This window comes from Actinoplanes sp. M2I2 (assembly GCF_023544445.1).
GTDB lineage: Bacteria > Actinomycetota > Actinomycetes > Mycobacteriales > Micromonosporaceae > Actinoplanes.
Genome location: NZ_JALPVJ010000033.1, coordinates 1 through 57,671 on the forward strand (window position 1 = coordinate 1; position 57,671 = coordinate 57,671).

Annotated in this window: 47 protein-coding genes and 1 rRNA gene (1 of these 48 running past the window's edge); 37 read left to right on the plus strand and 11 right to left on the minus strand. The window is 71.7% G+C overall.

Annotation, left to right across the window (positions count from 1 at the left end; all coding sequences use genetic code 11):
- Positions 1–115: ribosomal RNA gene (gene rrf, locus HJC40_RS41050) — 5S ribosomal RNA — on the plus strand; the annotation flags it as partial.
- 242 nt (positions 116–357) lie between these two features.
- Here the strand turns inward: rrf and HJC40_RS41055 are convergent.
- Positions 358–1,038 (minus strand): hypothetical protein, encoded by a 681-nt coding sequence (locus tag HJC40_RS41055; protein WP_250009081.1) that lies wholly within the window; start codon positions 1,036–1,038, stop codon positions 358–360.
- 68 nt (positions 1,039–1,106) lie between these two features.
- Between HJC40_RS41055 and HJC40_RS41060 the strand changes: the two genes are divergently transcribed.
- Genes HJC40_RS41060 through HJC40_RS41070 form a run of 3 tightly spaced genes read left to right on the plus strand, consistent with a single transcriptional unit; the run spans position 1,107 to position 5,442 of the window.
- Positions 1,107–3,740 (plus strand): valine--tRNA ligase, encoded by a 2,634-nt coding sequence (locus tag HJC40_RS41060; protein WP_250009082.1) that lies wholly within the window; start codon positions 1,107–1,109, stop codon positions 3,738–3,740.
- On the plus strand, positions 3,737–5,062 hold the full coding sequence (locus HJC40_RS41065) for a folylpolyglutamate synthase/dihydrofolate synthase family protein (protein ID WP_250009083.1): 1,326 nt from the start codon (positions 3,737–3,739) through the stop codon (positions 5,060–5,062). Before HJC40_RS41060 ends, HJC40_RS41065 begins: the two co-directional genes overlap by 4 nt.
- Positions 5,059–5,442, plus strand: a complete 384-nt coding sequence (locus HJC40_RS41070) for a DUF4233 domain-containing protein (RefSeq protein WP_250009084.1) — start codon at positions 5,059–5,061, stop codon at positions 5,440–5,442. The genes HJC40_RS41065 and HJC40_RS41070 overlap by 4 nt, the downstream gene beginning before the upstream one ends.
- Positions 5,443–5,499: 57 nt before the next feature.
- Here HJC40_RS41070 and HJC40_RS41075 read toward each other — a convergent pair whose 3' ends face one another.
- Positions 5,500–8,805, minus strand: coding sequence for a VOC family protein (locus tag HJC40_RS41075; RefSeq protein WP_250009085.1), 3,306 nt, complete (start codon positions 8,803–8,805; stop codon positions 5,500–5,502).
- A 143-nt stretch (positions 8,806–8,948) separates the two neighbouring features.
- On the opposite strand from HJC40_RS41075, the gene ndk reads away from it, so the two are divergent.
- Positions 8,949–9,389, plus strand: coding sequence for a nucleoside-diphosphate kinase (gene ndk / locus HJC40_RS41080; RefSeq protein WP_374273663.1), 441 nt, complete (start codon positions 8,949–8,951; stop codon positions 9,387–9,389).
- A gap of 25 nt (positions 9,390–9,414) precedes the next feature.
- Here ndk and HJC40_RS41085 read toward each other — a convergent pair whose 3' ends face one another.
- From HJC40_RS41085 to HJC40_RS46475, 4 genes are all read right to left on the minus strand, one after another.
- Positions 9,415–10,200 carry an ABC transporter permease gene (locus HJC40_RS41085; RefSeq protein ID WP_250009086.1) on the minus strand — a complete coding sequence of 262 codons (786 nt, stop codon included), beginning with the start codon at positions 10,198–10,200 and terminating at the stop codon, positions 9,415–9,417.
- A 119-nt stretch (positions 10,201–10,319) separates the two neighbouring features.
- Complete coding sequence (locus tag HJC40_RS41090) at positions 10,320–11,090, minus strand: ABC transporter permease (RefSeq protein ID WP_250009088.1); 771 nt, start codon at positions 11,088–11,090, stop codon at positions 10,320–10,322.
- Positions 11,087–12,067 (minus strand): ABC transporter ATP-binding protein, encoded by a 981-nt coding sequence (locus tag HJC40_RS41095; protein ID WP_250009089.1) that lies wholly within the window; start codon positions 12,065–12,067, stop codon positions 11,087–11,089. The genes HJC40_RS41090 and HJC40_RS41095 overlap by 4 nt, the downstream gene beginning before the upstream one ends.
- Positions 12,068–12,096: 29 nt before the next feature.
- Positions 12,097–13,116: a helix-turn-helix domain-containing protein gene (locus HJC40_RS46475; protein WP_250009090.1), complete on the minus strand. Its 1,020-nt coding sequence runs from the start codon at positions 13,114–13,116 to the stop codon at positions 12,097–12,099.
- A 59-nt stretch (positions 13,117–13,175) separates the two neighbouring features.
- On the opposite strand from HJC40_RS46475, the gene HJC40_RS41105 reads away from it, so the two are divergent.
- The 3 genes from HJC40_RS41105 (at position 13,176) to HJC40_RS41115 (ending at position 18,875) form a co-directional block, all read left to right on the plus strand.
- The gene (locus HJC40_RS41105) at positions 13,176–14,705 is read left to right on the plus strand and encodes an alkaline phosphatase (RefSeq protein ID WP_250009091.1); all 1,530 of its coding nucleotides are present in this window, start codon (positions 13,176–13,178) and stop codon (positions 14,703–14,705) included.
- 228 nt (positions 14,706–14,933) lie between these two features.
- Positions 14,934–18,053: an isoleucine--tRNA ligase gene (gene ileS / locus HJC40_RS41110; RefSeq protein WP_250009092.1), complete on the plus strand. Its 3,120-nt coding sequence runs from the start codon at positions 14,934–14,936 to the stop codon at positions 18,051–18,053.
- A gap of 147 nt (positions 18,054–18,200) precedes the next feature.
- Positions 18,201–18,875 carry a 1-acyl-sn-glycerol-3-phosphate acyltransferase gene (locus HJC40_RS41115; RefSeq protein WP_250009093.1) on the plus strand — a complete coding sequence of 225 codons (675 nt, stop codon included), beginning with the start codon at positions 18,201–18,203 and terminating at the stop codon, positions 18,873–18,875.
- A 4-nt stretch (positions 18,876–18,879) separates the two neighbouring features.
- On the opposite strand, the gene HJC40_RS41120 is transcribed toward HJC40_RS41115, so the two are convergent.
- The gene (locus tag HJC40_RS41120) at positions 18,880–20,340 is read right to left on the minus strand and encodes a cryptochrome/photolyase family protein (RefSeq protein WP_250009095.1); all 1,461 of its coding nucleotides are present in this window, start codon (positions 20,338–20,340) and stop codon (positions 18,880–18,882) included.
- Positions 20,341–20,368: 28 nt separating this feature from the next.
- Positions 20,369–21,550, minus strand: coding sequence for a hypothetical protein (locus HJC40_RS41125; RefSeq protein WP_250009096.1), 1,182 nt, complete (start codon positions 21,548–21,550; stop codon positions 20,369–20,371).
- A 166-nt stretch (positions 21,551–21,716) separates the two neighbouring features.
- Here HJC40_RS41125 and HJC40_RS41130 point away from each other — a divergent pair, with 166 nt between their 5' ends.
- The 11 genes from HJC40_RS41130 to HJC40_RS41180 all read left to right on the plus strand — a co-directional run bounded on the left by HJC40_RS41130 (position 21,717) and on the right by HJC40_RS41180 (position 35,066).
- Complete coding sequence (locus tag HJC40_RS41130; RefSeq protein WP_250009097.1) at positions 21,717–22,514, plus strand: alpha/beta fold hydrolase; 798 nt, start codon at positions 21,717–21,719, stop codon at positions 22,512–22,514.
- 12 nt (positions 22,515–22,526) lie between these two features.
- Positions 22,527–25,025 (plus strand): SpoIIE family protein phosphatase, encoded by a 2,499-nt coding sequence (locus tag HJC40_RS41135; protein ID WP_250009098.1) that lies wholly within the window; start codon positions 22,527–22,529, stop codon positions 25,023–25,025.
- A complete protein-coding gene (locus tag HJC40_RS41140; RefSeq protein ID WP_250009099.1) occupies positions 25,025–25,408 on the plus strand; it encodes an STAS domain-containing protein in 384 nt (127 codons plus the stop codon). Before HJC40_RS41135 ends, HJC40_RS41140 begins: the two co-directional genes overlap by 1 nt.
- Before the next feature lie 20 nt (positions 25,409–25,428).
- Complete coding sequence (locus HJC40_RS41145) at positions 25,429–27,372, plus strand: TIGR03960 family B12-binding radical SAM protein (protein WP_250009100.1); 1,944 nt, start codon at positions 25,429–25,431, stop codon at positions 27,370–27,372.
- Position 27,373: 1 nt separating this feature from the next.
- The gene (locus HJC40_RS41150; protein WP_284044470.1) at positions 27,374–28,141 is read left to right on the plus strand and encodes a TIGR03936 family radical SAM-associated protein; all 768 of its coding nucleotides are present in this window, start codon (positions 27,374–27,376) and stop codon (positions 28,139–28,141) included.
- A gap of 152 nt (positions 28,142–28,293) precedes the next feature.
- Positions 28,294–31,569 carry an Rne/Rng family ribonuclease gene (locus HJC40_RS41155; RefSeq protein WP_250009102.1) on the plus strand — a complete coding sequence of 1,092 codons (3,276 nt, stop codon included), beginning with the start codon at positions 28,294–28,296 and terminating at the stop codon, positions 31,567–31,569.
- A 123-nt stretch (positions 31,570–31,692) separates the two neighbouring features.
- On the plus strand, positions 31,693–32,220 hold the full coding sequence (locus HJC40_RS41160; RefSeq protein ID WP_250009103.1) for a hypothetical protein: 528 nt from the start codon (positions 31,693–31,695) through the stop codon (positions 32,218–32,220).
- A 180-nt stretch (positions 32,221–32,400) separates the two neighbouring features.
- Positions 32,401–32,715 carry a 50S ribosomal protein L21 gene (rplU, locus tag HJC40_RS41165; RefSeq protein WP_250009104.1) on the plus strand — a complete coding sequence of 105 codons (315 nt, stop codon included), beginning with the start codon at positions 32,401–32,403 and terminating at the stop codon, positions 32,713–32,715.
- A 13-nt stretch (positions 32,716–32,728) separates the two neighbouring features.
- Positions 32,729–33,001, plus strand: coding sequence for a 50S ribosomal protein L27 (gene rpmA / locus HJC40_RS41170; RefSeq protein WP_250009105.1), 273 nt, complete (start codon positions 32,729–32,731; stop codon positions 32,999–33,001).
- Between the two features lie 95 nt (positions 33,002–33,096).
- A complete protein-coding gene (obgE, locus tag HJC40_RS41175) occupies positions 33,097–34,593 on the plus strand; it encodes a GTPase ObgE (protein ID WP_250009106.1) in 1,497 nt (498 codons plus the stop codon).
- Between the two features lie 56 nt (positions 34,594–34,649).
- Positions 34,650–35,066 carry a GNAT family N-acetyltransferase gene (locus HJC40_RS41180; protein WP_250009108.1) on the plus strand — a complete coding sequence of 139 codons (417 nt, stop codon included), beginning with the start codon at positions 34,650–34,652 and terminating at the stop codon, positions 35,064–35,066.
- Here HJC40_RS41180 and trpS read toward each other — a convergent pair.
- On the minus strand, positions 35,055–36,029 hold the full coding sequence (gene trpS, locus HJC40_RS41185) for a tryptophan--tRNA ligase (RefSeq protein ID WP_250009109.1): 975 nt from the start codon (positions 36,027–36,029) through the stop codon (positions 35,055–35,057). The genes HJC40_RS41180 and trpS overlap by 12 nt on opposite strands.
- A 181-nt stretch (positions 36,030–36,210) precedes the next feature.
- Between trpS and pepN the strand changes: the two genes are divergently transcribed.
- From pepN to HJC40_RS41215, 6 genes are all read left to right on the plus strand, one after another.
- Positions 36,211–38,703: an aminopeptidase N gene (gene pepN, locus HJC40_RS41190; RefSeq protein WP_250009110.1), complete on the plus strand. Its 2,493-nt coding sequence runs from the start codon at positions 36,211–36,213 to the stop codon at positions 38,701–38,703.
- A gap of 41 nt (positions 38,704–38,744) precedes the next feature.
- Positions 38,745–39,350 (plus strand): nicotinate-nucleotide adenylyltransferase, encoded by a 606-nt coding sequence (gene nadD / locus HJC40_RS41195; RefSeq protein ID WP_250009111.1) that lies wholly within the window; start codon positions 38,745–38,747, stop codon positions 39,348–39,350.
- A gap of 93 nt (positions 39,351–39,443) precedes the next feature.
- On the plus strand, positions 39,444–39,833 hold the full coding sequence (gene rsfS / locus HJC40_RS41200; RefSeq protein ID WP_250009112.1) for a ribosome silencing factor: 390 nt from the start codon (positions 39,444–39,446) through the stop codon (positions 39,831–39,833).
- The gene (locus tag HJC40_RS41205) at positions 39,830–40,459 is read left to right on the plus strand and encodes a histidine phosphatase family protein (protein ID WP_250009113.1); all 630 of its coding nucleotides are present in this window, start codon (positions 39,830–39,832) and stop codon (positions 40,457–40,459) included. Before rsfS ends, HJC40_RS41205 begins: the two co-directional genes overlap by 4 nt.
- A gap of 41 nt (positions 40,460–40,500) precedes the next feature.
- Positions 40,501–40,917, plus strand: a complete 417-nt coding sequence (locus tag HJC40_RS41210) for a hypothetical protein (RefSeq protein WP_250009115.1) — start codon at positions 40,501–40,503, stop codon at positions 40,915–40,917.
- A 37-nt stretch (positions 40,918–40,954) separates the two neighbouring features.
- Entirely contained in the window at positions 40,955–41,803 is an 849-nt protein-coding gene (locus tag HJC40_RS41215) for a DegV family protein (RefSeq protein ID WP_250009116.1), read from the plus strand.
- A gap of 145 nt (positions 41,804–41,948) precedes the next feature.
- Here the strand turns inward: HJC40_RS41215 and HJC40_RS41220 are convergent, their stop codons facing one another.
- Both HJC40_RS41220 and HJC40_RS41225 read right to left on the minus strand, forming a co-directional pair.
- A complete protein-coding gene (locus HJC40_RS41220) occupies positions 41,949–42,968 on the minus strand; it encodes a hypothetical protein (protein ID WP_250009117.1) in 1,020 nt (339 codons plus the stop codon).
- 18 nt (positions 42,969–42,986) lie between these two features.
- Positions 42,987–43,754 (minus strand): putative protein N(5)-glutamine methyltransferase, encoded by a 768-nt coding sequence (locus HJC40_RS41225; RefSeq protein ID WP_250009118.1) that lies wholly within the window; start codon positions 43,752–43,754, stop codon positions 42,987–42,989.
- An 828-nt stretch (positions 43,755–44,582) separates the two neighbouring features.
- Between HJC40_RS41225 and HJC40_RS41230 the strand changes: the two genes are divergently transcribed.
- The 12 genes from HJC40_RS41230 to HJC40_RS41285 form a co-directional block, all read left to right on the plus strand.
- Positions 44,583–45,542, plus strand: a complete 960-nt coding sequence (locus HJC40_RS41230) for a ComEA family DNA-binding protein (RefSeq protein ID WP_308200999.1) — start codon at positions 44,583–44,585, stop codon at positions 45,540–45,542.
- Positions 45,543–45,676: 134 nt separating this feature from the next.
- Positions 45,677–46,633 carry a ComEC/Rec2 family competence protein gene (locus HJC40_RS41235; protein WP_250009119.1) on the plus strand — a complete coding sequence of 319 codons (957 nt, stop codon included), beginning with the start codon at positions 45,677–45,679 and terminating at the stop codon, positions 46,631–46,633.
- Between the two features lie 26 nt (positions 46,634–46,659).
- Positions 46,660–48,084 (plus strand): recombinase family protein, encoded by a 1,425-nt coding sequence (locus HJC40_RS41240; RefSeq protein ID WP_250009120.1) that lies wholly within the window; start codon positions 46,660–46,662, stop codon positions 48,082–48,084.
- 311 nt (positions 48,085–48,395) lie between these two features.
- The gene (locus HJC40_RS41245; protein WP_250009122.1) at positions 48,396–48,722 is read left to right on the plus strand and encodes a helix-turn-helix transcriptional regulator; all 327 of its coding nucleotides are present in this window, start codon (positions 48,396–48,398) and stop codon (positions 48,720–48,722) included.
- Positions 48,719–48,895, plus strand: coding sequence for a hypothetical protein (locus HJC40_RS41250; protein ID WP_250009123.1), 177 nt, complete (start codon positions 48,719–48,721; stop codon positions 48,893–48,895). Before HJC40_RS41245 ends, HJC40_RS41250 begins: the two co-directional genes overlap by 4 nt.
- Positions 48,892–50,373: a hypothetical protein gene (locus HJC40_RS41255; RefSeq protein WP_250009124.1), complete on the plus strand. Its 1,482-nt coding sequence runs from the start codon at positions 48,892–48,894 to the stop codon at positions 50,371–50,373. The genes HJC40_RS41250 and HJC40_RS41255 overlap by 4 nt, the downstream gene beginning before the upstream one ends.
- Before the next feature lie 751 nt (positions 50,374–51,124).
- Complete coding sequence (locus tag HJC40_RS41260) at positions 51,125–52,696, plus strand: terminase (RefSeq protein ID WP_250009125.1); 1,572 nt, start codon at positions 51,125–51,127, stop codon at positions 52,694–52,696.
- Between the two features lie 46 nt (positions 52,697–52,742).
- The gene (locus HJC40_RS41265; protein ID WP_250009126.1) at positions 52,743–53,966 is read left to right on the plus strand and encodes a phage portal protein; all 1,224 of its coding nucleotides are present in this window, start codon (positions 52,743–52,745) and stop codon (positions 53,964–53,966) included.
- On the plus strand, positions 53,966–55,654 hold the full coding sequence (locus tag HJC40_RS41270) for an HK97 family phage prohead protease (RefSeq protein ID WP_250009127.1): 1,689 nt from the start codon (positions 53,966–53,968) through the stop codon (positions 55,652–55,654). Before HJC40_RS41265 ends, HJC40_RS41270 begins: the two co-directional genes overlap by 1 nt.
- Before the next feature lie 9 nt (positions 55,655–55,663).
- Positions 55,664–55,999 carry a hypothetical protein gene (locus tag HJC40_RS41275; RefSeq protein WP_250009128.1) on the plus strand — a complete coding sequence of 112 codons (336 nt, stop codon included), beginning with the start codon at positions 55,664–55,666 and terminating at the stop codon, positions 55,997–55,999.
- Between the two features lie 63 nt (positions 56,000–56,062).
- Positions 56,063–57,532 carry a right-handed parallel beta-helix repeat-containing protein gene (locus tag HJC40_RS41280; protein WP_250009130.1) on the plus strand — a complete coding sequence of 490 codons (1,470 nt, stop codon included), beginning with the start codon at positions 56,063–56,065 and terminating at the stop codon, positions 57,530–57,532.
- Positions 57,532–57,671, plus strand: the start of a protein-coding gene (locus tag HJC40_RS41285; protein WP_250009131.1) for a hypothetical protein. Its footprint extends 166 nt past the window's final position; only the first 140 of its 306 coding nucleotides appear in the window; it begins with the start codon at positions 57,532–57,534; its stop codon lies off the right edge, out of view. Before HJC40_RS41280 ends, HJC40_RS41285 begins: the two co-directional genes overlap by 1 nt.

The window sequence follows — 57,671 nt, forward strand, 5'->3', positions numbered from 1 at the left end:
CGGTGGTCATAGCGGAGGGGAAACGCCCGGTCTCATTCCGAACCCGGAAGCTAAGCCCTCCAGCGCCGATGGTACTGCACTCGGGAGGGTGTGGGAGAGTAGGACGCCGCCGGACTCAACGTGACAGTAGGCCCACCCCACACGGGGTGGGCCTACTGCTATTTACGGACCTTTTCGCGAACCGGCTCGATGCAGGCTCGACTTCGCTGCTGATGGTGAGAGCCGGCCCAAGGTCCGCGGACGTGGCACACGACCAGTCCCCTTAGGGTCTACCCGGTCGTAAGTGGCCTTCGCTCGGAACTCTGCCGTCTTCGGATGAGCGTCAGCCGAAGTTTGTGGCGTTCCGGAAGGCGGGTGTCAGCGGGACTCTGTGGCGTTTCGGAGGGCGAGCATCAGCGGGGCCGCTTCCTCGGGGGTGCGGTTGTTGAACATCGCCAGGGCCAGGCTGCCGTGGTCGGCCCAGCCGCAGACGGTCAGGTCGCCGTCGCCGGTGCTGGTGATGCCGCACTTCATGGTGCCGTCCAACGGGCCCGGGTCGACGTCCTTGAGGCTGGTGACCGCGCCCTCGCTGTCGGAGATGAGCTCCATCGCGGCTTCCAGGTCCTTGCCGGGAGTCCAGATCAGGCCGGTGCCCGCAAGGAACAGCACGTTCTTGTCGGGCGTCTCGTTGTAGACGGCGCCGTAGGTGTGGTCGAGGTCCACCTCGGCGGCCAGGGCCGTACGCAGATAGTCCGCCGTGGAGGCGCCCTCACTGGAGTAGTCGAGACTCAGCGGGCCCACGCTCGGCTTGATCTCGAGCTCCGCGTGGCGCTGGGCGATGATGCGCCAGCTGGCGAACGCGAGCATCGTCATGGCCACGACCGCGACCGCCAGCAGCATCGCGATCAACACCCGGCGTACGCGGCCCCGGGGTTTTGCCTCCGCCGGCGCCTCGTCGTCGTCGCTGGTGAAGTCGCCGCTGGTGAAAAGATCGGCGTCCTCGTCGGAGGCGGGAGGCGGGGTGCCGATGTCGATCGGTTTCGGGCCGGGCTCGGGCATTGCGGAAGCCTAGCAACCGGCGGTGGTGCGCATTCGGGGTTCCGCCGCGGCATCCGTAGACTTGTCGGGTGACCGAGACGACCCAGAACCGCACCCCCGACAGCCGGCCCACCGGTGGCCTCTCCGCCCAGTACCAGCCGGGCGAGGTAGAGCAGCGGCGGTACGAGAATTGGGTATCGCAGGGCTACTTCACGGCCGACCCGGCGAGTGACAAGCCCGCGTTCTCGATCGTCATCCCCCCGCCCAACGTGACCGGTTCGCTGCACGTCGGCCACGCGCTCGACCACACGATCCAGGACACGCTCTCGCGCCTCAAGCGCATGCAGGGCTTCGAGGTGCTGTGGCTGCCGGGCATGGACCACGCCGGCATCGCGACGCAGAACGTCGTGGAGCGTCAGCTCGCCGCTCAGCAGTTGTCCCGCCACGACCTCGGCCGTGAGAAGTTCGTCGAGAAGGTCTGGGAGTGGAAGGCGCAGTCCGGGGGCGCGATCCTCGGGCAGATGCGCCGCCTGGGCGACTCGGTGGACTGGTCGCGCGAGCGGTTCACGATGGACGAAGGCCTGTCCCGGGCGGTCCAGACGATCTTCAAGCGGCTGTACGACGACGAGCTGATCTACCGGGCCAACCGGATCATCAACTGGTGCCCGCGGTGCCTGACCGCGCTCAGCGACATCGAGGTGGAGCACACCGACGACGAGGGTGAGCTGGTCTCGATCCGGTACGGCGACGGCGACAACGCGATCGTCGTGGCGACCACCCGGGCCGAGACGATGCTGGGCGACACCGCCGTGGCCGTCCACCCCGACGACGAGCGTTACCGGCACCTGATCGGCACCGAGGTCGAGCTGCCGCTGACCGGCCGGCGCATCCCGATCGTCGCCGACGAGCACGTCGACCCGTCGTTCGGCACCGGCGCGGTCAAGGTGACCCCGGCCCACGACCCGAACGACTTCGAGATCGGCCAGCGCCACGGCCTGCCCAGCATCACCATGATGGACGAGCGGGCGGTCGTCACCGTGCACGGCCCGTTCGAGGGGCTCGACCGCTACGAGGCCCGGCCGGCCATCGTCGACGCGCTGCGCGAGCAGGGCCGCATCGTTGCCGAGAAGCGACCGTACGTGCACTCGGTCGGGCACTGTTCGCGGTGCAAGACGACCGTCGAGCCGCGGCTGTCGCTGCAGTGGTTCGTCAGCACCGGCCCGCTGGCCAAGGCGGCCGGTGACGCGGTGCGCGACGGGCGGGTCACCATCGAGCCGGCCGAGCTGTCCAAGCGTTACTTCGCCTGGGTCGACAACATGCATGACTGGTGCATCTCGCGTCAGCTGTGGTGGGGTCACCGCATCCCGGTCTGGTACGGGCCGGACGGCGCGGTCGTCTGTGTCGGCCCCGACGAGCAGCCGCCCACCGGCGAGGGCTGGAAGCAGGACGAGGACGTTCTCGACACCTGGTTCTCCTCGGCGCTGTGGCCGTTCTCGACGATGGGCTGGCCCGAGCAGACCGCCGAGCTGGCCAAGTTCTATCCGACCAGCGTGCTCGTCACCGGCTACGACATCCTGTTCTTCTGGGTCGCCCGGATGATGATGTTCGGCCTGTACGCCATGGACGACGTGCAGCCGTTCAACGTGGTCAACCTGCACGGCATGGTCCGCGACGGCCACGGCAAGAAGATGTCGAAGTCGTTCGGCAACGTCGTCGACCCGCTCGACTGGATCGACCGCTACGGCGCCGACGCCACCCGCTTCACGCTGGCCCGCGGGGCCAACCCCGGTTCGGACGTGCCGATCAGCGAGGAGTGGTGCCAGGGCTCGCGCAACTTCTGCAACAAGCTGTGGAACGCGACCCGCTTCGCGCTCATGAACGGCGCGACGGTCGAGGGTGACCTGCCGCCTGCCGCCGAGCTGAGCGCGATCGACAAGTGGATCCTCTCCCGCCTGCAGCACGTGATCGGCGAGGTCGACGAGCAGTTCAAGGCCTATGAGTACGCCAAGGTCTGCGACACGCTCTACCACTTCGCCTGGGACGACGTCTGCGACTGGTATCTCGAGCTGAGCAAGCCGGTGCTGGCCTCCGACGACAGCGCCGCTTCCAAGAGGGTGCTCGGGCACGTGCTCGACCAGCTGCTGCGCCTGCTGCACCCGGTCATCCCGTTCGTCACCGAGGAGCTGTGGATCGCGCTCACCGGGGGCGAGACGCTCGTCCGGGCGTCCTGGCCGGCGGTCGAGAAGGAGCTGATCGACGACTCCGCCGAGGAGGAGCTGGCCGCCTTGCAGAAGGTGGTCACCGAGGTCCGGCGGTTCCGTTCCGACCAGGGGCTCAAGCCGAGTCAGCGGGTCGCCGCGGCGCTCACCGGGCTGGGTGCCGTCGGCATCGACACGCACGAGCCGCTGATCCGTTCGCTCGCCCGGCTCGACGCGCCCGGTGAGGGCTTCACGGCCACGGCGACGCTCGCGGTGTCCGGCCCGATCACGGTCGACCTCGACACCCGCGGCACGATCGACGTCGCCGCCGAGCGGGCCCGGCTCGAGAAGGACCGCGCCGCCGCCGAGAAGGAGGCGGCCCAGTGCCGGGCCAAGCTCGGCAACGAGTCGTTCATCGGCAAGGCGCCCGAACAGGTCGTCGCCAAGATCAAGGGGCGGCTGGAGACGGCCGAGGCCGATCTCACGAGAATTGCCGCGGCCCTCGAAGCGTTGCGTACGGCATGAGCACCTACGAAGAGGTCACCGCCGCGCTCGACGAGCGCGGCTTCACCCGCATGGCCTTCGACATGCAGAAGATCCGGGACCTGATGGACGTGCTCGGCAGCCCGCAGCGGGCCTACCCGGCCATCCACCTGACCGGCACCAACGGCAAGACCAGTACGGCCCGCATGATCGACGCGTTGCTGCGCGCGCACGGTCTGCACACCGGCCGCTACACGAGCCCGCACCTCGAGACGGTCCGCGAGCGGATCAGCCTCGACGGCGAGCCGATCTCGGAGGAGGGGCTCGCCGCCACCTACGACGACGTCGCGCCGCTGGCCGAGCTGATCGACGCCCGCAACCCCGAGCCGCTCACCTACTTCGACATGACGACCGCCATGGCGTACGCGGCCTTCGCCGACGCCCCGGTGGACATCGCCGTCGTCGAGGTGGGTCTGGGTGGCGAGGAGGACGCGACCAACGTCATCGAGGCCGGCGTCGCGGTGATGACGCCGATCGGGCTCGACCACACCGAGTGGCTGGGCGACACCATCGAAGACATCGCCTGGGCCAAGGCGGGCATCATCCACAAGGGCGCCACGGTCATCTCCGCGTTGCAGACCGAGGAGGCCATGCGGCCGATCATCGAGCGCAGCGCCGAGATGGGGGCGACCCTGGCCCGCGAGGGCAGCGAGTTCGGCATGATCGAGCGGGCCCAGGCGGTCGGCGGGCAGGTGCTCACCCTGCAGGGCCTCGGCGGGGTGTACGACGAGATCTTCCTGCCGTTGTTCGGCGCCCACCAGGCGCAGAACGCGGCGCTGGCGCTGGCCGCCGTCGAGGCGTTCCTGGGCGCGGGCCCCGACAAGCAATTGGAGCTCGATCTCGTACGGGAAGGGTTTGCGCAGGTCGACTCGCCGGGGCGGCTCGAACGGGTCCGCAGCGCGCCGACGATCCTGCTGGACGGCGCGCACAACCCGCACGGCATGGCCGCGACGGTGAGCGCGCTCGAGGAGGAGTTCGCGTTCCGGCACCTGGTCGCGGTGGTGGCGGTGCTGGGCGACAAGGACGTCTCCGGGCTGCTCGATCTGCTCGAGCCGGTCGCGGCGCGCATCGTGGTCACCCAGAACAGCTCGCCGCGGTCGATGCCGGTCGACGAGCTGGCCCAGCTGGCGACCGACATCTTCGGCGAGGACAGGGTGACGGTCGCGTACACCATGCCCGACGCCATCGAGGAAGCCGTGGTGATCGCCGAGGAGGACACCAGCGGCGAGCTCAGCGGCGTGGGCGTGGTCATCACCGGTTCGGTCGTCACGGTCGCCGACGCGCGTAAACTCCTGAAGCGATGACCTCCCCCGAGCCCGACGAGACCGACCAGGCCGCTCCGGCGCCGCGGTCCGGGCTTCGCAACCCCCAGGCCGCCGTACGAGGTCTGGGGGCCGGCACGCTCGTGCTGGAAGCCATCGTGCTCCTGCTGGCCATCCAGCCCATCCGCATCCTGGGCGGCGACCTCAGCGGGTGGGGCATCGCGGCGGTGGTGGCGCTGGCCGTGCTCGCCGCGCTGCTGGCCGGCATGATGCGCCGCCCGTGGGGCTGGACGGCCGGCACCGTGCTGCAGATCCTGCTGCTGGCCAGCGGCCTGTTCCACTGGTCGCTGGCCGCGCTCGGCCTGATCTTCGGCGCCGCCTGGGTGTACGCCCTCTCCGTCCGCCGCTCGATCCTGGGTTAGCCCCGGTCCGGAGCGAGGCCCGGCGCAGCACCCGGCCCGGGGAGGGGCCGGCGTCCGTCAGCGGATCGAGCGCCACTGGGTGATGGCGATGTTGTGGTCGTCGGGGTCGCGGAACGTGGCCGACCAGAGCTCGAGACGATCGCCCCGGTTGACCGGGCGCGGGGGATGGACGAACTCGACGCCCTTGGCCTGAAGCTCGTGGTAGACGGCTTCCACGTCGCCCACCTCGAGGTTGAGGTAGATCAGACGGCCGGCCTCGGCGGAGAGGCCGTTGACAGTGCGCAGCACCAGGCGCGTGTCGCCGGAGGCCATGACCGCACTGCCCTCGCCGCTGTCGATCTCGAAGAAGCCCAGGGTGTCGCGGTAGAACGTGATCGACCGGTCGAGATCGGTGACCAGCACGGTGATGCCGACGCCGTAGATGGCACCGGCCGGGCCGGGACGCGCGCTCGGGTAGGCGGTGATCACGTCGGCGGCGCGGTCGTCCGGTTCGGACCGGTCCGCCAGGTCACCCCACGGCCCGCGGTCTTCGGCCGCCGCGGCCGCCGCCGCCGCGGCGAGAGCGGCCGCGGCCGGTGACGGCTTGGACTGGCCCGAACCGCCGCCCGGCACGCCCCTGACCGCACCGCCCGGGCCGGAGCCCGCACCGACTGCACCTGAGGCGGCCGTCTCCGGCCCGGAGCCGGCGGCACCCTGCGACGGCGAGGCAACGACCGGCTCGACGCCGGACGCACCGGCCGCTGATCCGGAGGCGCCCGCCGTCGACTCGGAGGTGGCGGCCTGCCCGGAGGTGGCGGCCTGCCCGGAGGTGGCGGCCTGCCCGGAGGTGGCGGCCTGCCCGGAGGTGGCAGCGGCCGGGTCGGTGCGGGGAGCCGGAGCCGGCGAATCGGCTTCTGACGGGCCCGATGTCGTGGGCGGCGGGACAGTCGTAGGCCCGGATCCGGACGCGACCACCGTCGGCCCGTCACCGGAGGCGGCTCGCCCGGTCGACTCGTCGGTGGGAGGCGTGTAGGGAACTGCCGCGGGCCTCGGCGGCCGGTCGTCGGGCGTATAAGGCACCGCCGCGGGCTTCGGAGCCCCGCCGGTCGCGGGAGCCGCCGATGCGGCCGGCGGCGTGTCAGACGTGGGTGCGGAAGCCGCGGCGTTGAGCCGTTCCGCGTCACGTGCGGATGCGAACCCCGCGGCAGCGGATGGTCCCGCGTCAGATGCGGACGTGGAGCCCGCGGCGGGCTGTCCCGCGTCACGTGCGGGTGTGGAGCCCGCGGCGAGCTGTCCTCCGTCAGGCGTGGGCGGGGAGTCGGCGGCGGCCGGCGCTGACGCTTCCGGCTCCGGGGTGGTCCTGGGCGGGCGCACCGAGGTCTCCTCGTCGACGGACCGCCGCTGGGGATAGAACACGGACTCGGTGGACGACGGCGGCGAGTCGGGTTCGGGAGCCGGTTCGGTGGTGGGAACTGCTTCGGGACGTGTCCCTTCGGCGCGCGGCGGCTCGCTGGGTGGCTCGGTGGCCTCCGGCTCGCGATCGCTCTTTCCGACCTTCTTGACGGCGGCCGCGGCGGCCGCGGCCATGGCACCGATCGCGCCGGCCAGCAAGCCGCCGGACCGGCCCGACTCGGCGCGCGGCGGCTCGGTCGCGGGCGCGAAGACGGGAGCTTCCGTCTCGTCGACAGGGCCCGTCCGACCGGTGCCGGACGGGTCGTCGGGCGCCGCCGTGCGGGAGGGACGCGGAGTGCTGCCGGGGGTGGGCGAGGTCGTCCGGGTGTCGGCGGGCGGCTCGGGTCGGGCGTTGCTCGCCGGGCGGTCCGGGCCCGGGGCGGACGGGGCCGCCGCGTTCGCCGAAACGTAGGTCGCCGATCCCGTGGTGCCCGGGTGGGACGGCGCGGCGTCGCCGGGGGCCGCCGGGAACGCCTCGGTCGGGGTGGCGGCGTCGTGGGCCGCGTTGGAGACGAAACGGGTCGTGGGGTGGATCGGTGCGGAGTCGGCCGGGGGCGGCGCGATCAAGTCCTCCTCGCGGGCGGTGGCGGCCGCGGCGGTGTTCTCCGGGGCCGGGTCGGGGTCGCCCTCGAGCGGGAGGTCGATCTCGTCGTCGGGGACGGGCCGCGGACCGGGTGCGGGGGCCTGCGGCCGTGGCGTGGTCGGCTCGGGCGCCGTCGGGGGCGGGGTCGACGGGTCCGGCGCCGTGGGGAACGAACTGACCGGCGACGGCGTGGCCGGGGCGGACGTCGGCGTCGGCTCGGGACGGCGCGGGGCGGGCACCGGCTCGTCGAGCGGGATGTCGGTGCCCAGCGCGTCGTCGGGGTGGGGTTCGCGCTGGGCCGGCGGCCCCGGCTGTTCGGCGGTGGCTGTCGCCGCACCGCCATGCGGGCGCGGGCTGGGCCGTCGCCTCGCCGGACGGGAGGCGGCCGCAGCACCGGCCGCAGCAGCACCAGCCCCGCTGACACCGGCCGGCTCCGATGCGTCGGCGTCGGCGTCGGCGTAGGGGGAGGAGGCGGCGGTGGTGGAGGAGGGCGAGGTCGGTGACCCGCCACCGGGCGAGCCGGCGGACGCTCGGCGGGGGAGCGGCGGCGGCGCGTCGTCATGGTCGACGAACACGCCCTCGACGACCGGGCCGGCCGGCGTGTCCCGGACGACCACCGGGCTTCCGTACTCCTCCGAGTCGACGGCGGAGGCGCCGGACGATCCGATGTTCTCCGAGCCGCCGGGCGGGCCGGGCGGCGGGGTGGGCGGCGGCGGGGAACTGCCCGGCGGGGGCGGCGGGGGCGGCTCGTCCGGGCCGCGGCCCCACGTGCGGTCACGGCCGGCCCACGGCGGCGGCTCGACGTCGCCCAGCAGATCGGTGTCCAGGTCGGTGTCGAGATCGGGGTCGAGGTCGGGGGCGGGCTGGTCGTCGAAGTCGGCGACGGGCATCGCCGGGTCGGCGCCGGCTACGCGGGGCGCCGCCTCGTCCCAGTTGATTTTGACGCGGCGCAGGTCGTCGACGTCGACGGTGATCGGCAGGGTGTCGCCGGGCTCGGGCCACTTCACGACCGGGATGCGCGACTCGTTGATCTCGATCTCGCGGGTGGGCAGGCCGGGCGCGACGATCACCGCCTGGATGCGGGCCCGGGCATAGACCGCCGTGGTCATCGGCCGCGGCGTGATGGCCGAGACCTCGGCCGTGCCGGCCACCCAGGCGCGGGCGCCGCGCCGCACCACGTTGACCACGCCCAGCGCGATCGCCAGGGCCAGCAGGGCGACCCCGAAGATGACCACGCCCAGGCTCGACATGCCGAAACCCAGAGCGACCACGAAGACCGCGATCGTGCCCGCGACCGCCGCGACCAGCTTCCGTGCCGGTGCGATCGGTCGTCCGGTCTGGTTTGCCAATGTGGACCTCCCGCTCGTACCCGTCAGGTTATTGCCCGGCTCAGCCTGAGCGAAAGTGCGGTAGTCCCGGCGTTGGCTCTCGGCTCCTTCCCGGTACCGATAGGCTGAATGTCGGCCCTTGCACCCCTGTCCTGGAGGAAAGTGTGTCCAGCCCCACCGACGTGTCCAGCCCCATTGCGCGTTCGCTCGTGCTCGTCAAGCCCGATGCGGTCCGTCGCGGACTGCTCGGCGAGATCCTGGCCCGCTTCGAGCGCAAAGGGCTGGTGATCGAGGCGCTCGAGCTGCGCACGATGGACGCGGCGCTGGCCGACCAGCACTATGCCGACCACGTCGAGAAGCCGTTCTACCCGCCGCTCAAGGAGTTCATGACTTCGGGGCCCCTGGCCGCGCTGGTGCTCTCCGGCGACGAGGTGATCGAGGTGGTGCGGGCGATGATCGGCTCGACCGACGGTCGCAAGGCCGCGGCCGGCACGATCCGCGGTGACTTCTCGCTCTCCAACCGCGAAAACCTGGTGCACGCCTCCGACTCGCCGGAGAGCGCGAAGCGTGAGCTCGCCCTCTGGTTCCCCGACCTGGCCATCTGAGCCACGTACTAGAGCACGTCGAGCTCTAGAGCACGTCGAGCGACGCCGTCCGGCGTGACTCGAATTCGAAGATCTTGAGCAGGGCCGCAGCCGCGACCGCGTAGCCCGCGCCGACCAGCAGTTCCTGGCCGAGCGGGCCCGCGGCCGCGGCCAGCCCGTCTCCGGCCGCGAGCCGCCGGGCCGCTTCGGCCGCGTGCGTGATCGGCAGCCACTCGCCGACGGCCACCATCCAGCCGGGCAGGCCGGACGCCGGCACGTTGACCCCCGTGAGCAGCAGCAACAGCGCGACGGAGACGTTCGAGATCACCCAGACGTCGCGGAAGCGCAGCCCGAGCGCGCCCAGCGTCAGCCCGAAGAAACCGCAGGCGAGCGATCCGGCGGCCATCACCAGCAGCAGCCCGGGCAGGGCGCTCACCGGAATGCGCAGCCCCAGCAGGAGCGCTCCCGCGGTGAGGGTCACCACGGCGATCAGCAGGCCGTTTCCCGCGTACGGGAGAACGCGCCCCCAGAAGACGGCGGTGCGGCTGCGCGGGGACAACAGCACGTGGCCCAGCGTGCCGTAGCGGCGCTCGTTCGCGACCGCCATCGTGCCGCCGAAGACGCAGGCCAGCGACGCGGTGAGGACGGCGTTCCCGACGATGTAGAACCGGTCGTCGGCCACCTGCAGCTGCCGTCCGAGGTACGCGAAGAAGAGCAGCTGGAACAGCGGCCCGACGAGCAGCGTGCCGATGAACATGCCGGGCGTCGTCCAGTTGAACAGGGCGCGGTACGCGATCACACCCCCGACCGTCATCAGGCGGAGCGTCTTCATGCCAGGCCCTTTCTCAGGGGAGCGGTGCGGAGGCGGGACCGGGGAGGGTGTGAGGGCGGCGCGGGCCCGGAACGGGAAGGGGGTCGGCGAGGCGGCCGGGCCGGGCAGATAGGCGCCGCTCATGCCAGCGCCAGGGTGGCGGCCGCGCGGGCACGGCGTTCGACATGCGTGAGGGCGAAGCCCCCGAGGACCAGGCAGAGCAGGCTGATGCCCAGGCAGATGCCGAGGGACGGCCAGACCGGGCCGCCGCTGGTTGCCTCGCGCAGCGCCCGGGCGCCCCAGGTGGTGGGCAGCACGGCCGCGATGGGCGTCGTCCAGGCCGGCAGCACGGTGATCGGCACGAGCATGCCGGAGACGAGCCACACCGGGTACTCGAGGGTGTTGGCCAGGGCGTTGGCGTTGCGCATCAGCACGAAGGTGGCCGCCAGCAGCAGGCCGAACATGCCGAGCGCGACGACGCACACGACCGCGGCCACGACGAAGGCGGCCGGGTGGGCGAAGTCGAGCCTGATCCCGTACAGGAGCCGGCCCCACACCAGGGTCGCGAGCAACGCGTAGGTGCCGGTGAGCCCGGTGGCGATCGTGATGGGCAGGACCACGAGCACGGGTCGCCGCGGCGCCAGCATGATCATTTCAAGGGTGCCCTGCCAGCGCTGACCCTGGATCGCGCCGCCCGAGCCGAACAGCACGGACGACCAGACGCCCATCACGCCGGCGCCGACCGCGGCCTCGAGCAGCCGGTGCTGCTCGCCGCTGGAGCGGAACAGATAGACCGCCAGGGTGGCCTGGACGACCGGGACGACGAGCGCGATGGCGATCTCGAACGGGGAACGGCTGATCTGCTTGACGTGCAGCAGCGTGCCGACCGTCAGCAGGCGCAGGGTGCTCACGCGGCGGCGCTCACGATCGCGACGTACGCGTCCTCGAGGGTCGGTTCGCGGCTGTCGACCCGGCCGAGGCGGATGCCGGCCAGCTCGCGCAGCACGTCGCTCTGCACGTCCACGTGCGCGTCGGAGTGGACGGTCAGCAGCTGCAGGGCGCCCCGGGCCTCGACGGCGGTCTCCCGTACGCCGGGAAGCCCGCGCAGCGCGTCGACCGCGCTCTCCGGGACGCCGTACGCCTCGACCTCGACGACCCGGCGGCCCTCAGCCCGGCGCCGCAGCTCGGCCGGGGTGCCCAGGGCCTGGATGCACCCGTCGGCGATCACCGCGATCCGGTCGCAGAGCTCGTCCGCCTCGGCCATGTAGTGGGTCGTGAGCAGCACCGTCGTGCCGGTCGAGGCCAGGTCGGCGACGGTGCGGCGCAGCTCGCGGGCGGCCACCGGGTCGACGCCGATCGAGGGTTCGTCGAGGAAGAGCACGTCGGGTGAGTGCAACAGGCCGCGGGCGATGTGCAGCCGTTGCCGCATGCCCCGCGAGTAGCCCTCGACCCGTTCCCGCTCACGCCCGGCCAGGCCCACGAGGTCGAGCAGCTCGGCGATGCGGCCCTTCTGCTCGCGGGCCGGCACCGCGTACAGCTCGGCGAAGTACCGCAGGTTGTCCAGCGCGGACAGCCGGTCGTAGAGCCCGCGGTCGCCACCGAAGACGTAACCGATCCGCCGGCGGACCTCGCGGGTCTCCCGCTCGACGTCGTGGCCGCATACCCGGGCCCGGCCCGAGGTGGGGATCAGCAGCGTGTTCAGCATTTTGATCGTGGTGGTCTTGCCGGCGCCGTTCGGTCCGAGCAGGCCGAACAGCTCGCCCCGGCCGACCGTGAAGGTCACCCCGCGGACCGCTTCGACCTCGGTGCGCCGGGGCTTGAGCCAGCCGGTGCGGGCCCGGTAGGTCCGGCGTAGTTCTTCGGCCTCGATGGCGTATGCGCTCCCCATGCGACGAACGCTAGGGAATCGACCATCGTCTAGGAAACGAATTCGGTGCGGGCCGAATCCTCGCCGAGCAGCGTCACCAGGGCCGTCCCGGCCGGTTCGAGCTGGTAGAGGACCCGGCGCCCGGCCCGCCGGCGGTGCACGACCCCGGCCGCCAGCAGGCCCGCGAGATGTTCGGAGATCGTGCTCGGCGCGAGGCCGAGGGCGGTGGACAGGGCGGTCGTGGTGGCGGGGGTGCTCAGCGCCCGCAGGACGGCGGCGCGCCCCCGTCCGACCAGGATGGCCAGGCGGTCGTCGGCGGCCGGCGGCGCGGGAGCGACCCCGCCCGCGAGCACCGCCGAGCCGCGCGACTGGTACGTCACCATGATCCGGTCGGGCTGGTCGCCCGAGCACAGCAGCGCGCCCCGCGAGAAGATCAGCGGGACCAGCACCAGCCGCTGGTTGACCGCCTCGAACGACTGCTCGAGCGGTTTGACCAGGGTGAGCACCGGCCGTTCCCAGCGGATCCGGTCGTGCAGCCGGGAGAGCAGCGCGTCGGGTCCTTCGGCGGCCAGCGCCCGGGCCCGCAGCAGCACCTCCTCGTCGAGGGCGGCCCGCATGGCCGGCCAGTAGGGCGCGATCGCCGCGTCCCAGTAGGCCCGCACGCCGCCGGCGAGCCGATCGAGGGCCGCCCGCCGGTCGTCGCGGAACGGCCGCATCAGCTCGGGAAGGTTCCCGTCCGGGTAGTGCTTCGCGAACTCCGCCTCGATCACGTCGGGTGACGTCTCGCGGAGCTGGCCGAGCTGCTCGCCGATGCTCGGCATCGGGCCGTCGGGCGGCGGGCAGAGGAAGTCCGGCGACACCGACGGCAACTTCAGATAGAGCGAGACGGGGGCGGTCGACGGGTCGGTGCGCAGGATCTCGCGGGTCCGCCGGGCCCAGCCGTCGTAGGGCCACGGCACGGCGGCCGGGTGGCGTTCGAGCAGGAAGAGACTGCACGCGACCTCGGCCAGCGGGTTGATCGCGATCCGGGTGCGCGACAGCGTGGGTTCATCGATCTCGATGCGGATCACGTCGTGAAGTTTAGGGAACGGCCACCACACGGCCATGAACGATCGATAGGCATCAAGGCATGACCTCGATCTCACGACGGAATCTGCTGCGCGCCGGTGTCGCCGGCGGCGTGGCCGGCCTGGCCGGTGGCGCGCCCGCCTTCTCCTCGGCCGGTCATCGGCCGGTCCTCACCCACGGCGTTCAGAGCGGGGACCCGCTGGGCAACGCGGCGGTGGTCTGGAGCCGCGCCGACCGGCCCGGCCGGCTCTGGGTGCAGGTCAGCAAGCGCCCCGACTTCCGCGGCTCGCGGGTGCTGCGCGGGCCGATCGTCACCCCCGACACCGACTTCACCGGCAAGCTGACGCTGCGCGGCCTGCCCGCGGGCGAACGACTGCACTACCGGGTCCGGGCCGAGAGCCTGGAACGGCCGGGCCTGTTCGGCGCCCCGGTCGACGGTTCCCTGCGCACCGCGCCCGACCGGCGCCGGGACGTCCGGTTCGTCTGGACCGGTGACGTCGTGGGCCAGGGCTGGGGCATCGATCCCGCGTACGGGGGCCTGAAGCTCTTCGAGTCGATGCGCCGGCGCAGGCCCGACTTCCTGCTGCACAGCGGCGACACCGTCTATGCCGACGGGCCGCTGACCGAGACGGTGACGCTGCCCGACGGGCGGATCTGGCGCAACCTGGTCACCGAGGAGAAGCTGAAGGTCGCCGAGACCCTCCGGGAGTACCGCGGGCAGTACGCCTACAACCTGCTCGACCCGGCCTACCGGGCGTTCGCCGCCGAGGTGCCGCAGATCAACCAGTGGGACGACCACGAGGTGACCAACAACTGGTACCCGGGGGAGATCCTGGACGACGTCCGGTACACCGAGAAGCGGGTGGACGTGCTGGCCGAGCGGGCACGGCAGGCGTACCACGAGTGGGTGCCGACGCCGATGCGCTCCGGCCCGGTGTATCGCAAGATCTCGTACGGGCCCCTGCTCGACATCTTCGTGCTCGACATGCGCACCTTCAAGGACGCCAACGACGGCAACACGTACGCCGACCCGGCCCGGGGTCTGCTCGGCGCCGAGCAGCGCAAGTGGCTGATCCGCGGGCTCCGCGAGTCCCGGGCGACCTGGAAGGTGATCGCCAACGACCTGCCCCTGGGTCTGGTCGTGCCCGACGGCGCGGCCGCCCAGGAGGGCGTGGCCCAGGGCGACCCGGGCGTGCCGCGGGGCCGGGAGCTCGAGTTCGCCGAGGTGCTCCGGTCGGCGCACCGGCACGACGTGACCGGCATCGTGTTCCTGACCGCCGACGTGCACTACACCCAGGCGAACCACTACGACCCGGCCCGCGCGGCGATCCAGGACTTCACGCCGTTCTGGGAGTTCGTGTCCGGCCCGGCGCACGCCGGCGCCTTCGGCCCCAACGCCCTGGACGCCACGTTCGGCCCGCGGACCGCCTTCGTCAACGCGCCGCCGGCCGCCAACACGTCCCCGGCCGACGGCTTCCAGCACTTCGGCGAGGTGGAGATCGACGCCGAGACCAAGGCCTTCACGGTCACCCTGCGCGACCGCGAGGGCGGGTCCCTCTGGAGGACCACCCTGACCGCCCCGCGAGGCTGAAATACCCGGATGGCCGGTATCGTTGTCTCTGCGCAGGCGACGAACCGGCCATCACCGGGGAGCCTCCGGAAGAACGGACCCGTCGGGTCCCACTAGAACCGGGCGTCACCGGCACGCGCACGAGCCGGCGAACGAGTGGGCGGAGCGATCCGTCAAGCGAGGTGGTACCGCGGGCCCCGGGCTCGTCCTCGCAGTCTGACCATGACTGCCACGAGGAGACCACCGACGATGGCCTATCCCAAGCACACCGAGGCCTCCGGCGTGCCGGCGAGCCCCGACCTGCCCGCCGTCGAGCGGGCGGTGCTGGAGCACTGGACGGCCGACCAGACGTTCGAGGCGTCCGTCGAGCAGCGCCCGGCCGGCGAGGACGGCAGCAACGAGTACGTCTTCTACGACGGCCCGCCCTTCGCCAACGGGCTGCCGCACTACGGGCACCTGTTCACCGGCTATGTGAAGGACCTGGTCCCGCGCTACCAGACGATGCGCGGCAAGCACGTCGAGCGCCGGTTCGGCTGGGACACCCACGGGCTGCCGGCCGAGGTCGAGGCCGAGAAGCAGCTGGGCATCACCACCAAGGCGCAGATCGTCGAGCTGGGCATCGACAAGTTCAACGAGGCCTGCCGCACCTCCGTGCTGGCCTACACCAAGGACTGGGAGCGCTACGTCACCCGGCAGGCCCGGTGGGTGGACTTCGAGGACGACTACAAGACCCTGGACCCCAGCTACATGGAGTCGGTCATGTGGGCGTTCAAGACGCTGCACGACAAGGGGCTCGTCTACGAGGGCTTCCGCGTCCTGGCCTACTGCTTCCGGTGCGAGACCCCGTTGTCCAACACCGAGACCCGGATGGACGACGTCTACCGCGACCGCACCGACCCGGCGCTGACCGTCACGTTCCGGCTCGAGACCGGCGAGCGGATCGCGGTGTGGACGACCACGCCGTGGACCCTGCCGTCGAACCTCGCCCTGGCCGTGGGCCCGTCCCTGCGGTACGCGATCCTGGAGAAGGACGGCGAGCGCCTGATCATGGGTGAGTCCCGGGTCTCCTCGTACGCCAAGGAGCTCGAGGGGTGGACGCAGACCGGCACGGTGCTCGGCAGCGAGCTGGCCGGGCGCCGGTACGAGCCGATGTTCGACTTCCTGGTCGAGGCGGGCGGCCCGAACGCGTTCCAGGTGCTCGCGGCCGACTACGTGAGCGACGAGGACGGCACCGGGGTCGTGCACCAGGCGCCGGCCTTCGGTGAGGACGACCAGAACGTCTGCAACGCGGCCGGCATCCCGACCGTGGTGACCGTCGACGAGCACACCCGCTTCACCGCGCTCGTGCCGGCCTGGCAGGGCACGCAGGTCTTCGAGGCCAACAAGCCGATCATCGCCGAGCTCAAGGGCCGCGGCGTGGTGCTGCGGCACGAGGGCTACACGCACTCCTACCCGCACTGCTGGCGCTGCGACACCCCGCTGGTCTACAAGGCGGTGTCGTCGTGGTTCGTGGCCGTGACGAAGTTCCGCGACCGGATGGTGGAGCTCAACCAGGAGATCACCTGGACGCCCGCGCACATCAAGGACGGCTCGTTCGGCAAGTGGCTGGCCAACGCCCGTGACTGGTCGATCTCGCGCAACCGGTTCTGGGGCTCGCCGATCCCGGTCTGGAAGTCCGACGACCCGACCTACCCGCGGGTGGACATCTACGGATCCTTCGAGGAGCTCGAGCGCGACTTCGGCGTCAAGGTCACCGACCTGCACCGGCCGTACGTCGACGAGCTGACCCGGCCCAACCCGGACGACCCGACCGGGCAGTCGACCATGCGCCGCGTGCCCGAGGTGCTCGACTGCTGGTTCGAGTCCGGGTCGATGCCGTTCGCCCAGGTGCACTACCCGTTCGAGAACAAGGACTGGTTCGAGCACCACTACCCCGGCGACTTCATCGTCGAGTACATCGGCCAGACCCGCGGCTGGTTCTACACCATGCACGTGCTGGCCACCGCGCTGTTCGACCGGCCGGCGTTCCGCAACTGCCTGAGCCACGGCATCCTGCTGGGCGAGGACGGCCGCAAGATGTCCAAGTCGCTGCGCAACTATCCGGACGTCTATCAGGTCTTCGACTCGTACGGCTCGGACGCCATGCGCTGGATGCTGATGTCGTCGCCGGTGCTGCGGGGCGGGGACATGGCGGTCACCGAGGTGGCCGTCCGCGACTCGGTGCGCCAGGTGCTGCTGCCGTTGTGGAACGTCTGGTACTTCTTCAGCCTGTACGCCAACGCGTCGGGGCACGAGGCGTCGTTCCGGACCGACTCGAAGCACCTGCTCGACCGGTACATCCTGGCCAAGACCGGCGAACTGGTCACCGACGTCCAGCGCCAGATGGACGAGTACGACATCTCGGGTGCGGCCGCCTCAGTCCGCGCCTACCTCGACGCCCTGACCAACTGGTACGTACGCCGGTCGCGCGACCGCTTCTGGCAGGGCGACGCGGACGCGTTCGACACACTGGCGACGGTGCTCGAGACCGTGTGCCGGGTCGTCGCGCCGCTCGCGCCGCTGACCACCGAGGAGATCTGGCGGGGCCTGACCGGCGACCGTTCGGTCCACCTGACCGACTGGCCGTCGGCGTCGTCCTTCCCGGCCGACCACGAGCTGGTGGCCTCGATGGATGCGATCCGCGACGTGGCCTCGGCCGCGCTCTCCCTGCGCAAGGCACGCGGCCTGCGGGTACGGCTGCCGCTGGCCAGGCTGACCGTGGCCACCGCGTCGGCCCCGGCCCTGGCCGGCCTGGCCGACCTGGTGGCCGACGAGGTCAACGTCAAGGACGTCGTCTTCACCGACGATGTCGCCGCCTCCTCGGAGCAGGTCCTCACCGTCGTCCCGCGGGCGCTCGGCCCCCGGGTGGGCAAGCAGGTGCAGCAGGTCATCAAGGCGGTCAAGGCCGGCCAGTGGGAGCTGGTGGACGGCGCGCCGGTGGCCGCCGGGGTCACCCTGGCCGACGGCGAGTACGAGCTCAAGCTGGTCGCCGCCGACGCCGAGAACTCGGCGCCGCTGCCGGGCGGCGCGGGCGTCGTCGTGCTGGACACCGCGGTCACCCCCGAGCTCGCGGCCGAGGGCGTGGCCCGCGACGTGATCCGCGTCGTGCAGCAGGCGCGGCGCGACGCCGACCTGGACGTCTCGGACCGGATCGCGCTGGTCGTCTCGGCCGCCGGGCCGGTGCGGGCGGCGGTCGAACGGCACCGGGAGTTCGTCGGCGGGGAGACGCTGGCGACCTCGGTGACCTTCGCGGACGCCGGCGCCGCGGGCTTCGCCGGCGAGGTCGGCGACGGAGATCAGGTAACAGTTCAGGTCTCGAAGCGGGGCTGAAATCGGCGACCGGTCCGGATATTCCACGCATCTGTGATGAATGTCCGGGCCGGTCGCCCCACTGAAAGGGACTTCCGGGTTTCCGTCCGATAACCTGACCGCGCCCCCCACATCCCTTGCGCATGCTTGTCCTCGGAGGAACCCCCGTTGCCGCTGCTCTACACGATCGGCAAACTCACCGTCGGCAACGCGATGATGCTCGGCTGGCGTCCCCGCGTCGAAGGCCTCGAGCACATTCCGCAGACCGGCGGCGTGGTCTTCGCCGGCAACCACCTCTCGGTGGCCGACGAGCTCTTCCTCGGTTCGGTGGTGCCCCGTCACCTCGCCTTCTGGGCGAAATCCGAGTATTTCGACGGCAAGGGTCTCAAGGGCTGGTTCAACCGCAACCTGCTCGAGGGTCTGGGCGCCATCCGGGTCGAGCGCGGCGGCGGCCGGGCCGCTCTCACCGCCTTCGACGGGGCGATCCCCGTGCTCAAGGGCGGGGACGCGGTCGCTCTGTACCCCGAGGGCACCCGCTCGCCCGACGGCCGGCTCTATCGCGGCCGCACCGGTGTGGCCCGGCTCTCCGTGGCCGCGGGCGTGCCGATCGTGCCGGTCGGCATGCTCGGCACCGAAAAGGTGCAGCCGATCGGCCAGCCCTATCCGAAACCGGCCCGCGGCGCCGTCACGATCAAGTTCGGCGTGCCGATCGAGACCAAGGGCCGGTCGGAGGACCGCACCGCGCTGCGCGAGCTCACCGACGAGGTGATGGCCGAGATCCAGAAACTCACCGGCCAGGAGTACGTGCCGCGGTACGCCCCGGCCAAGCCGCCGGCTCAGTAGGCCGTCAGGGGGCCCGGGAGCCGCGGGCCTTCTCCTGCTCGACCAGCGCGTCGACGTCGGCCAGCCGGCGCAGGCCGTTGAGCGGCTGCCGCATCCGGTGATTGCCGGCCAGCTTCGGCTCGTTGCGGGCGAGGAAGGCCCAGTACCCCGCGGTGTACGGGCACGCGTGGTCACCCACGCGCACCTTGGGGTCGTACCGGCAGCCGCCGCAGTAGTCGCTCATCCGGTTGATGTAGGCGCCGCCCGACGCGTACGGCTTGGTGCTCATCCGCCCCGCGTCGGCGTACTGGCTCATGCCGATCACGTTGGCGGTCATCACCCACTCGTAGCCGTCGACGAAACAGCGGTGGAACCAGTCGGACACCGCACCGGGCCGCCAGCCCCGCTGCATGGCGTAGTTGCCGAGCACCATCAGCCGCGGGATGTGATGCACCCAGCCGCGGTCGCGCACCCCGGCCAGCACGTCGGACAGGCAGCGGGCGTCGACCGCGTCGGCGTCCAGGTCGGCGAACCACCGCGGCAGCTCCCGGCGGGCCCGCAGCTCGTTGGAGGCGCGGTAGCCGGGCTCGAAATACCAGTACAGGTGCCAGATGAAGTCGCGCCAGCCGATGATCTGCCGGACGAACCCCTCGACGCTGGCCAGGGGAGCGTCACCCGACCGGTACGCCTGCTCGGCGCTCTCCACCACCTCGAGCGGGTCGAGCAGGCCCAGGTTCATCGCCGCGCTCAGCAGGCTGTGGCTCATCAGCGGGTCGCCGGCCAGCATGGCGTCCTCGTACGGGCCGAAGGTGGGCAGCCGGTGGGCCACGAAGTGCCGCAGCCGGGCCAGGGCCTCCGCCCGGGTCGCGGGGAACAGCCGCGGGCCGTCCCGGCCGACGAACTCGATGCCGTCCTCGCGCTCCCAGCGATCGAGGTCGGCGCGGACCCCCTGGTCGATCTCGTCCTCGACGATGGCCGGGGGCGGCGGCACGCCGAGCCGGTCGGCGCCGCGCGGCGGCGGCTCCCGGTTGTCGGCGTCCAGGTTCCACTTGCCGCCGGCCGGCTCGTCGCCGTCCAGCAGGATGCCGTGCCGCTGCCGGGCGTCGCGGTAGAAGTCCTCCATCCGCAGGTGGCCGCGGCCGTGGGCCCAGGTCGTGAAGTCGGCCGGCGCGGTCACGAACCCCCGCGGCGGCAGCACCTCCTCGACGGCGGGCAGCCGGTGGACGAGGTCGCGGGCGGCCCGCGAGGTGGGGTGACAGACGGTCACCGGCTCGGTCATCGCCTCGGCGTACGTCTCGGCCCGGACCAGCCGGACGCGGTCGTCCTCGGCCCGGTGCCGCAGCGCCGACAGGATCAGATGCGCCTTCTGGCGGTGGAAGGCACGCCGCCGGAACACCGCCTTCGACTCCACGAGCAGCACTTCCTGGCCCGGGGAGTCGAGAAAATGCGGGCCGAGCTGATCGGCGAAGAGCCATCGGCGGGTCATCCGGTCATCGTGCCCGAGCCGGGCCGGATCAACCGGGAGTCAGCACTTCTTCCCGCAGGCGGGCGACGAGCTCGGCGCTGTCGGTGACCGAGCGGCGGGTGAGCAGCATGGTGGCCAGGCTGCCGTGATCGGCCCAGGTGCAGACGACGACCGAGGCGCCGTTGTCGCGGCCGACGCCGCAGCTCTGGTGGGCGCCGGACTCGCCCAGGTCGAACTCCTGCACGTTGCTGACGTTGTAGTCGGCGGCGGCCTGCTCGAGGCGGCCCCGGACGTCGGAGCCGGGCCGCAGCCGGAAGCCGGTCTCGCCGATCACTGTGACCCGTTTGCCCCGGCCGTCGCGATAGACGCCGGCAAAACTGTCCGGCCCGGTGTCCTCGGTGTCGCGCAACTGGAGGTCGGCGAAGGACCGGGGGAGCGCGGCGGTGACCGGGTACTGCCGCGCGGTGGGCATCTGCAGCCAGGCCAGCGGCAGGCCGCAGCAGCAGACCACGCCGAGCAGGCTGAGCAGGGCCAGGCGGCGGCCCCAGCGGCGCTTGCGACGGGGCGGGGGCAGCGGACGGGCCGCGGGCCGGGGCGCCCAGGGCGGCGGGGCCGGGAGGCGGCGGCCCTGCACGATCGGGCCGGGCGGCGGCGCCGGCGGGCCGGGGGGCAGGCCCGGTGGGCGGCTCTGGACCGGCAGCCGGTTGGCCGCGGCGGCCTTCTCGAGGCGCTTGCGCTTCCTCTTCGAGAGCGGCGGCGGCCGGTCCACGGGCTTGGCCGCCGGCGGAGCCGGCGCGGGGTGCGGCTCGGCCTTGGCCGTCGCCGGCGGCTCGCTGCGGGTCGGCGGCCCGGCTTCGATCCGGGTCCCGGCTGCGGCTGCGGCTGCGGCTGTGGGTCCGGGCGCAGGCTCAGGCCCGGTCTCGGTTTCGGTCTCGGTCTCGGTCTCGGTCTCCGCGAGGGTGAAGGGGAACGCGTCCCAGGGCGTGTCCTGGCCGGCCCACGGGTCGACCGGCGCGGTGGCCGCCCACGGGTCGACCGGCGTCGGCTCCTCCGGCTCGGGGCGTTCGTCGCGGCGCCACCGCGACTTCTTCGGCGCCGGCTCGGGCACCGGGGCGGAGGCGCTCCACCGCACCGGCGCGTCGACTGTGGAGTGGTCGGAGCCGTCGTCCAGCCGGGTCGGGTCGGGCACTCCGGCCGCCGGCTGAGTCTCCTCCGGCTGCGGGTCGGCCATCCGTCGATCTCCTTCACTGCCGGCAAGATTCCCGGCGAGGCGGTCGACTCCCAGGTTAGAGACGGTGTGCCACTCCCGGTCCGGGTCCGCGGTCCGGTGCGCGCCCGCAATGCCGGACAACCGGGGCGATGTGCAAGACGCTGTGGAGCCGTATGGTTACCGGGACATGAGAACGACACAGAGAAACGCCGTCACTCTGACCGGGAACCCCACCGGTCAGCCGATGGTGTTCGCCCACGGCTATGGCTGCGACCAGAACATGTGGCGTCACGTGGCTCCCGCCTTCGCGGACTCGCATCGGCTCGTCCTCTTCGACCACGTCGGCAGCGGCCGGTCCGACCTGTCGGCCTACGACGACGACCGCCATTCCTCGCTCGGCGGCTACGCCGACGACGTTCTCGAGATCCTGCACGAGAACGATCTGTGGGACGTGGTCTTCGTCGGTCACTCGGTGAGCGCCATGATCGGCGTCATCGCCGCGACCCGGGAGCCCGAGCGCTTCGCCCGCCTGGTCCTCATCGGTCCCTCGCCGCGCTACATCAACGAGCCCGCGGGCGGTTATCAGGGCGGCTTCGACAAGCCCGACATCGAGTCGCTGCTCGTCTCGCTCGACAGCAACTATCTCGGCTGGTCCAGCACGATGGCGCCGGTGATCATGGGTAACCCCGATCGGCCCGAGCTGGGTGAGGAGCTGACCAACAGCTTCTGCCGCACCGATCCCGAGATCGCGAAGAAGTTCGCGCGCGTCACGTTCCTCTCGGACAATCGCGACGACCTTCTCGAGCTGCGCACTCCCGCGTTGATCCTCCAGTGTTCGGACGACGTGATCGCGCCGACCGCGGTCGGCGAATATGTTCACAAGCACACCGCCGGGAGCACTCTGGTGCATCTGAACGCGACGGGCCACTGCCCCAACCTGAGCGCTCCCGAGGAAACCATCGATGCCATGAAGGCCTGGCTCTAGAAGCGGCGGACCGTGAGTGACTCTGGTGGGCCGGACGTGACGCAGGACCTGCGGCCGCCCTGGGACGAAGACCCCGACGACCTGTACGAGCACGCGCCGTGCGGGTATCTGACCACGCTTCCCGACGGCACGATCGTCCGGGTCAATCAGACCTTCCTGTCCTGGACGGGCTACACCCGCGGTGAGCTGGTCGGGCACCGCCGCTTCCGTGATCTGCTCACCTCGGGCGGGCAGATCTACCACGAGACCCACTACGCCCCGCTGCTGAGCATGCAGGACGAGGTGCACGAGCTGGCCTTCGACGTGGTCTGCTCCGACGGGCGGCACCTGCCCACGCTGGTCAACTCGGTGCTGTCCCGCGCGGCCACGGGACAACCCCGAGCGGTCCGGACGACCGTCTTCAACGCCACCGATCGCCGCCAGTACGAAAAGGAGCTTCTGCTCGCCCGCCAGATCGCCGAGGCCTCCGAGCGGCGGGTCCGGGTGCTGCAGCAGATCGTGGCCGACCTGGCCGCCGCGCCGACCGAGGCCGAGGTGGCCGAGGCGGTGGTCCGCGCTCCGGAGTCCGCCTTCGGCGCGGCCAGCAGCAGCATCTATCTCGTCGACGACGAGCGTGACGTGATCTACGCCGTCGCGTCGACCGACCCGACCACCGGCAACTGGGACGACATGCCGCGCTCGTCCGACCGCGCGGTGGCCCGGGTGGCCGACCGCGGCGACCTGCACGTCGTCAACTCCGTCACCGACGCCCGGGAGCACTTCCCCGACCTGGTCGACAGCATGCGCCGCTCGGGCCGCACCACGGTGGTGCTCCTGCCGCTGACCACGGGCCCGACCGACGAGCAGGCCGGCATCCAGACGCTCGGCGTGCTGGCGTTCAGCTTCAAGGGCGACCGTCCCCTCACCGACGGCGAGCTGCGGGTCGTCCGCCTCCTCGGCCAGCAGGCCGGTCAGGCGCTCGACCGGGCCCGCCTCTACGACGAGCTCCGCCGCCGCGAGGAACGCTCGAAGTTCCTGGCCGAGACGACGCGCTCGCTCGACGAACTGCACCGGTTGCTGCCGCGCACCCGGCGCGTGGTCGACCGGGTCGTGCCCGAGATCGCCGACTGGGCCGAGCTCCGCCTGCACGTGGGCACGACGCCGGTCGTGGAGGACGCGGGCGGCCCGCGGCCCGACGAGGAGCTGCTGACCCAGCGGCTGGGCAAGGTGGCCGCCAGCGGCGAGCCGGTGTTCGCCGTCGACGGCGACCAGCTGGACTGCTCGGTGCTGCCGCTCACCGCCCGGGGCCTGGTGCTGGGCACGCTGGCGTTGCGGATGGCGCCCGACCGGCGGGGCGCCGCGGCCGAGCGGGCCTTCCTGATCGAGCTGGCCGACCGGGCCGGGCTCGCGCTGGAGAACGCCCGCCTCTACGAGCAGGAACGGCAGATCGCCCGGACGCTGCAGCGCAGCCTGCTGGCCGGCGACCTGCCCAGTGGCGACACCCGGTTCGCGGTCGAGACCCACTACCAGGCCGCGGCCCACGATCTGGAGGTCGGCGGCGACTGGTTCGACGCGTTCCTGATCACCCGGGACAAGCTCGCCGTCGTGGTCGGTGACGTGGTGGGCCGCGGCATCGAGGCGGCCACCACGATGGGCCAGCTGCGCAGCGCGGTGCGGGCGCTGGCCTCGAACGCGACCGGGCCGGCCCGGCTGATCGAGGGCCTCGACCGGTTCGTCGAGCGGGTCGAGTCGGCCCGCATGGCCACCGTGGCCTACGTCGAGATCGACCTGACCGGCGGCGAGGTGGCGTACTCGTGCGCCGGTCACCTGCCGCCGCTGCTGCAGGAGCCGGCCGGGTCGCCGGAATACCTGATGCAGGGTCGTTCCGCGCCGCTGGGCTCGAAGGCCGGCAACCGGGTCCGCACCGAGCACCGCCGGCGCCTGCCCGCCGGCAGCCGCCTGCTGCTCTACACCGACGGCCTGATCGAGCGCCGTACCCGCCCGATCGACAAGGGTTTCGAGCTGCTCGCCCGCGAGTACGCGAGACGCCGGGACGCGCCGCTGCAGGGGCTCGCGGCCACGCTGGCCGACTCGCTGGTCGGTCGCGACCACTCCGACGACGTCTGCATGCTCTGCCTGACACTGGGCACCGAGGAGCGCATCGAGCGCACCATCGGTGCCGACCGTATGCAGATCGCCCTGCTCCGCGCCGATCTGCGAGCCTGGCTGGTGGCCCACGAGGTCGAGCCCGGCTGCCGCGACGCGGTGCTGCTGGCCTGCTCCGAGGCGGTGGCCAACGCGATCGAGCACGGCTACCGGGACGATCCGTTCGGCATGATCGACGTGGTCGCCACGGTGACCACCGATGCCGTCGAGGTGCGGGTCAGCGACCGCGGCACGTGGCGCGGAGCGGTGAGCGACGTGGCCCGCGGGCGCGGGCTCCAGCTCATCCGTGAGTCGATGGACCAGGTGCTGTTCGACCGCAGCGACGGAACGACCGTCACCATGCGCCGGGCGCGGGAGGTGGAGTGATGGAATTCACTCGGGGCGGACGTCCGGTGCCGATGGGCCGGTTGGACCGCTGGGTCACCTTCTCCACGTTCGGCGACGCCGAACTGGTGTCGCTGACCGGCGAGATCGATCTGGCCAACGCGCCCGAGATCGGCAAGGCGATCGTCGAGCGGATCGAGACGGCCGGCAAGGTGCTCATCGACCTGACCACCGTCTCTTTCCTCGACAGCGCCGGGGTGCGGCTGCTCGACGCCCTGGTCGGCGACCTCGACGACCACGGCAAGCCGACCCGGCTGGTGGTGGGCAAGACCGGCGCGGCCCGCATGACCCTCCAGCTGTGCGCATTCCGCGAGGACGTGCTGGCCACCGACCTCGACCGGGCCGCGGCTGAGATCGGTAGTTGACGCGCGTACCCTAGAGGCCCATGAGCGTAGGTTCCGTCTTCCCGCAGCTCGAGCAGCTGCTGCCCCGGGTCAGCAAGCCGATCCAGTACGTGGGTGGCGAGCTCGGCGCCGTCGTCAAGGACTGGGATGCGACAACGGTCCGCTGGGCTCTGATGTACCCGGATGCCTATGAGGTGGGCCTGCCCAATCAGGGCGTCCAGATCCTCTACGAAGTACTCAACGAGCAGGACGACGTGCTGGCCGAGCGCACCTACGCGGTGTGGCCCGACCTCGAGGCGCTGATGAAGGAGAACGGCGTCCCCGCGTTCACCGTCGACGCGCACCGTCCGGTCCGGGCGTTCGACGTCCTCGGCCTGTCGTTCGCCACCGAGCTCGGCTACACCAACATGCTTTCCGCCCTCGATCTCGCCGGCATCCCGCTGGACAGCGCCGACCGGGGCGACGACGACCCCATCGTGCTGGCCGGCGGCCACGCGAGTTTCAACCCCGAGCCGATCGCCGACTTCATCGACGCCGCCGTGCTCGGCGACGGTGAGGAGGCCGTCCTCGAGATCACCGGCATCATCCGCGAGTGGAAGGCCGAGGGACGCCCCGGCGGCCGCGACGAGCTGCTGCTGCGCCTGGCCCGCACCGAGAGCATCTACGTCCCCCGCTTCTACGACGTCGACTACCTGCCCGACGGCCGCATACTGCGCGTGGTGCCCAACCGGCCCGACGTGCCGTTCCGGGTCTCCAAGCGCACGACGATGGATCTGGACGCCTGGCCCTACCCCAAGAAGCCGCTGGTCCCGCTGGCCGAGACCGTCCACGAGCGGTACGCCGTCGAGATCTTCCGCGGCTGCACCCGGGGCTGCCGCTTCTGCCAGGCCGGCATGATCACCCGCCCGGTCCGTGAGCGCTCGATCACCACGGTCGGTCAGATGGTCAAGGAGGGCCTCGAGTTCTCCGGCTTCAACGAGGTCGGCCTGCTCTCGCTGTCCAGCGCCGACCACTCCGAGATCGGCGACATGTGCTCCGGCCTGGCCGAGCAGTACGCGGACACCAACGTCTCGCTGTCGCTGCCCTCCACCCGGGTCGACGCCTTCAACATCGACCTGGCCCAGGAGCTGTCCCGCAACGGGCGGCGCACCGGCCTCACCTTCGCCCCCGAGGGTGGCTCCGAGCGCATCCGCAAGGTCATCAACAAGATGGTGACCGAGGAAGACCTGATCCGGACGGTCGTGACCGCCTACAGCAACGGCTGGCGCCAGGTCAAGCTGTACTTCATGTGCGGCCTGCCCACCGAGACCGACGAGGACGTGCTCCAGATCGGCCGTATGGCCCACGAGGTGATCAAGGCCGGCCGGGTGGCCGCCGGCACCAAGGACATCCGCTGCACGGTGTCGATCGGCGGGTTCGTGCCCAAGCCGCACACCCCGTTCCAGTGGGCGCCGATGGAGCGCCCCGAGGTGATCGACGCCCGCCTCAAGATGCTCAAGCAGGAGATCAACAGCGACCGCTCGCTGGGTCGCGCGATCGGCTACCGCTACCACGACGGCGAGCCCTCGCTGATCGAGGGACTGCTCTCCCGGGGCGACCGCCGGGTCGGCGCGGTCATCCGCCGCGCCTGGGAGAAGGGCGGCCGCTTCGACGGCTGGAGCGAGCACTTCTCGTACGCCCGGTGGGTCGAATCCTGCGCCGAGGTGCTGCCCGGCTTCGGGGTGGACCTCGACTGGTACACCACTCGCGAGCGCCAGCACTCCGAGGTGCTGCCCTGGGACCACCTCGACTCGGGCCTCGACAAGGACTGGCTCTGGCAGGACTGGCAGGACTCCATGTCCGAATTCGAGCAGGACGACTGCCGGTGGACCCCGTGCTTCGACTGCGGCGTCTGCCCGTCGATGGACACCGAGATCCAGATCGGTCCCACCGGCAAGAAGCTGCTGCCCCTGACCCCGGTCAACCCGTTGCGGGTGCCTGCCTGACATGGCCAAGAACCAGCCCGTCGGTGGTCAGGCCCCGGTCGTCCAGCGGATCCGCATCCGTTACGCCAAGCGCGGCCCGCTGCGTTTCACCTCCCATCGCGATTTCGCGCGCGCTTTCGAGCGGGCGCTGCGGCGGGCCGCCGCGCCGATCGCCTTCTCCCAGGGCTTCACCCCGCACCCCAAGATCTCGTACGCGAGCGCGGCGCCGACCGGCGTCGGCAGCGAAGCCGAGTACCTCGAGATCGGGTTGCAGGCCGAGGTCGACCCCGAGCAGCTCCGGGTGGCGCTCGACGCCGCGCTGTCGCCCGGGCTCGATGTGCTCGAGGCGGTGGTGGCCGACGCCGGCAGCCTGGCCGACCGGATCGACGCCTCACGCTGGCGGATCGAGCTGCCCTCGATCGACCCGGCCGCTGCCGCGGCGGCCGTCAAGGCCTTCAATGATCTTGACGAGGTGCTGGTCGAGCGCATGACCAAGCAGGGTCTGCGCTCGTTCGACGCCCGTCAGGCAGTGACTCGGATCGCTGTTATTGAGCAGTCCACCGGACCTTCCGAGGCGGACGGCGCGCCGTGTGCGATAATCGACCTTGTCGTACGACAGGTCACGCCGGCCGTACGACCCGATGACGTCCTTTCCGGCCTGCGCGTGGCGGCGGGCCTGGAGCCGCCGGTGCCCCCGAGGGTGACCCGGCTGGCCCAGGGCACGCTCACCGCACAGGGGGAGATCGTCGATCCGTTGGACGCGGATCGCGCGTCGGCCCTTCCGGGGTAAGGAACGCTCCATCGGGGGGCGTCGGCTGCAGCTGACGTCCATTGACAGACTTCGGCAGCCTGCCGCTTACCCGGCGGGACCGAAATACTTGCGGCGACCCTGCGTGGCAGCGCTCAAACGCGCCCGGGGCCGCCAGAACTGGAGAGCGCCCCATGCTCGATAACGAGCCCCAGGACAACGTGGGAGACCAGGGCGGTGACGGGGCCGGAGCAACTGCTCCGCCCGAGACCGCCGCACCCACCACCCCCGCGCGCCGTACGCGCGCCCCGCGCCGTAAGGCGGCGGCTCCCGCCGCCGCACCGGCCGATACCGCCGCCCCGGGCCCGTCCGACCCGGTAGCGACCGTGCACGAGTCGTCGGCGGTGCCCGAGTCGCCCGCCGACCCGGCCGCTCCGGCCGCGGTCGACGCCCCCGCCGAGGAGGCGCCGGCCAAGCCGGTGAAGGCCACCCGCAGCCGCCGCAAGGCCGCCGCGCCGGCCGCCGCTCCGGCGGCGGCCCCCGAGGCCGAGGAGGCCGCCGAGGTCGCGCCGCCGGTGAAGGCCACGCGTACCCGGCGCAAGAAGGCCGCCGCCCCCGCCGCTCCGGCGGAGGAGCCGGCCGCCGAGGCACCCGTCGAGGCGCCCGCCGAGCCGGTCCGGGTGGAAGCCCTGATCGAGGGCGAGGAGCCGGTCGTCGAGGAGCCGGTCGCAGCCGAGCCGGTCGTCGAGCAGCCGACCCCCGACGAGCCGGTCGCCGACGAGGAAGCCGCGCCGATCATCGGCGTTCTGCCGCTCGACGCCGACTTCGTCGAGCCCGAGGAGCGTCCGCGTCGTGGCCGCCGGGCGGCCGCCCTGCCTCCCGCCGTGCTGTTCATGCCGCCCGACCCCACCGAGGCCGCGCCGGCCCCGGCCCGGCGGACCCGCCGCGGCGCCACCGTGCCGCCCGTGGTGGCCGAGGCCCCCGAGGCTCCGGTGAGCGCGCCCGCCGCGCGTACCGAAGCCGAGGTCGCCGAGCCTGCGGCCGTCACCGACGAGCCGGTCGAGGGCGCCCGCCGCAGCCGGCGTCGCCGCCGCGGAGCGGCCGACGAGCCCGCCGAGGTCGTGGCCGCCGAGGTGATCGCGCCACCCGCCGAGGAGCCGGTCGACGAGGTCGACGAGAGCGCCGACGATGTCGAGGACGGCGTCGAGGACGAGGGCGACGAGGACGACGACACCGCGGCCGGCCGTCGGCGTCGCCGCCGCGGGCGTCGCGGTCGCGGCCGTGGCAAGGGCCCGGCCGAGGACGGCGAGCAGGACGAGGCCGAGGACGGCGAGCCGGACGCGGAGGCCTCCGGCGAGGAGGAGTCCGAGGCTGAGGCCGAGGACGAGGACGAGGGTGACGGGGTCACCCGCCGCCGCCGTCGCCGGCGTCGCAAGGGCTCGGGCGGCGACGCCGAGACCGGCGGCATCGAGGACGGCGTGCACACCGTCGTGCGGGTGCGCGAGCCGCGCCGTACGTCGGACGAGGTGCAGGGTGTCTCGGGCTCGACCCGGCTCGAGGCCAAGCGCCAGCGCCGCCGGGACGGCCGCGAGCAGCGCCGCACCCGGCCGCCGATCCTGAGCGAGTCGGAGTTCCTGGCCCGCCGCGAGGCGGTCGACCGGGTGATGGTCGTGCGGCAGAAGCCCGACCGCACCCAGATCGCCGTCATGGAGGACGGCATCCTCGTCGAGCACTACGTCTCGCGGAGCACCTCCGGCACGATGGTCGGCAACGTCTACCTCGGCAAGGTGCAGAACGTGCTGCCCAGCATGGAGGCGGCGTTCGTGGACATCGGCCGGGGCCGCAACGCGGTGCTCTACGCCGGCGAGGTCAACTGGGACGCCACCGGGCTCGAGGGCCGGGCCCGCTCGATCGAGCAGGCCCTGCGCTCCGGTGACTCGGTGCTGGTGCAGGTCACCAAGGACCCGATCGGGCACAAGGGCGCCCGGCTGAGCAGCCACATCGCGCTCTCCGGCCGGCACCTGGTCTACGTGCCCAACGGCAACGCCTCCGGGATCAGCCGCAAGCTGCCCGACAACGAGCGCAAGCGCCTGCGGGACGTACTCAAGAAGCTCGTGCCCGACGGCGCCGGCGTGATCGTGCGGACCGCGGCCGAGGGGGCCAGCGAGGACGAGCTGGCCCGCGACGTCAAGCGGCTGCAGGGGCAGTGGGAGGAGATCCAGCGCCGGTCGGCCGAGGGTCACGCGCCGGTCGCCCTCTCCGAGGAGCCCGACCTGGTCATCCGGGTCGTGCGTGACCTCTTCAACGAGGACTTCCGCGAGCTGATCGTGCAGGGCGACTCGGCGTACGGCGAGCTGGAGAACTACCTCGACTCGGTGTCGCCCGACCTGCTCGAGCGCATGCACCGTTACACCGGCACCGGGGACGTCTTCGCCGACAAGCGCATCGACGAGCAGATCCTCAAGGGCCTCGACCGCAAGGTGTTCCTGCCCTCGGGCGGCCACCTGGTGTTCGACCGCACCGAGGCGATGACCGTGGTCGACGTCAACACCGGCAAGTACACCGGTGCGGGCGGCAACCTCGAGGAGACGGTGACCCGCAACAACCTCGAGGCGGCCGAGGAGATCGTCCGGCAGCTCCGGTTGCGTGACATCGGCGGCATCGTGGTCATCGACTTCATCGACATGGTGCTCGAGAGCAACCGCGAGCTGGTGCTGCGGCGGCTCACCGAGTGTCTTGGGCGCGACCGCACCAAGCACCAGGTCACCGAGATCACCTCGCTCGGCCTGGTACAGATGACCCGCAAGCGGATCGGCGCGGGCCTGCTCGAGGCGTTCAGCGAGACCTGTGACCACTGCAAGGGCCGCGGTGTGCTGATCCACACCGAGCCGGTGCCCGAGAAGCGGTCCAACGGCGCCGCGGCGAACCAGGTCAAGGCGGTCGCGGCGGCCGCGCGTACCGAGACTGCCCCGGTCCAGCCGCAGCAACAGCAGCAGCAGCCGGCCGGCAAGTCCCGGCGCCGCCGTGGCGGCGGTGGCGAGGCGGTGGCCGCCGAGCCGGCCGTCGTCGAGATCGAGACCCCGGCCGAGGCTGTGGTCGAGATCGAGACCCCGGCCGAGATCGTGGTCGAGATCGACACCCTGGAGCCGGCCGCCGAGATCGTCCGGCACGAGGGTGACGACCCGGCGGCCGAGACGGCCGGTCTGCCCCCGGTGGCGGGCTCGGGCATCGTCACGCCGGGCCGGCCCTCGCTCACCAAGCCGGCCACCGGTGACGACTACGACATCAGCGGGTACGACCTGTCGCGTTACGAGGCCGCCGAACCTGACGCGGAGCCGCTGCAGCTGACCGGGACGGACGACCCGGACGCGGCCGAGGAGGACGAGGACGAGGACGACGAGACCGTGGGAGCCGGCGCCGGGCGCCGCCGCTCACGGCGGGGCGGCACTCGGCGGCGTACGCGCCCCTGAGGTGCCCTTTCGGATCGACAGGAGCGGTTTGGTAAAGAAAGTTAACTGCCAAGCCGCTCCTTTCCGTTTCCGTCGGTTACCCTCGCGGGATCGATCAGCCTTCCCCGAGGAGACCGAGCCCCCATGTCCCGATCCCCCCTGCGCCTGGGCCTCGCCGCGTGCGCGGCCCTGGTGGCTCTCGCGGCCACGTCCGCCTGTTCGTCCGACGCCGGTTCCCTCCCGGCCGGTGTGAGCGTCACGGACGCGAGCGCGCCCGCCGGCGCCGTCCCGCCCGCCCCGGCCGACCCGTCCGTCGCCGCCTCGGCCGACGCCGCGCTGTCCGGCAACACCAAGGAGATCTGCGCCCAGGCCGAGCGGGCGAGCACGAGTTTCGGCGAGCTCTTCATCGCCGACCTCAAGCTGCAGATCGACGCGGCCGGCCAGGGGGAGCAGGCCAAACGGCAGGCCGCCGAGAAGGTTTCGCGGGACGTTCAGAACTACTCGTTCGCGCTGGCCGACATGGCCGGGCTGACCACCGACCCGGCCCTCAAGAAGGCGTTGACCGAGATGAGCGCGCAGGTCAAGGCCCTCAAGGGCGATGTCACCAAGATCAGCGCAGAGAAGATGTCGGCGCTCTCGGCCCGCCTCGACAAGGCGTGCGGCCGGGACTGACCACGGCCCCGGTTTGGGATCGGAGCCCCTGATGAAGTACGCTTTCGGACGGCGCTTTTCCATGCGTCGTGTTCCCGTTCCCGCCCCGGCCTGATCTCAGGATCGTCGGGCGACCGGGGCCTCAGCTTCATCCGCCAAGCAACGCTTCGCGTTGCGTAAGTCTCAGGGAGTCCGCGTCCGATGTACGCGATCGTCAAGACCGGCGGCAAGCAGTACAAGGTTGCCGAGGGCGACGTGATCGAGGTCGAGAAGCTCGCGGGTGTTCCCGGCGACTCGCTGACGCTCGCCGCAGTCCTCCTCGTCGACGGTGACAACCTGGTGACCGACGTGGCCAAGCTTGCCAAGGTGACGGTGTCCGGCGAAATCGCCGAGCACACCAAGGGTCCGAAGATCCGGATCCACAAGTTCAAGAACAAGACCGGATACCACAAGCGTCAGGGGCACCGTCAGCCGCTGACGAAGGTCAAGGTCACCGGCATCTCGAGCGGGAAGTAGGGGCTGATCCGATATGGCTCACAAAAAGGGTGCCTCCAGCTCGCGCAACGGCCGTGACTCCGCCGCTCAGCGGCTCGGCGTCAAGCGGTTCGGCGGCCAGCTGGTCAGCGCGGGCGAGATCCTGATCCGTCAGCGCGGCACGAAGTTCCACCCGGGCGACCTGGTCGGCCGTGGTGGCGACGACACGCTGTTCGCCCTGGCCAACGGCAACGTGCTGTTCGGCACGAAGCGCGGTCGCAAGACCGTGAGCATCGTCCCGACGTCGGTCGTTTCGGCGGCGGAGTAAAGTTTTCCCGAAGCGGGCCGCGGACCTCCGGGTCCGTGGCCCGCTTTGTTTTTTTTTGCTGCTGTCATGGCAGCACATTTTCAAGGAGTTGAGCAGTGACCACGTTCGTCGACCGGGTCGTGCTGCACCTGCAGGCGGGTGACGGCGGGCACGGCTGCGTCTCGGTGCGCCGCGAGAAGTTCAAGCCGCTCGGTGGACCCGACGGCGGCAACGGCGGCCACGGTGGCGGCATCACCCTGGTGGTCGATCCGCAGCAGCACACGCTGCTCGACTTCCACTTCCACCCTCACATCAAGGCGTCCAACGGCGGTGGTGGCGCGGGCGCCAACCGCGACGGCGCCAACGGCAAAGACCTCGTGGTCAAGGTGCCGGACGGCACGGTCGTGCTGACCAACGACGGTGAGGTGCTGGCCGACCTGATCGGCGCCGGCACCACCTTCGAGGTGGCCCGGGGCGGTCGCGGCGGCCGGGGCAACGCCTCGCTGGCCAACACCCGCCGCAAGGTGCCGGGCTTCGCCGAGCTGGGCGAGCCGGGCGACGGCCTCGACGTCGTCCTGGAGCTCAAGAGCGTCGCCGACGTGGGCCTGGTCGGTTTCCCGTCGGCCGGCAAGTCGTCGCTGATCTCGGTCATCTCCGCGGCCAAGCCCAAGATCGCCGACTACCCGTTCACCACGCTGGTGCCCAACCTCGGCGTCGTGCAGGCGGGCGACCAGACGTTCACGGTCGCCGACGTGCCGGGTCTCATCCCGGGCGCGGCCACCGGCAAGGGCCTGGGCATGCAGTTCCTGCGGCACATCGAGCGCACCTCGGTGCTGGTGCACGTGCTCGACGCGGCGGCGCCCGAGATCGAGCGCGACCCGCTGGCCGACCTCGACGCGATCGAGGCCGAGCTGGCGGCGTACGGCGGACTCGAGGACCGGCCGCGGCTCGTCGTGCTCAACAAGATCGACATCCCGGACGGGCGCGACCTGGCCGAGATGGTGCGCCCCGATCTCGAGGCTCGTGGCTACCGCGTGTTCGAGGTCAGCGCGATCACCCGCGAGGGCCTCAAGGAGCTGGTCTTCGCTCTGGCCGAGACGGTCGCCCAGCACCGCCTCGACAATCCCGCGCCCGAGCCGACCCGGGAGATCGTGCGTCCGCGTGCGGTCGACGAGTCCGGCTTCACGGTCGAGCAGGACAACGAGGGCGTCTACGTCGTCCGCGGGACCAAGGTCGAGCGCTGGATCCGGCAGACCAACTTCGACAACGACGAGGCGGTGGGCTTCCTGGCCGACCGGCTCGAGCGGCTCGGCGTCGAGGACGCGCTGACCAAGAAGGGCGCCCGGCCGGGCGACCCGGTCCGCATCGGCGAGCGCGAGTTCGACTGGCAGCCCAACGCCGGCGAGTTCGTGTCGGGCCCCCGCGGCACCGACGCCCGCCTCGAGGACGACGATGCCCGGGCCACCGCGGCCGATCGTCTGGCCGCCCGCAAGGCCCGCCGCGTGCGCTCGGACGACGAACTGCTGCACATGGCGACCGACGGAACGGTGACCACCGTCGCGAACGCCCACCGGCCCGTCTTGGTGACAGATGACGACGACACCGACGAATAGGGCGTAGTCCAGCTCGGCGCAACCCTGCGGCAAAGGTCGTCGCCTAGGGTCACCCTGTGTTGATCGAAGCCAGGCCCGCCCTGGACCCCGAGCTGGCCGCCCTCGTCGCGGCTCAGCGGCACGAGGGCGGCCGGGGCTTCGTGCCGGACGACCAGGTCGCCCACTTCGTGGCGGTCGTCGACGGGCGGGCCGTGGCCTGCGGAGCCTGGCAGCCGCTGCCCGAGCCCGGGGCGGCCGAGCTCAAGCGGATGTACGTGCGGCCGGCCTTCCGCTGCCGAGGCATCGCGCGACAGATGATCGTCGCGCTCGAGGAGGAGGCGCTCGCCGCCGGCCGCCCGGTGATCCGTTTGACCACGGGCGTCACCTCGGCCGCGGCGATCGCGCTCTTCCAGTCGGCGGGCTACCACCAGCTTCCGGCCCGTGGTCCGGGCGTCGTCCGCTACGAGAAACGCCTGACGGTCTCAGTCCAGTAGGCCGATGGCCGCGCGGGTCCGGCGTACCGTCGCGGCGGCGCGGGGCCGCACCCGGGCCGCCCCCTCGGTCAGGATCCGGCCGACGTGGCCGGGGTCGGCCGCGAGCTCGGCGTACCGGGCCCGGATCGGCGCGAGCAGCGCCTCGACCGCGTCGGTGACCTCACGCTTGAGCGCCCCGTACGAGCTCAGCTCACCTGGTTCGCGGTCCGAGCAGGCCCGCAGGATAGCCAGCAGATTGGTCACGCCGGGTTGGCCGGCCGGGTCGGCACGCACCACGCCGGCCGTGTCGGTGACCGCCCGGGCGATGACCCGGCGGATCGTCTCGGGCGGGTCGAGCAGTCCGATCCGGCCGGCCGCCGACGGCGTGCTCTTGCTCATCTTGCGGGCCGGGTCGGCCAGATCCATGATCCGTGCGGCGTTCTCGGGCCGGATGCCCTCGGGCACCGTGAAGGTGTCGCCGTACCGGGCGTTGAACCTGGTCGCGATCGCCCGGGCCAGCTCGAGGTGCTGGCTCTGGTCGTCACCCACCGGCACCTGGTCGCTGTCGTGCACGAGGATGTCGGACCCCATCAGCACCGGATAGGTCAGCAGGCTGAGCCGCACGGGGCCGCCGGCCGAGGACTTCTCCTTGAACTGGATCATGCGCGCGGCCTCGCCGTACCCGGTCGCGCACTCGAGCAGGTAGTGCAGCTCGGTGTGCTCGGGGACCTGGGACTGGGCGATGAGCGCGGTGCGCCGCGGGTCGACGCCGGCGGCGAGCAGCACGGCCGCCACCTGCAGCGTGTTGGCGCGCAGTCGTGTCGGGTCGTGCTCGACGGTCAGCGCGTGCAGGTCGGCGATCATCGCGATCGAGTGGGTGGTGCCGGGTCTCTCCTGGGCCCCGACCAGCGGGCGCATGGCCCCGATGAGGTTGCCCAGGTGCAGGTGGCCGGTGGGCTGGAAGCCGGTGAGGCGACGGGTCATGATGTCCTCCGGAGTGGGGGACCGCACCCTCCGGACATGACAACGGCCGCCCGGAAGGGGCGGCCGCGGTGGTGATGCGCGCGTGGGGGGAGCCGCCCGTCAGGGCAGCCACCGACCGAGGTTCGCGAAGCGCATGGAGCCCACGATAACAGCGGAACGGCTCGTATCGGATGATGGTCGGATGCCGAGCCTGACCCGCGCCGAGGCTACCGCCCGGGCCGCCACCGTCGATGTCCACCAGTACGAGGTCGACCTCGATCTGACCGCCGGGGGAGACACCTTCGGTTCGCGTGCTGTGGTGCGTTTCGAGGCGCGAGAGGGCGCCTCCACGTTCCTCGAGTTCGAGCCGGTGAGCGTGGTGAGCATGACGCTGAACGGCTCGCCGCTGCCCGAGTCGGCGCTCGCCGACGGCCGGCTCCGGCTGACCGGCCTCGCGGCGGACAACGAGCTGGCCGTCGAGGCCGTCATGCGGTACTCGAACACGGGCGAGGGCCTGCACAAGTACGTCGATCCGGCCGACGGCTCGATCTACATCTACCAGCACATGTTCATCAACAACGCGGGCCGCATCCTGCCCGCCTTCGACCAGCCCGACCTCAAGGCGTCGTTCCGCATCACCGTGACCGCGCCGCCGAGCTGGCGGGTGGCGGCCAACGGACCGCTGCTGTCGGGCGCGAACGGGCGCTGGGAGTTCGCGGCCACCAAGCCGATCTCGACCTATCTCTGCTCGCTGATCGCCGGCCCGTACCACGAGGTCACCGACTCGCACGACGGCATCCCGCTGGCCCTGTTCGCCCGGGCCGCGCTGGCCGGGGCGCTCGAGGCCGAGGCGGCCGAGATCTTCGAGATCACCAAGCAGTGCCTCGACCGCTACCACGAGATCTTCGACATCCGGTACCCGTTCGGGCACTACCAGCAGGCCTTCGCCCCCGAGTTCAACTTCGGCGCGATGGAGTACCCGGGTCTGGTCGTCTTCCGTGACGAGTTCATCTACCGCTCGGCGGTGACCGACAGCGAGCGCGAGCACCGGGCCAACGTGATCGCCCACGAGATGGCCCACATGTGGTTCGGCGACCTGGTGACCATGGCGTGGTGGGATGACCTGTGGCTGAACGAGTCGTTCGCGGAGTACATGGGCACCCGCATCACGACCGAGGCGACGCGCTTCCCCGGCGCCTGGACGACCTTCGCGATGCAGCGCAAGGCGTGGGGGCTGCGCGCCGACCAGCACCCGTCGACCCATCCGGTGGCGCCGGCCGAGGTCACCGACACCGACCAGGCGCTGCTCAACTTCGACGGCATCTCGTACGCCAAGGGCGCCGCCGTGCTCAAGCAGCTGGTGGCCTTCGTGGGCGAGGAGGCGTTCCGCGCCGGTGTGAACGCGCACTTCGCGGCGCACTCCTACGGCAACGCCACGCTGGCCGATCTGCTCGGCGCGCTCTCCAAGGCCAGTGGGCGCGACCTCACCGCCTGGGCCGACGTCTGGTTGCGCCAGCCCCAGGTCAACACGCTGCGCACCGCGGTCACGCGCGAGGGGTCCTCGTACGCGTCGGTGGTCGTCGAGCAGACCGCCCCCGAGGCCCATCCGACTCTGCGCCCGCACCGGCTCGGCCTCGGCCTCTGGGACCGTGACGCCGACGGCAGCGTGCGGCGGCGCAAGCTGGTCGAGGTCGAGGTGGACGCGACCGGCCGCACCGAGGTGCCCGAGCTGGCCGGCGAGCCGGTGGCCGACCTGCTGCTGCTCAACGACGGCGACCTCACGTACGCGAAGATCCGGCTCGACGACGAGTCGGCCGCCGCCGTCCCGGCCGTCCTGCCGCTGATCGGCGACTCGCTGGCCCGCGCCGTGCTGTGGGCGGCCACGCTCGACGCGGTCGTCGACGGCGAGCGCCCGGTCGCCGAGCTGGTCACGCTCGTGCTGGCCGCCTTGCCGGTGGAGTCCGAGGTGGTGATCGTCGAGGACGTTCTCCGGGCCACCCGCAGCCTGGTCGACCGCTACGCCACACCGGAGGCGCGCCCGGCCGCCCTTGAGTTGCTCGCCCAGGCCGCCGACCGCCTGCTGGCCGCCTCGGAGCCGGGCGGGTCACGCCAGCTCGCCGCCGCCCGCGGCCTGATCGGCGCCACCACCGACGCCGCCCGGCTGCAGGACTGGCTGGCCGGCCGGAACGTGCCCGGCGGCCTGGCCGTCGACGCCGACCTGCGCTGGCTGATCGTCTACCGCCTGGCCGTGCTGGGCGCGGCCGGCGCCGACGTGATCGACGCCGAGTTCGAGCGGGACCGCAGCGCCCAGGGGGAACAGTGGGCCGCCCGCAGCCGGGCCGCCCGCCCGGACCCGTCGGCCAAGGCGGCGGCGTGGGCGGCGATCATCGAGGACGCCGCGCTCTCGAACCGCCTGGTGGAGATGACCGCGTCCGGCTTCTGGCAGGCCGAGCAGCTCGACCTGGTCCGCGAGTACGTGCCGCGATACTTCGCCGAGATGCCGGCGATGATGCGGATGCGCAGCGGCATGAGCGCGGAGCGCACGGCCGGCGCGGCGTACCCGGCCCTGATGGTCGAGCAGCGGACCCGCGACCTGGCCGCCGGGCTGCTCGCGGACGACGACCTCGACCCGATCCTGCGGCGGGTCGTGCTCGACGCCGACGACGACCTCCGCCGGGCGCTGGCCGCCCGTTGAACCCGGGTGCCCTTGATCGGGACGAGGCTTATCCTGCAGTGATGTCGGGCCGGCGGATCGGGATCATGGGTGGGACGTTCGATCCCGTCCACCACGGCCACCTGGTGGCGGCCAGCGAGGTGCAGGCGCGATTCGACCTCGACGAGGTGGTCTTCGTGCCCACCGGCCAGCCGTACCAGAAGGGTCGCGTCTCGCCGGCCGAGGACCGCTACCTGATGACGGTCATCGCCACGGCGTCCAACCCGCGCTTCCACGTCAGCCGGGCCGACATCGACCGCGACGGCCCCACCTACACGATCGACACCCTGCGGGACATGCGCGCGATCTACGGCGCCGATGCGTCGCTGTTCTTCATCACCGGCGCGGACGCCCTCAACCGCATCCTGAGCTGGAAGGACGCGCTCGAGATGTTCGCCGCGGCGCACTTCGTGGGGGTCACCCGGCCCGGCTTCGAGCTCACCGACGACCACCTGCCCGAGGACAGCGTCACGCTGGTCGAGGTGCCGGCCATGGCGATCTCGTCGTCCGCCTGCCGCGACCGCGTGGCCGCGGGCGAGCCGGTGTGGTATCTGGTGCCCGACGGTGTCGTGCAATACATCAACAAGCGAGGCCTCTATCGGGGGTCGGGAAATGTCACAGCGGTGTGAGACGCTTGATGTGCTGGACAACCGTCCGGACCTGAAACCAGCCCGCCGAGTCAATCAGCCCGCTGGGTAAGCCCGCCTAACGAGAGGCCACTCTTGCCCGTCACTGAACGCGCTTATGAACTGGCTATGACGGCCGCCCAGGCCGCCGCCGACAAGAAGGCGCAAGACATCGTCGTGATCGATGTCGGAGACCAGCTCTACATCACCGACGCCTTCGTGATCGCCTCCGCGTCCAACGAGCGTCAGGTCGCCGCGATCGTCGACGCCGTCGAGGAAGCGCTGCTCGACCTCCCCGAGAAGGCCAAGCCCGTGCGTCGCGAGGGCGAGCGCCAGGGGCGGTGGGTGCTGCTCGACTACGTCGACATCGTCGTCCACATCCAGCATGCCGAGGAACGCGAGTTCTACGCCCTCGACAAGCTGTGGAAGGACTGCCCGACGGTCCAGTTCGTGGACCGCGACATGGCCGACGCCGAAGCTTCGTGAACCGCCTGATCGTCTGGCGCCACGGCAACACCGACTGGAACGCCACCCATCGCGTCCAGGGTCAGACCGACGTGTCGCTCAACGACCTGGGCCGTCAGCAGGCCGTCGACGCCGCCGAACTGCTGGTCAAGCTGAAACCGGACGCGATCGTCGCCAGCGACCTGCGCCGGGCGGCCGACACCGCGGCGGCGCTGGCCGCGCTGACCGGGCTGTCGATCAGCTATGACAAGCGGCTGCGCGAGCGGTATTTCGGCGCCTGGCAGGGCCTCACCATGACCGAGGTGACCCAGGTCCACCCCGAGCAGCACGCCCGGTGGACAGCGGGTCAAGAGGTCGGCGGCGACGTCGAAACCCTCGACGAGCTGGGCACCCGGGTGGCCGACGGGTTGCTCGACGCCGCCGCACTGGCGCCGCCCGGCGGCACGGTCGTGGTCGCGACGCACGGCGCCGCCGCCCGCCAGGGAGTCGGCCACCTGCTGGGCTGGCCGATCGAGCAGTTGCGCACCCTGCGCGCCCTGCAGAACTGCCACTGGATCGAGCTCAACCTCGACGACAAGCGGGGATGGCAGCTGGCGGCCTACAACGTCGGCCCGTTCAGCGACCACCCGGTCCCGCCGCCGGTGTGATCATCCGGGAACCGCGGAAGATCCGGTAGCGTCCAAGCATCATGGTGACTCGGACAGTTTCCGCTCTTCTGTTTCTCGTGCTCGTCGCCGGCTGTGCCAACAACACGGCCGACACCGGCGCTGCCCCGGCTCCCGCGCCCTCCCCGTCCGCCTCGGACGTGATCGACCTGCCCGTGCCCACGGCCAAGCCCAGTGGGCCCGCGGGGAAGCCGTCCGCCGGAGGCCCGGCCGCCGGCGGCCGCACGATCACCGGCACGGTGACCGCCGGCGTCGAGCCCAACTGCCTGCTCCTCACGGACGGCTCCGGATCACACCTGCTGATCTTCGACGACCCGGCGATGCGCGCCGACGCCGCCGTCGGCAGCAAGGTCACGATCGTCGGCAGCTCGCAGCCCGACATGATGTCCACCTGCCAGCAGGGTGTGCCGTTCGTCGTCGTGTCGGTCGAGAAGGGCTGATCGACCTGGGCCGGGGCCGATCGGTTACCGTGCCCGCATGTCCGTCGCGGTCGTCACCGACTCCACCGCGTACCTGCCCGCCGAACTCAGCGGCTCGTATGAGCTGACCGTCGTGCCCCTGACCGTGGTCATCAACGGCACCGACGGGCTCGAGGGGCTCGAGATCCAGCCCGCCGAGGTCGCCCGGGCTCTCGGCGAGCGCCGCACGGCGGTGAGCACGTCCCGGCCCGCGCCGTCCCAGTTCGCGACCGCCTACCGGGAGCTGCTGGACGCCGGCGCCGACGGCATCGTGTCGGTCCACCTGTCGGCCAAGCTCTCCGGCACCTTCGAGGCCGCGTCGCTGGCCGCGGCCGAGGCCGGGCCGCGGGTCCAGGTCGTCGACAGCGGGGCGACCGGGATGGGGCTGGGGTTCGCCGCCCTGGCCGCGGCGGCGGCCGCGCGCCAGGGGCGAGACCTCGATGCCGTACGGCGGGAGGCTGTCCACCACGCCTCCCGGGTGAGCACGCTGTTCTACGTCGACACGCTGGAGTTCCTGCGCCGCGGTGGGCGGATCGGGGCGGCGTCGGCGCTGCTCGGAACGGCTCTGTCGGTCAAGCCGATCCTGCACATGGTGGACGGGACCATCGTCCTCAAGGACAAGGTGCGGACGGCCGGGCGGGCGCTCGCGAAGCTCGTCGATCTGGCCGTCGAGGCGGCCGGCGACGGCGAGGTGGACATCGCCGTGCACCACCTGGAGGCCCCCGACCGCGCGACGGCCCTGGCCGACGCGGTGGCGATGCGGCTGGGCGACCGGCTCCGGGACTGCTACATCACCGAGATCGGGGCCGTGGTCGCCGCGCATGTGGGCCCCGGCCTGGCCGCCGTCGTGGTGCATCGGCGGGGCTGACTCCCGGCTGGCCGGCTCTGTGGCCGCCGACCTCGGCCCTGCCGGCCTGGTCTCTGTCCGGCCACTTCGTCCCCGCCGGCCTGGTCTCTGCCCGGCCACTTCGTCCCCGCCGGGTCTGTGTCTGTCGGCTACCGTGGCGGGCGCGTCAGCTTTTGCGCCATCGGAACGGGTTGAGACCGGCGACCGGCTCGAGCCGGGGGGCCAGCTCCCGCCACGGCATCGTGCGGTCGCCGATCCGCACCTCGTCGGCCGTGGGGAGCAGGGACTTCTCGTCCCAGACGGCTCGGGTGTGCCAGCCCGTGTCGTCGTCGCCGATCAGCTCGAGCTCGGCTGCGGGCTCGGTGAGGTGGGCCGCCTGGCGGGCGTACTCCTGGACAGCGAGGATGGCGCCGGCGCGTTGGACGGTGTGGTGCAGGGGATGGCCGGGGTCGACGGTGTAGGGGACGGTGCAGCCCTCGGCGTCACTGACGTACGCCATCGGGGTGATCGGCCGGGCCGACCGCGCGTAGAGCTCCTCGGCCTGGGCGAAGAGGGCCGGCAGATGGGGGCTGTCGGCCGAGGTGAGCAGAAGCGTGCCGCGTTCGGGGGCGAACGCCATGGGCGGACCGTCGACCTGGGGTGCAAGGCGTTCCAGCCAGTGCCTCAGCAGCAGGTGCGAGGTCCAGTACGCGTCCCCGTTGTCGACGAACCGGACGACCGCGGTCGGAGCGCTCTTGAGGGTGGCTCCCTCGAGGTTGGACCGGGCCGCGGCGAAGACGTCGTCGGCGCGTACGTCCCAGGTCTTGATCTGCTCCCCGGTCACGTAGGTCATGGCCTCGGGATGGTCGATGACGACGTACTCGAAAAGGTAGGGGAACGCCGGTCGTCGTAGCGGGGCGCCCGGGGTGGCGCCGCGGATGACGGGACGCAGCAGGGGTTTCGCCTGCTGCCAGGTCGGGGGGATCGGGTTCGCGATCAGACCGGCGATGTACGCCCTGATCTGTTTGCGCCGCAGCTCGGCCAGCGGAGCGAGGTCGACTATCTCGGGTTCCTGGTGGACAGTCGGTGCAAAACGGACCTGGAACGTCCGAGCGTCGTAGCGGACGGCTTTGAAGCCGGACTTGCGCAGCCGCCGGACCACCTGGGTGGCCAGCCTGACCCGCGCGAGCCTTCGCAGCAGGCCCACCGGTACGCCCTCTTTCCTCTAAGGCCTCTTGGCCCGGACCACTCGAGCATCGAGATCCTCGTCGTAGAAGACGTCGCCGTCCAGGCCCGAACGGCCGATGACTTCCAACGCCGGTCCCTCCTGGGCCCCGGTGATCTCGGAGAGCACGACCCCGGTCTCGGAGAGCCACGTGGGAGCGCTCCCGATCACGCGGCGAAAGATATCAAGGCCGTCGGAGCCCCCGTCGAGCGCCAGCCGAGGCTCGTGATCACGAGCCTCGGACGGCAGCAACGGGAGGTGGGCGGTCGCGACGTAGGGCACGTTGGCCAGCAGCACGTCCACCCGGCCGCGCAGACCGTCGGGCAGCGGGGCGTAGAGGTCGCCCTCGTGGACGTCGGCGATGCCGTTGGCGCGGGCGCAGGCGGTGGCGGCCGGGTCGAGGTCGGCGGCGTGCAACTCGATGCCGGGCCGCCGGTGCCGCACGGCCAGACCCAGGGCGCCCGAGCCGCAGCAGAGGTCGAGCACGACCCGCGGGTCATGACGTGCGGCCAGGTCGACGAGAAGCCGGCTGCGGACCCGGGGGACGAAGACCCCGGGCCTGAGGCGAACGCGGACACCGGCGAAGTCGGCGTGACCGACGACCTGCTCGAGCGGTTCGCCCTGGGCGCGCCGCCGCACGAACACGTCGAGCGTGTGGTCGTCGGGAGCCACCTCGCGCAGCACGGCCGCCTCCTCCTCGGCGAAGACACACCCCGCCGCCCGCAGCGTCGTGATCGCCGTGGCCAGCGCGTCCTCCGTGATCGTCACGCCCACCCCGTAGCACAGGTCAACCGGGTCGCTGAGTTATCCACAATGCACCCCTGTCCACAGAGCCCGCGGCGTGCGGACGCGGTCTTCCCTAGCGTGCCTGGCGTGCGAGAGCGGAAGCCCCCCGACGACGCCGTGGCCCAGAGGCTGCGGTCGGTGCTCGCCGGTCCGGTCCGCGACCGGCCAGCCCCGGCCGCCCCAACCCCGTCCCCATCGTTGCCCATCCACGCCACCCCGCCCGCGGCCGGTGATCGTGCCGTCTCCGGCGGTCTTCCCGCGTTGGCCGAGGTCGGCGACCCGTTGCAGTGGTCCGACATCATTCCGGCCTGGCCCGACGACGTGGACCTGGAGGCGGCGCCCAGCGCCGTATTTCACCCGTTCCGGTCAGGTGCGCCTCCGGATGCTGGCCGACCGGGCCACCAGCCTGCTGCGCAGCTGGACGGCTACCGGCCGGGGACGCCCTGGTCCACGCCGCCGGCTTCGCAGCATCAACGAACCCCGCCCGACGAGCCGTCGATGACGCCTGATGTGGCGGTCTCACCGCCGCCGACCGTCGTCACTGTGCGGCCACCTGCCGACGCTGATCCGGCGGCTGTCTCTGTGCGGTCGCCTGGCGGTGCTGATTCGACGGTTGTCGCGGGGCGGTCGCCTGGCGGTGCTGATCGCGCGGTTGTCGCGGAGCAGTCGCCTAGCGGTGCTTATCGGACCGTTGTCGCCGTGCGGTCGCCTACAGGTGTTCATCCGACCGTGGTCGCCGGGCGAGCGCCCGGCGGCGCCTCCTCGATCGTCGCCGGCAGTGATTCCCGGACCTCTCACCTTGGTGATCTGATGCCTGATTCCGAGCCCTTCCCCGCCCCGGCCGCACGCTCTCCGTTGCCGCCGCCCGGATGGGTGCTGCCCGAGGCCGATCATCGCGGTACCGGCGTGCCGGTCCCGCCGGCGGACGAGCAGCCCGATGTGGGGAACTACCAGTTCGACCCGGCGGGGGAGCGCTTCGCCTTCGCCGGGTCGGCGGCGCCTGAGGAGCCGCCCGCGCTCACCGGGGCCGGTGCCTTCGGCGGGCCGGCGGATGGGGAGCGCCGGTTCGGGCTCGGTGCCTTCGACCCGGGCCGACGAGGGGTGCGGGCGCTGGTGGCGGTCGTAGCCGTGGTGATCCTCATCGCCGCCGTGCTGGCGTGGCGGGCCCGTCCACGCGTCGACCCGGTGGCGCCGCCGCCGCTGGGCGCGGTCGAGTCGGGGGCGGGCGGTGGCCCGGCTGGCGGTGGACCGGCAGGCGGTGGACCGGGCGGGCCGCCCGTCGTCGCGCGCGGGTCCGCATCTGCGCCGGCCGAGGTGGTCATCGCCGTCGGCGGCAAGGTCCGCCGGCCCGGCCTGGTCCGCCTCGCGCCCGGCGCTCGGGTGGCCGATGCCCTGACCGCGGCGGGCGGCGCCCAGCCGGGCGTGGACGTGGCCGTCCTCAACCTCGCCCGCAAGGTTGTCGACGGCGAGCTCATCATGGTCGGCGTCACGCCGCCGCCGGGCGTGGTCGCGCCGCCGGGTGCCGCGCCCACCGCGCCCGACGCACCCGGAGCACCCGGAGCACCCGGAGCACCCGGGGGCCTGGTCAACTTGAACACCGCGACTCTGGCCGACCTCGACACGCTGCCCGGCGTCGGTCCGGTGCTGGCGCAGCGCATCCTCGACGCCCGGGACGCGCAGGGCGGTTTCCGGGCGGTCGGCGATCTCCGCAAGGTCGACGGTATCGGCGACGCCCGTTACGACCAGCTCAAGGACCTGGTGACGGTATGACGGCGCCTGCACCGCGAAGCCGCGGCCGAGCAGGTCCTCTTCCGCGCCGGGCTGATACTTCCGGCGGAGCTGATGCGTCCCGCGGACCTGGCGGACCTGACGGACCTGGTGGACAAGGTCGGCCGGATCTCCGGTTGGCGGTCTTCGCGGTTGCGGTGTGGCTGTCGGCTCTCGCAGCCCTGTATCTGTCCGCTCTGACCGGCGTGCTGCTCGGCGTGGCCGCAGTGGGGGTCGCCGGCGGCCTGGTGGGTTGGCTGAGGCGGGTCGGCGGACCGGGCTCCGAGCCGATGAGGTGGCTCGGGCCCCGGTCGGTGGTGGAACGCCGCGCAGCCCGCGCGCCGAGTGTGGTGCGGCGGCCCGCGCCGAGTGTGGTGCGGCGGCCCGCGCCGAGCGTGGTGCGGCGTTCCGCGCCGAACACCCCGGCCAGTGATCGACCTGGCCGATCGTCGGCGTCGGCGTCGGCGTCGGCGTCGGCGTTCGTTGGGCGGTGGCGGTGGGTGGTCCTGGCGGCCCTGCTCGGGGTGGCCTGTGGAGCGATCGCGACGGCGGCCCGGGTCAGCGTTCGGGAGGCGCGGGGGCTGGTCGCACTGGTCGAGGCCGGTGATCCGGTGTGGATGCGGATGGTCGTGCGGGACGATGCGCGGGCGCTGCGGGGATCGGTGGGCCCACCCACGTACCTCGTGGCTGTCGATCTCGAAGCTGTGCGGGCCGAGGACTCGGCGGCGTTGCGGTTGTCGGCGCGGGCGTTGGTGCTCGGCAGCGATCCGGGGTGGCGGGGTCTGCTGCCCGGGCAGCGCGTGACGGCCAAGGGCAAGCTGATGCCTCCGCGCGGCGGCGACCTGCGGGCGGTGGTCGCCTCGGTCCGAGGGGCGCCGACCCCGATCGGGCGGTCGTCGTGGGCCCAGCGGGCCGCCGGGGTGCTGCGAGCCGGGCTTCAGCGGGCCTGCGAGCCGTTGCCCGACCGGCCCGGTGGACTGTTGCCGGGGCTGGTCGTCGGGGACACCAGCCGGCTCGACCCGGCGCTGGAGGCGGACTTCCGCACGGTCGGCATGACGCATCTGAACGCCGTGTCGGGCGCGAGTGTTCACTAGGCGGTGTTTCCCGTACCGTAGCACCCATGCGCGCAGCCATCTACACACGCGTCTCGCAGGACAAGCGGGACAAGGCCTCCGTCCAGCAGCAAGAGGACGAGGCGCGCCTGGCCGCCGCCGCCCTCGGCTGGACCGTCGTCGAGGTGTTCAGCGACAACGACATCTCGGCCAGCCGGCACGCCCGCAAGGAGCGAGAGCACCACACCGCGCTGCTCGCAGCCATCCAGGCGGGCACGGTCGACGTGGTGATCCTGTGGGAGAGCTCGCGCGGCGACCGGAAGCTGACCACCTGGTCGGCGCTGCTCGACCTCTGCCGCGACCGCGGGGTGAAGATCCACGTCGTCGACCACCGGCGCACCTACGACCTCACCGTGCCGCGCGACTGGAAGACTCTGGCCGACGAGGGCGTGAACAACGCCTACGCCTCCGAGGAGACCCGCGAGCGGATCCTGCGCGACGTCCGGGCCAACGCCGTCGCTGGTCGCCCGCACGGGAAGCTGGCCTTCGGCTACACCCGCCGCTACGACGACCGCGGGAACTTCGTCGAGCAGGTCGAGCACCCCGAGCAGGCCGAGATCGTGCGCGAGTGCGGCCGCCGTGTCGAGGCCGGCGAGAGCCTGTACGGCATCGCCCAGGACCTCAACCGGCGGGAGGTCCCGGCCCCGCGCGGCGGGAAGTGGCTGCCCCTGCAGATCAAGCGGGTCGTGACCAACCCCCGGTACGTCGGGCAGCGCGTGCACCGCGGCGTCGTCGTCGGCGACGCCGTCTGGCCGGCCATCCTCGAGGAGAACGTCTACGCCGAGTGCGTGCGCCGGATGAGCGACCCCCGCCGCCACTCGACCCGTGACCTGTCCCTGAAGCACCTGCTCTCCGGGATCATGGTCGCGCCGTGCGGCGGCCGGACCCGGGTCCTGAAGAACCGCGGCTACTGGTCATACATCTGCCATCAGGACTACTGCGTCAGTGTGCGGACCACCAAGGTTGAGGAGTTCGTGACCGACCAGGTGATCGAACGCCTCGAGCAGCCCGACGTCATGCGCGGTCTCGCCGCCCGCAGCGACCAGGCGGTGGCCGGCGCCTCAGGCCAGGCCGACGAGCTGCAGCGCCGCCTGGACGGGTTCGTCGACGCTGCGGCCCGCGGTGAGCTCACCCCGGCCGCGTTGGCCCGGATCGAGCAGCGGCTGCTCCCGGAGATCGAGGACGCGAAGCGGCTGGCCCAGGTCGCGCCGCTGCCGAAGCTGATCCGTGACGTGGCCGGCCCCGGCGCCCGCGAGCGGTGGGGCCGGCTGACGATCGGCCAGCGGCGGGAGGTCATCGACAAGGTGGCCGAGATCCGGGTGGCCGCCTCGCGTAAGGGCGTCCGCTTCAGCTTCCACCGGCTGGCCCCGTCGCGGTGGCGGGGCGACGAGCAGACGTGGGGCGACCACTGGGCCGCGCTGGACCCAAGTTGATGTTGCGCGTATCCTGGCTACATCAACTGAACACCGAGTTACTAGGGAACCCCTGGCCGCGACCCGCAACGGGACAAGGCCTGCGGCGAAGCGCGATGCCGAGTCGTTAAGGAACCCGGGGTGTAGTGGCGAGGGCGCGATGCCCTCAATGCCGAGAAGGTCGAGGCCCGCAACGGGCACAGGGCGACATGCCCCCGACCGGAGCCCAAGCACTGGTGCCGCAACGGGACCGAGCTGAGTAGACGTCAGACCCGCAAGAGACGGGTCCGTCTTCCATGCTCGGCGTTCGCGTCTCCAGGGGAGTTCCCGAAGTGACTCGGACGTTGTCCGGCACCCGTCTGCGCCAACTGCGCCACGCCGCCGGCTACACCGTTGACCAGGCCGCCGAGAAGATCGGCCGCTCCACCCACACCATCCGCAGCTACGAGTCCGGCCGGGTCAGCCCGCCCGCTCACGTGCTCGGCGAGATCGCAGCCGTCTACGACTGCCAGGTCTCCGACTTCTATGCCGCCGATGGCAGCCAGGACGCCGACGAGCGTCTCGCTGCCATCAAGGCCGCAGCCCGTAACGCCCCACCGCTCGCGCCCGAAGACCTCGGCGTCATCGTCAGCCTGCTCGCCGCGGCGGTGGCCCCGTGACCGAAGCCAAGGGAGGTGCCCGGCCTGCCCTTAACAGGCCGGCCACCGAGCGCACCGTAACACCGGCCACCGACAAGAAGCCGTGGCGTCCGGACCCCCGGCACGTCAAGGCCCTCGACCGGCACATCGCGTACGCCTACGGGCCGGAGAACGTCCGGCGGTGGGCCGCATGACCGACAGCTACCCGGCCTGCCCGACGTGCCAGGCCCAGCTCGACCCCGACGGCACATGCTTCGTGTGCGCCCGCGACGAAGCCAGCGTCCTGCTCGACGTGTGGCCCGACGCCCCACCCGAGATCCACTACGCGCCCGAGCCGGAGCACGCCGACAGCCCCGAGGTCGTCGCGGTGGCCACCCGGCGGCTGCCCGATGAGTTCTGGGACGCCCGGCCGCTGCACAAGCAGATCCGTCAGGCCGCCTGGGCCACCATGACCCACCCCGACGCCGTGCTGGCCGCCGTGCTGACGCGGGTGGCCGGCATGGTCCCGCACGAGGTCAAGTTCGACTCCGGCCGAGGCCCGTCCGGCTCGATGAACCTGTTCGCGTGTCTGCTGGCCGGGTCCGGCATCGGCAAGAGCGAGGCCTCCCGCGCGGCCAGCGAGCTGGTCAAGGTGCCGCACCCGCTCGGCACCATGGACGGCAAGGCCGACTTCGAGGTGTTCCGCGACGGCGTGGGCGTCGGCACCGGCGAGGGCCTGGCCGAGGTCTACATGGGCACCAAGGAGCGCGACACCACCCGCGTCCACAAGAGCGGCCCGTTCAAGGGCGACCCGATCACCGAGAAGGTGCGGGCCCAGGTGCGCCACAACGCCTACTTCTACGTCGACGAGGGCGAGACGCTCACCAAGCTGATGCGTGACCGCCAGGGCGCCATCCTCGGCGCCACGCTCCGGACCGCATGGGTCGGCGGCACCCTCGGCCAGGCCAACGCCCGCGACGAGACGACCCGCATGGTCCGCTCTGGCGACTACTCCATGGGGCTGCTCGTCGGTTTCCAGCCCGAGGTCGCCGCGGGTCTGCTGTCCGACGTCGGCCCCGGCACCCCGCAGCGGTTCCTGTGGATCGGCGCGCAGGACACCGAGATGCCCGAGGGCGACCACGAGTGGCCAGGCCAGGTCGACGTGCCCGCATGGCCGAAGCAGGGCGTGGTGGAGTTCCCGACCGAGGTGCGCCAGGCGTTGCGCGCCCAGACCCGCCAGAAGCACCTCGGCGAGGTCCAGGTCGACCCGCTCGACTCCCACGAGCCGCTGATGCGGTGCAAGCTCGCCGCACTGCTGTGCCTGCTGGACGGGCGCATGCACGTCAACCGCGAGGACTGGCACCTGGCCGGCCTGATCTGGGTCACCTCGTGCGCCATCCGCGACTCGCTGCTGCGCTTCCAGAAGCGCCAGGCCGACGAGGAGGCCGAGCGTCGCCTCGACCAGAAGACCCAGGAGGCTCGCGCGGTCACGGCCGCCGGGATGCAGGCCTCTGCCGCTGTCGAGCGGGTTGCTGCACGGATCAAGGCCTTCGCCGAGGACGAGGCGCTGACCGTCGGCGCCGCCCGGCGCAAGCTGCCCGGCCGGGACCGTCCGCTGCTCGATGCGGCTGTCGAGCACGCGGTCAAGCAGCGGTGGCTGGGACTCGACGGCAACGTCCTCACGGCGCTCTGAGAGGCGATGTGGACATGTGGACATGTGGACAAGATGTGGACGGGCGAGAGCGATGACCGACGACAAAAGTTCTACGACGAGTACAACTGACGGTAGCTCTGTGTATAGAAAAGAGGGAAATACCCCCCTTCACGTGACGCGTGAGTCAGAAGCCGATGTGGACATGTCCACATGTCCACATCCCGGCTCGTGTCCACACGGCATGTCCACATCCTTCGAGCCGACCGACTGGCGCGCCCGCCTCCAAGCCGCCGTCGCCGAGACCCTCCGCAAACGAGAAGCCAAGCGGGCAGAACGCGCCGAACTCAAACGACGCCGCGACTACGGGCTAACCCAACGCCACGGCCAGAAGCTCGCACGGGCACGCCGGCCACCAGGCCGAGACCAATGAGCAAGGCCTGGGCCGGAGGGTCCACCAGGGCCTGGCGCACAACCAGGCTGCAGGTCCTCGTACGCGATGGGTATAGGTGCCGGCTCCTGCTATCCCAGGTGTGCACCGGAGTAGCCACCCAGGTCCACCACCTACACGGGCGTGGCCGATGCCCAGGGTGCAAGGCAGACCAGCACACCCACCTCGTCGCCTCATGCCAGCCATGCAACGGCAAGGTCGGCGACCCAGGAGCACGACGCACAGCACCACAACCGAGGGCAATGACCAAGTGGTGAGCGCTCTGACCAGGCGATTCTTCCCAACCCAGGGGCCCCGGACATCCACGCCCTAGTGTCCATTTTTTGTTTGCGGAGAGTGACCATGACTGCCGTTCTTGCCGAGCCGGTGCTGGGCTCGATCTCGCCTCGTCTGTACACGCCGCCGCTCGTTCAGGGGCCACCTGGGCAGTGCGGTTGCGGCTGTGCGCTCGGTGAGACGACGTCGTACGGGTTCAAGGTCGAGCGGTTCGCCGCCGAGAAGCTGGGCCGGCCGCTGTGGCCGTGGCAGCGCTGGCTCGTGATCCATGCCGGCGAGCTCCTCGAGGACGGGACGCCTCGGTTCCGCCGGGTGATCGTCACGGTGGGCCGCCAGAACGGCAAGACGGAGGCGGTGCTCGCGCTGACGCTCTACTGGCTGTTCGAGGAGAAGAAGCCGAGCATCCTGGGCACGTCGACGCTCACGAAGTACGCCAAGAAGCCCTGGTTCAGCGCGTTCAAGATGGCCGTGGGCAGCCCTGAGCTCGTGCACGACATGCCGGAGAACCCGCACCGCAAGGCGATCCGTAAGGCGGCCGGTGAGGAGGAGTGGTGGACAGCCGACGACTGCCACTACTCGGTGGCCGCGAGCAACGCCGAGGGCGGCCGGTCGATGTCGAATCAGCGGGTCATCGCCGACGAGCTGGCGAAGCAGTACAACATGGAGGCCTACTCGGCCGCCTACTACTCGATGGATGCCTTCGAGGACGCGCAGTACTTCGGGCTGACGACGCCGGACCCGAAGGGCGTGCTGTGGATGGAGCTGCGCGCGTCGGCGCTGGAGTTCATGGACTCCGGCGAGGGTGACGAGACGCTGGGCCTGTTCGAGTGGTCGGTGCCGGAGGGTGCTGACCCGGCCGACCCGCAGATGCTGGCCATGGCGAACCCGACGATGGACCGGCCGGGTGGCAAGCGGTCGGCGCGGCTGGTGCGTGAGGCGCGTGCGGCCCTCGCGAAGGGTGGCGAGCTGCTGCGCACCTTCCGCACGGAGATCATGTGCGAGCTCCTCGAGGACGCCGACGCGGTCATCGACCTCGCCGCGTGGGTGCGCTGTATCGACCCCGGCGACCTCGAGGCCTACCGCAGCAGCGTGGCGTGGTGCTTCGACGTCGCGCCGAGCATGCAGCACGCGGCCCTCTACGCCGCGGCGGTGCTGCCCGACGGCCGGGTCCGGATCGACGCCGTGACGGCCTGGGAGGGCCCCGGCTGCGTCGACCAGGCGGCGCGCGAGCTGCCCGCGCTGGTGGCCCGGGCCAAGCCGCGCGCGTTCGGCTGGTTGCCGTCGGGGCCGGCCGCCGCCGTCGGTGCCCGTCTGGCTGACCGGTCGCAGCCCGGCCGGCGCGCGGTGTGGCCGCCGCCCGGGGTGGCCGTGGAGGAGATCCGCGGCGAGCTGACGCAGGTCTGCATGGGCTTCTCGGCCCTAGTCGCCGCCGACGGCCTGGCGCACAGCGCCGATCCGCTGCTCGACGACAACGTGGAGAACGCCGAGAAGGCGTTCCGGGGCGACGCCTGGGTGTTCTCCCGCAAGGGCGCTGGGGACGTCGACGCGATGTACGCGGCGGCCGGTGCGGCTCATCTGGCGCGGACGCTTCCGGCGCCGGCGGGCAGGGTTCGGCTGGTCGGTCCCCGCGGCTCGTGATTGCAGACCGTAGGCGTTTCGTATTAGGGGTTGTACCATGCCAGGCATGGCCCTGGTTGATCGCGTGCGCGCGGTCTTCGGCATGTCCCCGCGCCGAGTCGAGTTCTCAGAGTCGGCCCCGAAGCCGATCGACGACCTGATCCAGGAGATCTACGACAGCATCGGCCGAGTCAGCCGGGCCGATGCCCTGTCGGTGCCTGCGGTCAAGCGCGGCCGCGACCTCGTCTGCGCGGTGGCCACGCTGCCGCTGGAGACGGTCGACCGGAACCGCCGGATCATCGACGTGCCGTTGCTCGAGCAGCTGGACGACAACACGACGAACGTCGCCGTCCTGGCGATGGTCATCGAGGACCTGCTGTTCGAGTCGGTGTCGTACCTACTGGTGACGGCCCGCGACGAGGACGACTTCCCCGAGAAGGTCCGCCACGTCGACGTGTCGTCGGTGTCGACCAGGCCGCCGACGGGCATGACCGACCACCACCCGCTGCCGTCCGGGATCGACCCGCGCGAGCTGATCTGGGTCGAGGGCAAGCCGGTCAGCAAGCGGGACGTGAAGAGGTTCGACAGCCCGAACAGCCCGCTGCTGCGCGACGGGAGCCGGGCCATCAAGCGCGCGGTGGCCCTCGACAAGGCCGCCGAGCTGTTCGCCGACAACCCGCGGCCGCAGGACTTCTTCACGCCGGCTGATCCGTCGGCCGACCCGGGTGACGACGAGGAGATCTCGGAGGCGCTGACCCGGTGGTCGTTCTGGCGCCGCAAGCGGGTCACGGGCTACGTCCCGGCGAGCCTGAAGTACAACCAGGTGCAGCAGCCGACCCCCGTCGACCTCCAGCTGGTGCAGCTGCAGGAGCGGGCGGCCCTGGACATCGCCGTCGCGATCGGCCTGAACCCGAACGACGTCGGTGTCAACGTCACCACGCGCACCTACGCGAACATCGTCGACGAGCGGCAGAACCGCATCAACGACCTGCTGAGCCCGTACATGGCCGCGATCACGCAGCGCCTGTCGATGGGCGACATCACCCGCCCGGGCCAGAAGGTCCGCTTCGACCTGGACGACTTCCTCCGGGCCGACCCGAAGACCCGCGCCGAGGTCGCGCAGATGCAGATCGCGATGGGCGTCACCGACGCTGCCGAGGTCCGCGAGAACGAGGGCCTGCCGCCCCGCGCCATCCAAGCCCCCGCCGCGGCACCTAGCGCCGCTCCGCTCGCGCCGCGGCGGGTCACATCCACCCTCGGGGTGCCGGCACGAGAGACCGAGGCCGCCTGATGGAGTTCCTCGAGTTCGACGACCTGACCGCCGCGACGTTCTCCGTCGACGACGAGCGCCGCACGATCCGCGGCGTGGTCATCCCCTGGGGCAAGCTCGGCCGGCACCGCAACGGCCGCACCTGGCGGTTCTCCCGGGGCAGCCTGAAGCTCGGCCACGCGAAGTACATCCGGCTGAACCACGAGCACGACCAGGGCCAGCGCCTTGGCCGCGGCATCTCCGCTGAGGACACCGACGAGGGCTTCGTCATGACCTTCAAGGTCTTCGACGGGCCGGAGGGTGACAAGGCGCTCGCCATGGCGAAGTCGGGCCGGAAGACCGGCTTGTCCGTCGAGGTCGACATCGACGCCCTGGACATGAGCAGCGACCCGGAGAACACGGGTGCCCTGCTCGTCGACATGGCGAATCTGACCGGTGTCGGCTTCGTCAAGAACCCCGCATTCACCGACTCTCGCCTCATCTCCGTGATGGCGAGTGACGACAACGGAAGGACCGGCATGGACCCGGACACCGAAACCACGCCGGCCACCCCGCCGGCTCCCGCCCCGCTGGCGTTCTCGGCCGAGCAGGTCGCCTGGATGCAGGCGAACGGCCTCGGCGGTCAGCCTGCCGCGCCGGCCGCCCGGCCGACCTTCGTCGACCCCGCCCCGGCCGCTCGTGCCGTGGTCACCGAGCCCGTGCCGTATCGCTTCGACGCCGACAACAACCTGGTCAGCGGGTCGCACGACTTCGGCATGGACATGATCCAGGGGCTGAACCCGGCGTTCGGTGACACCACCGCCCGTCGCCGGGTCGAGGAGTTCATCGCCGAGCAGTTCGACGTGGCCAGCAGCAACGTGACGGCGCTGAACCCGACCGTCAACACGAGCCGCTACATCGACCAGCGGGAGTTCCGCTCGCCGGTGTGGGACCGGATCTTCAAGGGTGCCCCGATCAACGGGATCCAGCCGTTCGCGTGGCCGAAGTTCAACTCGGCCTCGGGCCTGGTGCAGGCGCACACCGAGGGTGTCGAGCCGACCTCGGGCACCTTCACCAACACCAACCAGACGGTCACCCCGACCGCCACGTCCGGCAAGGCGAAGATCACCCGCGAGACCTGGGACATGGGCGGCATGCCCGGCGTCGGCAACCTCATCTGGAAGCAGATGACCCGCGGCTACCAGGAAGCCCTGGAGGCCAAGGCCATCGCAACCCTCGACGCCGCGTCGCCGGCGTCGCTGGGTACCTTCACCACGGGTGGCGGCACCACCGGTCAGACGCTGTCGGCCGAGCTGATCCAGGCGTTCGCCCGGCTGCACTTCGTGCGCGGCGGCTTCACCATGGACAGCCTGTTCGCGCAGATTGACCTCTACCTCGCCCTGGTCGGCGCACGCGACGGCTCCGGCCGGCCGCTGTTCCCGGCCATGGGCCCGTCGAACGCGAACGGCACCGTCCGGGACCGGTTCGGCGCTGTCGACGTCAACGGCGTCCTGGCGCTCCCCTCGTGGGCGCTCGCCGCGACCGGCATCGTCGCCGCGTCGAGCTACCTGTTCGACAGTCTCGCCGTCGACGGCTGGGCGACCACGCCGCGGCAGCTGCTCATGCCGGAGATCGAGGTGGCCCACGTCTACATGGGCATCTGGGGCTACTCGGCCGCCGCGATCAACGACATCAACGGTGTCCGCGAGCTCATCTACGACCCGGCGTAAGGAGACCCCATGCCGAGCAACACCACCCCCGCCGCGCCGGTGACCACCGAGGTCGACCGGCTGCGCGCGGAGAACGAGAAGCTGCAGGGCGAGCTGGCCGACGCTCGGGCCAACGCCGTCGTGCAGCCGAACACCACGCCGACCCCGCGGGAGCCGAAGTTCGGCCTCTCCGAGGGCCAGCGCGCCGACCTCGAGCTGCACGGCAAGACCGTCAGCCCGTTCACCGGCGCCCGGCAGGTCGGCGACGGCGAGCCCGGCACCGCGCCGCGGGTCGTCGACCAGGACACGTTCGAGAAGGTGCCCGACAAGGCGACCGGCGCCGCGCCGGACCCGCTCGTCAAGTAATCCGCTCCCGCGCCGGTCCGGTGGGGCCTGGCCGGTGCGGGCCCAGCACGGAAGGAGGTGACCATGTCGCTGCCCGACGCGATCACCACGATCACCGTCTCCGCGCAGTACGTCGCGCCTGACGGTGGCGCGGCTACCGGCGTGGTCACCTTCACCCCGTCGATCCCGGCGGTCACGCCCGGCGCGGTCATGCCGGCGGCACCGCTGCGCGTCGTCCTCGACGACGGCGCCCTGGCGGTCGAGCTGGCCGCCACCGACGATCCGCAGTGGGCGCCGGCTGGGTTCACCTACCTGGTGACCGAGCGGATCGACGGCGCCCGGGTGCGCTCCTACAACATCGAGGTCCCCACAGTTGTGGGGACTCTCGACCTGGCGTCGGTGGCCCCGGTCGTCGACCCGGCGATCGTGTCCCCGTACCGGCTCGGCAGCCGCAGCGCGGTCGACGTGCGCGCGTTCGGGGCGGTCGGCAACAACATCGCCGACGACACCGTGGCGCTGCAGGCGGCGATCAACGCCCTGCCGCTGGGCGGCGGCACGGTCTACCTGGCCACGGGCACCTACCGGCTCACCGCCGCTCTGGTTCTGCAGTCCGGGACCACGCTGCAGGCCGACGGCGACATCACCTGCGTGATCCGCCAGACCAACCCGGCCGCCAACTGCGTGCAGGGCACCAACGTCGAGCGGGTCGCGCTGCGCGGTGTGCAGCTGCTCGGCCCCGGCTCGGGCGCCGGCCACGGCCTGTTCCTCGCGAAGGGCGCCGGGAACCACGTCGCGTACACCGTCGTCGAGGGCGTCACCGTCCACGACTTCGGCGGCGACGGCATCCACATCGAGAACGGCATCGTCACCACCCTGACGCGGGTCGTCGCGAGCTCCAACGGCGGCTACGGCGTCAACCTGGCCGGCGCGGTCGGCGGCGCGGCGGGCACCAGCTGCACGCTGACCGGCGTCTACGGCAACGCCAACGCGACCGGCGGCATCCGCCTCTACAACATGGTCTACAGCGCGCTGAACGGCTGCGCGGCCGACCACAACCCGATCGGCTACCTCGTCGACTCCTGCCAGTCCGTGACCCTGGCCGGGTGCGGCGCGGAGGGAAACGCCACGGCCGGCTTCCGGGTCAACGGCGGCTACGGCAACACGCTGTCCGGCGCCTGGGTCTACGACAACCGCGGCATCGGCGTGCACCTCACCGGCTCGGCCATCGCGGCCACGCTGATCGGCGCCGTCGACAACAGCCCGGCCGGGTCAGCGACGGCGTTCGTCAAGGCCGATCCCGGCTGCCGGGTGGCGCTGCTCAACTGCAACAACACGACGGCCAACAGCCTCGCGGCCGGCACCACCAACACGGTCACGGACGCGGGCGGCGGCGCGGTGTTCCAGAGCTACACGGCGCTGCTGTCCGGCGGCGAGTGCGACGGCGACCTGATCTGCTACGTCGCCGGTAAGGGCTACGTCCTGACCGACCGGGCCAACGGCAACCTCTACCGGCTCCGCGTCACCAACGGCGTGCTGAGCACGGAGGCAGTGTGATGGACCTCGACGAGCTGAAGACCTACCTGCAGATCGCCCCGAACGACACGTCCGAGGACGACGAGCTCACCCAGATCCTGGTCGCCGAGACCGCCGCGCAGGACCGGGTGTGCCGCGTGGCCGACCCGATGCCCGCCGA

Excerpts from the sequence above, each read along its gene's own strand:
- rplU (WP_250009104.1), top strand. The coding sequence starts at position 32,401 with ATGTACGCGATCGTCAAGACCGGCGGCAAGCAGTACAAGGTTGCCGAG.
- HJC40_RS41070 (WP_250009084.1), top strand. The coding sequence starts at position 5,059 with ATGACCTCCCCCGAGCCCGACGAGACCGACCAGGCCGCTCCGGCGCCG.
- HJC40_RS41055 (WP_250009081.1), bottom strand. The coding sequence starts at position 1,038 with ATGCCCGAGCCCGGCCCGAAACCGATCGACATCGGCACCCCGCCTCCC.
- HJC40_RS41150 (WP_284044470.1), top strand. The coding sequence starts at position 27,374 with ATGGCCAAGAACCAGCCCGTCGGTGGTCAGGCCCCGGTCGTCCAGCGG.
- HJC40_RS41265 (WP_250009126.1), top strand. The coding sequence starts at position 52,743 with ATGGCCCTGGTTGATCGCGTGCGCGCGGTCTTCGGCATGTCCCCGCGC.
- HJC40_RS41270 (WP_250009127.1), top strand. The coding sequence starts at position 53,966 with ATGGAGTTCCTCGAGTTCGACGACCTGACCGCCGCGACGTTCTCCGTC.
- HJC40_RS41095 (WP_250009089.1), bottom strand. The coding sequence starts at position 12,067 with ATGGGGAGCGCATACGCCATCGAGGCCGAAGAACTACGCCGGACCTAC.
- HJC40_RS41065 (WP_250009083.1), top strand. The coding sequence starts at position 3,737 with ATGAGCACCTACGAAGAGGTCACCGCCGCGCTCGACGAGCGCGGCTTC.
- HJC40_RS41280 (WP_250009130.1), top strand. The coding sequence starts at position 56,063 with ATGTCGCTGCCCGACGCGATCACCACGATCACCGTCTCCGCGCAGTAC.
- HJC40_RS41215 (WP_250009116.1), top strand. The coding sequence starts at position 40,955 with ATGTCCGTCGCGGTCGTCACCGACTCCACCGCGTACCTGCCCGCCGAA.
- trpS (WP_250009109.1), bottom strand. The coding sequence starts at position 36,029 with ATGACCCGTCGCCTCACCGGCTTCCAGCCCACCGGCCACCTGCACCTG.
- HJC40_RS41105 (WP_250009091.1), top strand. The coding sequence starts at position 13,176 with ATGACCTCGATCTCACGACGGAATCTGCTGCGCGCCGGTGTCGCCGGC.
- HJC40_RS41140 (WP_250009099.1), top strand. The coding sequence starts at position 25,025 with ATGGAATTCACTCGGGGCGGACGTCCGGTGCCGATGGGCCGGTTGGAC.
- nadD (WP_250009111.1), top strand. The coding sequence starts at position 38,745 with ATGTCGGGCCGGCGGATCGGGATCATGGGTGGGACGTTCGATCCCGTC.
- HJC40_RS41260 (WP_250009125.1), top strand. The coding sequence starts at position 51,125 with ATGACTGCCGTTCTTGCCGAGCCGGTGCTGGGCTCGATCTCGCCTCGT.
- HJC40_RS41120 (WP_250009095.1), bottom strand. The coding sequence starts at position 20,340 with ATGACCCGCCGATGGCTCTTCGCCGATCAGCTCGGCCCGCATTTTCTC.
- HJC40_RS41085 (WP_250009086.1), bottom strand. The coding sequence starts at position 10,200 with ATGAAGACGCTCCGCCTGATGACGGTCGGGGGTGTGATCGCGTACCGC.
- HJC40_RS41255 (WP_250009124.1), top strand. The coding sequence starts at position 48,892 with ATGACCGACAGCTACCCGGCCTGCCCGACGTGCCAGGCCCAGCTCGAC.
- HJC40_RS41240 (WP_250009120.1), top strand. The coding sequence starts at position 46,660 with ATGCGCGCAGCCATCTACACACGCGTCTCGCAGGACAAGCGGGACAAG.
- HJC40_RS41125 (WP_250009096.1), bottom strand. The coding sequence starts at position 21,550 with ATGGCCGACCCGCAGCCGGAGGAGACTCAGCCGGCGGCCGGAGTGCCC.
- HJC40_RS41210 (WP_250009115.1), top strand. The coding sequence starts at position 40,501 with ATGGTGACTCGGACAGTTTCCGCTCTTCTGTTTCTCGTGCTCGTCGCC.
- HJC40_RS41230 (WP_308200999.1), top strand. The coding sequence starts at position 44,583 with ATGCCTGATTCCGAGCCCTTCCCCGCCCCGGCCGCACGCTCTCCGTTG.
- HJC40_RS41155 (WP_250009102.1), top strand. The coding sequence starts at position 28,294 with ATGCTCGATAACGAGCCCCAGGACAACGTGGGAGACCAGGGCGGTGAC.
- HJC40_RS41130 (WP_250009097.1), top strand. The coding sequence starts at position 21,717 with ATGAGAACGACACAGAGAAACGCCGTCACTCTGACCGGGAACCCCACC.
- pepN (WP_250009110.1), top strand. The coding sequence starts at position 36,211 with ATGCCGAGCCTGACCCGCGCCGAGGCTACCGCCCGGGCCGCCACCGTC.
- rpmA (WP_250009105.1), top strand. The coding sequence starts at position 32,729 with ATGGCTCACAAAAAGGGTGCCTCCAGCTCGCGCAACGGCCGTGACTCC.
- HJC40_RS41275 (WP_250009128.1), top strand. The coding sequence starts at position 55,664 with ATGCCGAGCAACACCACCCCCGCCGCGCCGGTGACCACCGAGGTCGAC.
- ileS (WP_250009092.1), top strand. The coding sequence starts at position 14,934 with ATGGCCTATCCCAAGCACACCGAGGCCTCCGGCGTGCCGGCGAGCCCC.
- HJC40_RS41160 (WP_250009103.1), top strand. The coding sequence starts at position 31,693 with ATGTCCCGATCCCCCCTGCGCCTGGGCCTCGCCGCGTGCGCGGCCCTG.
- HJC40_RS41145 (WP_250009100.1), top strand. The coding sequence starts at position 25,429 with ATGAGCGTAGGTTCCGTCTTCCCGCAGCTCGAGCAGCTGCTGCCCCGG.